The sequence below is a fragment of the Amycolatopsis sp. NPDC052450 genome (assembly GCF_044547565.1).
Classification (GTDB): Bacteria; Actinomycetota; Actinomycetes; order Mycobacteriales; family Pseudonocardiaceae; genus Amycolatopsis.
The window spans coordinates 1-56,768 of sequence record NZ_JBIUAQ010000044.1; the positions used below are offsets into that span (position 1 = coordinate 1).

The following is a 56,768-nucleotide window of genomic DNA, read 5'->3' on the forward strand; positions in this document are numbered from 1 at the left end:
GCCCGGTCCCATTCCGAACCCGGAAGCTAAGCCTGACAGCGCCGATGGTACTGCAACCGAAGGGTTGTGGGAGAGTAGGACACCGCCGGACTAACTTCAGGACAGGGTCCTGACCAGGGTTGAGAACCCCACAGGTTCTCCCCGGGTCAGGGCCCTGTCTCTTTTCATGTCCACGGACCGACTAGAATGGTCCGTTGGCCCACCTGACAGGTGGGCGCAAGTGTCGAAACTTTTCAATAGTGGCAGGAGGCCAGGTGTCCGAGTTCGGTCGACGTGACTCAGATGATGGCGCGTCCGGCCGGTCGGGTCGCCGGGACGACAGTCCCCGCGGAGGCCGGTCTGACGCGCAGCGAGGTGACCGGCGCGGTTCCGCCGGCGGCAGGCAGGACCGGGGCGGCCGCGATGGTGGCTACCAGGGTCGTCCGCGTCGTGACGACCGCGGCGCACGCGGTACCGGCGGCAGCTATCCCGGCAAGCCCGCGCGCAGTGGCGACGGTCCCCGTGACCAGCGCCCCGGTGATAGCCGGTTCGCAGGCCAGGGGCGTGACGAGAACCGCCCGCGCTACAACAACAGCAGCGACGACCGTCGTGGCCCTGGTGCCGGCGACCGTCGTGACGACCGGTCCGGTGGCCGCGACAACGACCGTCGTGGCGGCTTCCGCTCCGACGACCGGCGCGACAACCGCGACAACAAGGGCGGCGACCGCGGCGGTTACCGCTCGGACAATCGTGGCGGCGACAGCCGCGGCGGCTATCGCTCCGACAACCGGGGTAGCGACAGCCGTGGCAGTGACCGCGGTGGCTACCGGTCCGACAACCGGGACAACCGTGGCGGCGATCGCGGTGGTTACCGCGGCGGCGACAACCGGGACAACCGCGGCAGTGACAGTCGCGGCGGTGACAACCGCGGGGGCTACCGGTCCGAGAACCGGGGTGGCGACCGCGGTGGTTACCGCTCGTCCGACAGCCGTCCCGAGCGTCGCTACGACAACCGCTCCGACAATCGTTCGGACAGCCGCTCCGACAGCCGTTCCGAGGGCCGTTCGGACAACCGTTCCGAGGGCCGGTACGAGAAGCGCTCCGACAGCCGCCCGGCCCGTGCCGGCTACGGCTCGGACAACCGCGGCCGTTCCGACGACCGTCCGTCCGGTAACCGGTACGAAGGACGCCCCCAGGGCAAGTCCTACGGCTCGGACAACCGCGGTGACGACAAGCGCGGCGACGACAAGCGCGGCGACGATCGGCGTCCGTCCTATCGCGACGACCGCGGTGGCTCCCGTTCCGGTGGCTACAGCGGCGGCGACCGTCGTGGCCCCTCCTCGAGCGACCGCCGTCCCAGTAGCGGTGGCTACGAGCGCAAGAGCTTCGGCGACCGCGACAACCGCAGTGACCGCGGCGACGACAAGCGCGGTGCCTACCGGCCGTCCGGTGACGGTCCCGACCGTCGCTCGTCCGACCGGCCGGAGAAGCGCTACGACGACAAGCGCGGCGGCTTCGAGCGCAAGCGTGACGACCGTCCCCAGCGCGACCGTTCCGAAGGCCGGAAGGACTTCCGTTCCTCGCCTCGTACCGAGGACAAGCCGGTCGACGACGAGACCTTGGCGCGTGAGCTGCTCGCGGCTCCGGAGCTGCCCGAAGGCATCGAGTTCTCCGATCTCGACGAGGAGGTCCGCCGGGAGCTCCGCACGCTGCCCAAGGCGCTCGCGGAAACCGTCGGCAAGCACCTCGTCGCGGCCGGTGGCCTCGTCGACGAAGACCCCGAAGCCGCGATGGAGCACGCCAAGTACGCGAAGGCCAAGGCGTCGCGGGTCCCGATCGTCCGTGAGGCGCTCGGCCTGGTCGCCTACCACGCGGGCAACTGGTCCGAGGCCCTGTCCGAGCTGCGGGCCGTCCGCCGGATGACCCGGACCGACGAGCACATCGCGATCATCGCCGACGCGGAGCGCGCCATCGGCCGCCCGGAGCGGGCACTCGACCTCGCGAAGGAGGTCGACAAGGAGCGCCTGGCCAAGGCGACCCAGATCGAACTCGCGATCGTCGCCGCCGGCGCCCGGCGTGACCTCGGCCAGCTGGACGCCGCGGTCGTCTCCCTCCAGGGCGACGACCTCAAGGCGGAGAAGCGTGACCCGTGGAGCGCCCGGCTGTTCTACGCCTACGCCGACAACCTCGCCGCCGCCGACCGCAAGGACGAGGCGATCCGCTGGTTCCTGAACGCGGCAGAGGCCGACGAGGAGGACGAGACCGACGCCGCCGAGCGCGCCGCGGAGCTCACGAATGGCTGACGCTCTGTCGGCAGGGTACGACGCGGTCCTGTTCGACCTCGACGGCACGGTTTACCACGGCGGCATCGTGGTCCCGGGCGCGCCGGAAGCACTCCGGGCGCTTCGGGACCACGGCACCGCCGTCCGGTGGGTGACGAACAACGCCTCCAAGGCGCCCGCGGAGGTCTCCGCGCACCTGGAGGCACTCGGACTCCCGGCCACGCCCGAGGAAGTCCACACGAGCTCTCAGGCCGCCGCCACCCTGCTGGGTGAGCGGCTGCCTCAGGGCGCCGTGGTGCTCGTCGTGGGCACGGCCTCGCTGGCCGCCCAGATCGAGTCGGCCGGCCTCAAGACGGTCCGGGAAGCCGGTCCGGATGTGGCCGCCGTCGTTCAGGGGCATTCCCCGGAGAACACCTGGGCCGCGCTCGCGGAGGCGTGCCTCGCCATCCGCGCGGGCGCGCTGTGGGTGGCGACCAACGTCGACGCGACTCTGCCGACCGAACGCGGGCTGCTGCCGGGCAACGGGTCGATGGTGGCCGCGTTGCGCACCGCCACCGGCGTCGAACCGCTGGTGGCGGGCAAGCCGGCGCCGGGGCTGTTCACGACGGCGGCGCGGGACGCGGGCGCGGAGCGTGCCCTCGTCGTGGGCGACCGGCTGGACACCGACATCGAGGGCGCGGTCGCGGCCGGGATCGACGCGCTGTGCGTCCTGACCGGCGTCGCCGACGCGGCGTCCTTGATCAAGGCCAGGCCCGAGGAGCGTCCCCGCTACCTTTCGCGGGACCTGTCCGGGTTGAGCAGCCGCGCGGAGCTGCTCGAAATCGGGCCCAAGGACGGCTGGCGTGTCACCGCACAGGGTGACGTGCTCGAAGCCGAAGGTGAAGGCGACTCCCTCGACCTGTTGCGCGCATTGTGCGCGGCTGCCTGGGAGACGGGGATCACCGAGGTCCGTGGTGTGGGCGACACCGCCCGCGCCGCGCTCGGCGACCTGCGCCTCGCCTGACCAGCGCTGCTAACTTGGTGGGGTGCAAGACCACTTCCACCCCGTGCCGCGACCGCCGGTGCCGGGCCCTCCGCCGGTGCCCGGACCTCCGGCGGTCCAGGCTGACCAGTTCGAGCAGCAGGACACGGATCCCCGAGCCGGGATCGACGAAGCCGTGGCGGGTCTCGACGACCTCGCCGCGCTTCCGCTCTCGGAGCACGTCGACCGCTTCGAAGCCGTGCACACCGAGCTGACGGTGGCGCTGTCCACCATCGACAAGGTCTGACCGCGTGCCCAAACGCGCCCGCCTGGACGCGGAGCTCGTCCGGCGGGGTCTCGCCCGTTCCCGGGAGCAGGCGTCCGCGCTGATCGCCGAGGGCAAGGTCAGCGTGCGCGGGATGGTGGCCACCAAACCCGCGACAGGGGTCGAATCCGGCGCGCCGATCGTGGTGCGCGACGGCGACGACCCCGGCTGGGCCTCCCGCGGCGCGCACAAACTGCTCGGCGCGCTCGAAGCCTTCACCCCGCAAGGCCTTTCCACCGAAGGAAAGCGCTGCCTCGACGCGGGCGCTTCGACCGGTGGCTTCACCGATGTCCTGCTGCGCAACGGCGCCGCCACGGTGATCGCCGCCGATGTCGGCCGCGGCCTGCTGGACTGGCGGCTGCGCACCGACGACCGCGTGGTCGTGCTCGACAAGACGAACGTCCGCAACCTGACGCCGGAAGATCTCGGCGGGCAGGTCGACCTCGTGGTCGGGGACCTCTCGTTCATCTCGCTCAAACTCGTGCTGCCCGCGCTGTCCGCGTGCGCGCGGGACGGCGCCGATCTGGTGCCGATGGTGAAACCGCAGTTCGAAGTGGGCAAGGACCGGCTCGGCAGCGGCGGCGTCGTCCGTGACCCGGAGCTCCGGGTCGAATCCGTGCTCGGCGTGCTCGCCGAGGCCGAGAAGCTGGACCTGCGTCTGCGCGGCGTCGTGGCGAGCCCGCTTCCCGGGCCGTCCGGGAACGTCGAATACTTCGTCTGGCTTACCCGCGGGGCGGGGGAGACCGTCGGCACCGACGCCGAGCGGCTCGTCCGCACCGCAGTCCTGGAGGGACCCCAATGAGCGATCGCGAGGTGCTGCTCGTCGTGCACCCGGACCGGGACGCGACCCGGGACGCGGCACGTGAGGTGTCGGCCCGTTTCGCCAAGGCCGGTGTGCGGCTGCGGGTGCTCGACGAGGACGTGAAGGAGATGCTGGAGGCGGACGGCGGGATCGGCGGGCCCTGCACGGTCATGGCGCCGGAACAGGATCCGGCCGCCGGCACCGAGCTGGTGTTCGTGCTCGGCGGCGACGGCACGTTGTTGCGGGCCGCGGAACTGGCCAGGCCGAACGGCGTTCCGGTGCTGGGGGTGAACCTCGGCCGCGTGGGCTTCCTGGCCGAGGCCGACTCCGACAAGCTCGCCGACACCGTCCAGCGCGCCGTCGACGGTGACTACCAGGTCGAAGAGCGGATGACCGTCGACGTCACGGTCAGCGTCGACGGTGAAGAGACCGTCAACACGTGGGCGCTCAACGAGGCCAGCGTCGAGAAGAGCTCGCGTGAGCGCGTGCTGGACGCGCTCATCGAGGTCGACGGAAGGCCCGTGTCGTCCTTCGGCTGCGATGGCGTCCTGTGTGCCACACCGACCGGCTCGACGGCGTACGCGTTCTCCGCAGGCGGGCCGATCATCTGGCCGGACGTCCAGGCCCTGCTGGTGGTCCCGAGCAACGCGCACGCGATGTTCTCGCGGCCGCTGGTCGTCTCGCGCGACTCGGAGATCACCGTCGCCATCGATCCGGACGGCTCACCCGCCGTCCTGACCTGCGACGGATCGCGGACCTTCGATCTTCCCGCCGGCGCGGCCGTACGGGTCACCTGCGGCCGGGTGCCGGTGCGCCTGATCCGGTTGTGGGAAGGCCCGTTCACCGACCGGCTGGTGCACAAGTTCTCGTTGCCGATCAAGGGCTGGCGGGAGCGGCACGCCCGCTGACGGATGTCATGAAAGGGTCGTTCAGGACAATTTTCGTCCTGAACGACCCTTTCATGACGTGCCGGGTGCGGGAATGGTCGGGGTGGGCCGCTACGGTGGGCGTCGTGCTGGCCGAGATGCGCATCCAGGGCCTCGGAGTCATCGAGGACGCCCTGCTGGAACTGCACGCGGGCTTCACCGTCGTCACCGGTGAGACGGGTGCGGGCAAGACCATGGTCGTCAGCGGGTTGCACCTGCTCTCCGGCGGCCGAGCCGAAGTGTCCAAGGTGCGGACGGGAATGCTGAAGGCCTTCGTGGAAGGCCGCTTCGAGCTGGGCGGTGCCGAGGGCGCCACCCGGATCGTCACCGACGCCGGGGCGGAGGTCGACGAGGACGGCAGCGTCATCGCGCTGCGCGCGGTCTCGGTCGACGGCCGGTCCCGGGCCCACCTCGGCGGCCGTTCGGTGCCGGTCGGTGTGCTGGCCGATCTGTCCGAGCAGCTGATCGCGGTCCACGGGCAGAACGATCAGCTGCGGCTGTTGCGGCCCGCCGAGCAGCGCGCGGTGATCGACCGGTTCGCCGGTGAGGCCGTCACCGCACCACTCGAGCGCTATCGCGCGGTGCGCGACGATTGGCTCGCCGTCGTCGCCGAACTGACCGAGCGGTCCACCCGGTCCCGTGAGATGGCCCAGCAGGCGGACCTGTTGCGCCACGGGCTCACCGAGATCGACGCCGTCGCGCCCGAACCGGGCGAGGACACCGAACTCACCGAACAGATCAAGCGGCTCGCCGCGGTCGACGAGCTGCGTGCGTCGGCCAGTGCGGCGCACGCCGCCGTCGCCGGTTCGGCGGACGGGGATCCGGACGCGCCCGGCGCGCTGGGACTGATCGGGGAGGCGACCCGCCACCTGAACGGTTCCGAAGACGCGGTGCTGCGGGAACTCGGGCCCCGGCTGGACGAGGCTTCGGTACTGCTGTCCGAAGTGGGCACCGAGCTGGGCAGTTACCTCGAAACGCTCGACGCCGACCCGGCGTTGCTGGAGAAGGTGCTCGCGCGCCAGGCCGATCTGAAGCGGCTCACGCGCAAATACGCGGCCGACGTCGACGGCGTGCTCGCCTGGGCCGACGACGCCCGCCGCCGGATGTCCACGATGGACACCTCCGAGGAGGCGCTGGCCGAACTGGCCAAGCGCCGCGACGAACTCGCCGTCACGCTGGCGGAACACGCTCTGACCCTGTCGGAGGCGCGCGTCGAGGCCGCAGCCGAACTGGCCGAGGCCATCACCGCCGAGCTGTCCGGTCTCGCGATGGGACAGGCCGAGATCGAGATCACCGTCGAGCGGCGCACCGTGGACGAGAGCGATCCGCACGCGGTGAAGGTCGAAGGCAGGCTCGTGCACGCCGGCCCCGACGGCGTCGACGACGTCGAGTTGCTGCTGCGGGCGCACAACGGCGCGCCGCCGCTTCCGGTGCACAAGGCCGCTTCCGGCGGTGAGCTTTCCCGCGTGATGCTGGCGATCGAGGTCGTCCTCGCGCACGCGGACACCGTGCAGACGCTGGTGTTCGACGAGGTCGACGCCGGGGTCGGCGGCCGGGCCGCGGTCGAGATCGGCAGGCGGCTCGCGCGGCTGGCACGCAGTCACCAGGTCCTGGTGGTCACCCACCTGCCGCAGGTGGCCGCGTTCGCCGATCAGCATCTGGTGGTGGACAAGGGGACCAGTGGCGGGGTGACCCGCAGTGGCGTGCGCGTGCTCGAACAATCGGAGCGCGTCGTCGAACTCGCCCGCATGCTCGCCGGGATGGAAAGCACCGAGACCGGCCGGGCGCACGCGGAGGAATTGCTCGCCGTCGCCGAGGCCGACAAGAGCGCGCCGGACAAGCCCAAGGCCCGTCGCGGCGGAAAGCGAAAGAAAGCGAAGTAGCGCCTGTCACGACCGGGTAGCCCGATCCGGTGTGGGTTAATCGGCGTGTTTCCATCGGCGTGGCGGACACGGAAGGCCGCGCGGATTTGTCACTATCGGTCGCATGAAGCTCACCGGCTTGCTCTCGCGTAACCAAGAGACCCTCCCCGGGATCACCGGCGTCGCCAGGGTCGACAGGCGTACGCGTGAGCTGCTCCGCCGGCTGAGCCCTGGCGACATCGTCGTCCTCGACCAGCTCGATCTCGACCGGTCGACGGCGGATGCCTTGGTGGAGGCCGAAGTCGCGGCGGTGGTGAACGCCTCGCCGTCGATCTCCGGCCGATTCCCGAACCTGGGCCCGGAGATCCTGCTCGAGGCCGGGATCCCGCTGGTCGATTCGGTCGGCGGCGAACTGCTGCGCAAGGTGAAGGACGGCACGAAACTCCGCCTGCACGAGGGCGTCGTCTACATCGGTGAGCGGCAGCTCGGATCGGGGGTCCAGCAGACGCGCGAGAGCGTCGCGGACCAGATGATCGAGGCCAAGGCCGGGATGTCCACCCAGCTGGAGGCGTTCTCCGCGAACACGATCGAATTCCTCCGCCGGGAACGCAGTCTCATCCTCGACGGTGTCGGCGTCCCGGAGATCCGGGTTCCGCTCAAGGACCGGCACGCCCTCGTGGTCGCGGGTGGCAACGGGCACGCCGAAGACCTCAAGAAGCTGAAGAAGTACATCTCCGAGCACCGTCCGGTGCTGATCGGTGTCGACGCCGGGGCCGACACCCTGCGCGCGCAGGGATATCAGCCGGACGTCATCGTCGGCGATCCGCACGGAATCGGTGCCGAGACGCTGCGCAGCGGTGGCGAGGTCGTCGTCCCGGCGCAGCCGGACGGGCACGCGCCGGGTGTCGAACGCATCCAGGACCTCGGGATCGGCGCGGTCACCTTCCCCGCGACGGGTAACGCCGAGGACCTCGCGCTGCTGCTGGCCGACGCGCACGAGGCGAGCCTGGTGGTCACCGTCGGATTCCAGGCGACACTGCGGGAGTTCCTCGACCACGGCCGGTCCGGGTCGAACCCGTCCACGTTCCTCACCAGGCTCAAACTCGGCACGAAACTGGTCGACGGCAAGGCGGTCGCGACCCTGCACCGCAGCCGGGTGTCCATCGGCGCCATCGTCCTGCTGGTGCTGGCGGCCCTGGTGGCCGTCGCGGCCGCGCTGCTGGTGTCCGACGTGGGTTCGGTCTACCTCGACTGGATCCGCGACACCTGGAACTCGTTCATCGCCTGGGGCAAGGGACTTTTCACGTGATTTCACTGCGGTACCACATCGTTTCCATCGCCGCCTGCTTCCTGGCGCTCGCCATCGGGGTGGTGCTCGGGTCCACGGCGCTGAACGGTTCACTCCTCTCGGGGCTGGCCGGGCAGAAGGAGGACCTGGGCTCCCAGGTCGCGGATCTGGAGGCGCAGCGCAACTCGCTCAACGCGAGGCTCGGTGACGCGGACGCGTTCGCCGGTGCGATGGGGCCGAAGGTCGTCGCCGGGCAGCTCGACAAGCGTTCGGTGGTGCTGGTGACCACTGAGGACGCGAAGCCCGCGGACCGCGACGCCCTCAAGCAGCTCATCGGGCAGGCGGGTGCCGCCGTCACCGGCGAGATCCAGCTGACCGAGGCGTTCTCCGACCCGATGCGGTCGGATCAGCTGCGTGACGTCGTCTCGCGGTTGCAGCCCGCCGGCGTGCAGTTCCCGACCGCGGGCGACCCCGGCACCCTCGCCGGTGCCCTGCTCGGCTCGGTGGCGCTGCTGAACAAGGACAACGCGCAGCCGCAGTCGACGCCGGTGGAGCTGGCGGCCGCGCTCGGCGGGCTCACCGACGGCGGTTTCCTCAAGACCGGCGGGGAGGTGAAGCCGGCGCAGCTCGCTATCGTGCTCACCGGCTCCAAGTACACCGGTGACGGCGCCGGTGACCGTGCCTCGACCGTCGCGCGGTTCGCCGCGCAGCTCGACCGTTCCGGTGCGGGCACCGTCTTGGCGGGCGACGCTGGATCCGCCGACGGCACCGGCGCGATCGGCGTCGTCCGCGCCGACACCTCGTCGACGTCCATCTTGTCCACTGTGGACAACGCGGAGACGTCGGCGGGCCGGGTGACCACGATCATGGCGCTGCGCGAGCAGCTCGAAGGCGGCGCGGGACGCTACGGCATCGCGGGTAACGCCCAGGCCCCGGCCCCCGGTATCGCCGCCGCCGGCAACTAGCCTTCGTCGCCATTCGGCACCTACTTGCGATCGTGAGCGTCGCAATCAGGTGCCGAATTGCGTGGGCCAGAGGCGGGTTTTCGGGAGTGGGCGGGCGTAGGAGCCGGCCCGGCTGGTCTTGAGGTTCAGCGCCACCAGGGATTCGGCGAGGCGGACGGCGGCGGCGACGCCGTCGATCACCGGGATGTCCAGCATCGCCGAGATCCGGCGATCGAGGCCCGTCATCCCGGCGCAGCCGAGGACGAGGACTTCCGCACCCGCGTCGCGGGCACGGCGGCCGGCGGTCAGCAGCGCGGATTCCGTCCGGCGTTCGTCAGTCAGTTCGAGCACGCCGAGCCCGGCACCCAGGACGCCGACGCAGTTCTGCGCGACGCCCGCCGCGTGCAGGCTGTCTTCGATGAGCCCGCACGTCCGGTCCAATGTGGTCACCACGCCGTAGCGTCTTCCCAGCAGACAGGCCAGATGCGCGGCCGACTCGGTGATGTCGACGACCGGGACGTCGAGCAGTTCACGAGCGCCTTCCCGCCCGTGCTCACCGAAACCGGCCATCACGAGCGCGTCGAACGGCTCGTCCATCCCGTTGAGAAGGTCGAGGACGGCCGCGGAGCTGAGAAAGCTGTCCAGCCAGCCTTCCGCTGATTCCGGGCCCCACAGCGGCGTTCTGGCCAGGATTTCGGTGCCGGGGCTCGCCGCGGCGCGCGCGCCCACCTCGATCTCCTTGGTCATCGCCTCGGTGATGTTGCAGTTGGTGACCAGGATCCGCATCACGCGACCCGCTGTTTCCGTGACACGGCGAAGTACAGTGCCGCCGCAGAAGCGGTGCCGATGAACCACGAATACGGCGCGGCGGGGGCGAAGAACGGCACGAGGGCGATGATCGCGGACAGCGCCGCCGTGGGCAGGAAGGTGACCATCGCCCGCGGGTTGAACCCGCGTTTGTAGTGGTACGGCGAATCCGGTCCGGCCACGAACAGCTTGCCGACGTCGATCCGGCCGCGTTTCACCAGGTAGTAGTCCACGATCATGATGCCGAACAGCGGGCCGAGGAAGGCACCGAGGCCGCCGAGGAAGTAGTTGACCACCGCGGGGGAGGAGTACAGCTTCCACGGCAGCACGCACAACGCGGCGACCGCGCTGATCATCCCGCCGATGGTGAAGGTGATCCGCTTCGGCCAGATGTTGGCCAGGTCGTAGGCGGGGGAGACGAAGTTCGCGACGATGTTCACGCCCATGGTGGCGATCGCGAAGGTCAGCGCGCCGATGATCAGCACGGGCGTGTTGTCGATGCGGGCCAGCAGTTCGGCGGGGTCGGTGATGGCTTCGCCGAACACTTGGAGGCTGCCCGCGGTCACCAGCACCGACAGCAGCGCGAACGCCGTCGAGTTGATCGGCAGACCCCAGAAGTTCCCGCGCCGTACCGTTTTCTGATTCGGGGCGAACCGGGAGAAGTCGCAGAAGTTGAGCATCAGGGTGCCGTAGATGGACAGGATCAGGCCGACCGCGCCGAACCACTGCCGTACTTGCTCCCCTGTGGACAGTGCCTTCGGGTTGCCGGTCAAGGAGATGTTCCAGTCGGCGGCGGCCAGTACCCAGACCGCGAGCGCGATCATCACGACCCAGATCCCCGGACCGCACCAGTCCTGGAACTTGCGCACGGCCTCCATCCCGCGGGTGAGCACCAGTGCCTGCGCGAGCCACAACGCGATGAAACAGATCCAGCCGAGTGCGTGCAGGCCGAGGAAACCCATCTCCGTCAACGGTTTCAGCCCTGGATCGATCGCGAGCACCAGCAGGGTGATGGCCACGGAGGCGAGGTAGGTCTGGATGCCGTACCAGAAGATGGCGATGATCGCGCGGATCAGCGCGGGCAGGTTCGCGCCGAAGGTGCCGAAACTGATGCGGGCGACCACGGGAAAGGGGACGCCGGTCTGCTGCCCGATCCGGCCCATCAGGTTCATGCCGAAGTAGATGAGCACGAACCCGGTCAGCAGCGCGGTGAACACCTGCCACGCCGAGAGCCCGAGGACGAAGAGGCCCGCCGCGAAGGTGTAGTTGCCGAGGTTGTGCACGTCCGACATCCACAGCGCGAAGATGTCGTAGACCTTCCATCGGCGTTCTTTCGCTGGGGCGAGATCTTCGTTCCAGAGCCGGGGATCGGCGTTCTCGGTGGTAGGCGCTTCGGACCGGGTTGCCGGGGCGGCGGTCATGCGGGCCTCCGATCGACGGGGACGTCCGGTCGATTTGGTATCCCAAAATTTGGCATCCCAAATATCACCCCGCGGTGGCCCGTCGTCAAGGTTCCTGCCGATAAACTCGGGTTACGAGCTGTTACGGCAGTGTTGAACGAGGGGGTCGGGTGGCCGAGGAAGGACCGCGTCAGCCGCTGGCCGCGACCCGGCAACGGGTCCGGGACGAGCTGCGTGAACGGATCCTCGACGGACGGCTGAAGCCGGGGGACAGGCTGGTCGAACGCGAGCTCGCCGAGGGCCTCGGCGTCTCGCGGGTCCCGGTGCGCGAGGCCATCCGCAGCCTGGAGGCCGAAGGCTTCCTCGCCGTCCAGTCGCCCCGGCGCATCGTCGTACGCCAGTTGGCCAAGGCCGACGTCGAGGAGCTGTTCGACGTTCGTGAAGCCCTCGAAGGGCTCGCCGCCGGGCTGGCCGCCGAACGGGCGGGCAAAGCGGAACTCCGCGCACTCGAACGGCTGCTCACCGACGCCGCCCGCGCGACCGAAAGCGGCGACGCGGCCCGGATCACCCTGCTCAACACCCGCTTCCACGACGAGATCGTCGCGCTGGCCGGCAACGGGCTCCTGCACGAGATCCTCCGCCCGCTCGAGGGCAGGCTGCGCTGGCTCACCAGCCAGAACGAGCACTGGGGCGAACTGCTCGACGAGCACCGCCGCCTCTACGACGCGATCGCTTCGGGCGACGCCGACCGCGCGCGGGCCCACGCCGTCGAACATGTGCGGGTGAACCGGGAGGTCACGCTGAAGGCGTTGTTCCCCGAAGATGACGGAGAACGCTCCGCCGGGTGAACCGGAGCTGTCAGACTCGCGGCATGATCACCGACGAACAACGGGCTGCCCGCACCGCGCGGGCGGTGGCCGCCGCGGTTTCCGCGGGGCGCGACCTCGGCATCACCGTCACCGAACCCGAGGTCCTGTACGACGTTTTCTCCGTCATCGTGCGGCTGGCGCCTTCGCCGGTCGTCGTGCGCGTGCCGACCGTACTGCCGCGCACGACCACACTGGAGACGCAGCTGACCGACCAGCGACGTGAACTCGCCGTCGCCGCCTGGCTCGCCGAGAAGGGGCTACCGGTCGTCAAGCCGAGCCCGCTGGTCCCGGCGGAGCCCGTGCAGCGTGACGGTTTCTCGATGACCTTCTGGGAGCTCATCGAGTTCGTCGAGGACGCGAACCTCACCGCGGAGCACTCGGCCGAGCTCGTCGCGAAACTGCACGCCGCGCTCCGCGACTATCCCGGTGACCTGGCGTTCCTGAACGGCCTCGACCCGTTCATCCCCGACGGCCTCGCCCAGCTCGAAGGCAGGCCGGAGCTGCTCGCCCCGGCCGACCTCGACCGCGCCCGCCGCGAATGGGAGGTCTTCCGGCCGCTGCTGGCCTCGGAGGAGGCCTTCGCCAAGGCGTTTCCCGGGGCCACCGTCCAGCCGGTCCACGGTGACGCGCCGGGCTACAACCTGATCGTCACCACCGAAGGCGAGCTCTACTCCGACTTCGAGCTCGTCAACCGCGGCCCGATCGAACGCGACCTCGCCTTCAACGGCCCAGAAGGTATCGAGGCCTACAACGCCGCCGCCGCGGAACTCGGACTGCGCGAGGTCGATGAAGGCTTGCTGCGGACCTTCGAAGCGGTGGGCCTGCTCCAGGTGGTCGCGTGCCTGTCGATGGCGCCCGGCCTGCCCATGCTGGTGGACGGCCTCAAGCCGATGATCGACCAGTGGCGGGAAACCCCGTTCGCGGGAGGGCTCGCTTAGCCGAGCATCGACGTCCAGGCTTCGGCGAATCCGGGGAAGGTCTTCCCGACCGTCCCCGGGTTCTCCACCTCGACGCCTTCGACCTTCAGGCCGAGCACCGCGGCCGCCATCACCAGCCGGTGGTCGTCGTAGGTGCGGAACTTCCCGCCGTGCAGCGGCGCCGGCGTGATCCGCAGCCCGTCCTCGGTCTCGCGGACGTCGGCGCCGAGCGACGACAGTTCGGTGGCGAGCGCGGTCAGCCGGTCGGTCTCGTGGCCGCGTAGATGCGCCACCCCGGAGATGACCGACGGTCCCTCGGCGAAGCACAGCAGCGCCGCGATGACCGGCGTCAGTTCGCCTACGTCGTGCAAGTCCAGCTCGACGCCGGGGATCGTGCCGCTTCCGGTGACCGTCAGGCCGCCCGCGTCGAGTTCGGCGGTGGCGCCGAGGACCGGCATCAGGCTGCGCAGCCAGTCGCCCGGCTGGGTCGTCCGCTGCGGCCAGCCCGCGATCCGCACCGTGCCGCCGGTCGCGACCGCGGCGGCGGCGAACGGGGCGGCCGTCGAGAGATCCGGCTCGACGATGTACTCGGGGCAGGAAAGCCTTGTGGGCGCGACGTGGAACTCGTCGCCCTCGCGCTCCACAGTGGCTCCGAAGCGGCGGAGCATTTCGACGGTCATCGCGATATGCGGTTCGCTCGGCACCTGGCCGCCGACCAGGCGCACGGTGACACCCTGCTGGAACGACGGCCCGGCGAGCAGCAGCGCGGACAGGAACTGGCTCGACGCCGACGAATCCAGGTCGACCTTGCCGCCACGCAGGCCGCCTTCGCCGTGGACGGTGAACGGCGGCGCGTCGCGGCGGTCGTCGTCGATGCGGGCGCCGAGGCCGCGCAGCGCCTTCAGCAGCGGCCCGATGGGACGGCGGCGGATCGCCTCGTCGCCGTCGAACAGCGCCGGGCCGGTGCCCAGCGCGGCGAGCGCGGGCGTGAACCGGGCGACCGTGCCCGCGTTGCCGAGTTCCACCCGGACGGTCTCTTCGGGATGGACACGGCCGGGGCCGAGCGGGTGCACGAGATAGCCGCCGATGCTGCCCTGCGAGTGCGCGCCGAGCGCGTAGAGGGCGCCGAGCATCAGCCGCGCGTCCCGGGAGTCGAGCGGGGTCCGCACCCGCGTCGGCGCGCTGGCGAGCGCGGCGAGGATGTAGGCCCGGTTGGTGATCGACTTCGAGCCGGGGACGCGGATGTCCGCGTCGAGCGGGCCTTCCGCGACCGGTGCGGTCCAGGTGTCGTGCGCGTCTGTCACGCCGCGAGGGTAGCGGTTTTCCACTCCATCGGACGCTTGCGGCGTGGCCGGTGAGCGCTCCGGCGGGCGTGCGATAAGGTGGAAGCCCGTGGGACTTCAGTCGCGGGCTACCAAGTATGTCTTTGTCACCGGAGGCGTTGCCTCCTCTCTGGGTAAGGGACTCACGGCTTCCAGCCTGGGTCAGCTCCTTACCGCACGTGGGCTCCGGGTCACGATGCAGAAGCTGGATCCGTACCTCAACGTCGATCCAGGCACGATGAACCCGTTCCAGCACGGTGAGGTGTTCGTCACCGACGACGGCGCCGAGACCGATCTGGACATCGGGCACTACGAGCGTTTTCTCGACCGGGCTCTCGACGGCAAGGCGAACGTCACCACCGGACAGGTGTACTCCGAGGTCATCGCCAAGGAGCGCCGCGGTGAGTACCTCGGCGACACCGTGCAGGTCATTCCGCACATCACCGACGAGATCAAGGCGAGGATCACCGCCGCGGCGGGCGCCGACGAGGACGGGAACAGCCCGGACGTCGTGATCACCGAGGTCGGCGGCACCGTCGGCGACATCGAGTCGCTGCCGTTCCTGGAGGCCTGCCGTCAGGTCCGCCACGACGTCGGCCGTGACCAGTGCTTCTTCCTCCATGTCTCGCTGGTCCCGTACCTCGCCCCGTCGGGTGAGCTGAAGACCAAGCCGACCCAGCACTCGGTCGCCGCGCTGCGCAACATCGGTATCCAGCCCGACGCGCTCGTCTGCCGCGCCGACCGCGAGCTGCCGGAGGATCTCAAGCGCAAGATCGGCCTGATGTGCGACGTCGACACCGAGGCCGTCATCGCCTGCCCCGACGCGCCGTCGATCTACGACATCCCGAAGGTGCTGCACCGTGAGGCGCTCGACGCCTACGTGGTGCGCCGCCTCGGGCTGCCGTTCCGCGACGTCGATTGGACCGTGTGGGGCGACCTGCTCGACCGGGTGCACAACCCGTCGGAGACGGTGCGGGTCGCGGTCGTCGGCAAGTACATCGACCTGCCGGACGCGTACCTGTCGGTGACCGAAGCGCTGCGGGCGGGCGGATTCGCCCACCGTGCCAAGGTCCAGATCGCCTGGGTCCCCTCGGACTCCTGCGAGACCCCGGCCGGTGCCGCGGCCGCGCTGTCCGATGTGGACGGTGTGCTGATCCCCGGCGGGTTCGGCATCCGCGGTATCGAGGGCAAGGTCGGCGCCATCGCCTACGCCCGCACCCAGGGACTGCCGCTGCTGGGCCTGTGCCTCGGTCTGCAGTGCATGGTGATCGACGCGGCGCGGAACCTGGCCGGGATCAAGGACGCGAACTCGGCCGAATTCGACGACGAGGGCGCGAACCCGGTCATCTCCACGATGGCCGACCAGCGCGACGTCGTCGCCGGGGAGCGCGACATGGGCGGCACGATGCGGCTCGGCGCCTACGTCGCCAAGCTCAAGCCGGGTTCGCAGGTCGCGAAGGCGTACGGCAGCACCGAGGTCTCCGAGCGGCACCGTCACCGCTACGAGGTCAACAACGCCTACCGCAAGCGTCTTTCCGAGGCCGGTCTGGTGTTCTCGGGCACCTCGCCCGACGACCACCTGGTCGAGTTCGTGGAGCTGCCCGCCGACAAGCACCCGTTCTTCGTCGGCACCCAGGCGCACCCGGAGCTCAAGAGCCGCCCGACCCGCCCGCACCCGCTGTTCAGCGCGTTCGTGAAGGCCGTCGTGGACCGCAAGGTCGCCGAGCGGCTGCCGGTCGAGCTGCCCGAGGCCCCGCAGACGGTGGCCCGGTGACCGAACCCGGCAAGCACGAGTTCACCGTCGCGTCCACAAGGGACGTCCACATCGGACGCGTCGTCGGGCTGCGGGTCGACGAGGTCGTGATGCCCGGCGGCGGCACCGCCCGCCGCGAGGTCGTCGAGCACCTCGGCGCGGTCGCCGTCGTCGCGCTGGACGACGACGGCGCGGTCACGCTGATCCACCAGTACCGGCACCCGATCGGGCGGCGGCTGTGGGAACTGCCCGCCGGGCTGATCGACAAGGCGGGGGAGGACCCCGTCGGCGCGGCCGAACGGGAACTGGTCGAGGAGGTCGGGCTCAGCGCCGAGCGCTGGGAGACCCTGGTCGACGTCGCGGCGTCGCCCGGCTTCACCGACGAGGTCGTCCGCGTCTACCTCGCCCGCGGACTGTCCGAAGTGGACAGGGAGGTCCTCGGCGACGAGGAGGCGGACCTCGTCATTCGGAAGTTCCCGCTCGCCGAAGCGGTCCGGATGGCGCTGGCCGGTGAGCTGGTGAACGGGTCGACCGTCGGTGGCGTGCTCGCCGCGCACGCGGTGCTTTCGGGGGCTGCTTCGGCGCGGCCCGCGGACGCGCCTTGGGAGGACCGGCCGACGAAGTTCGCTTCGCGCGGTCACTGATCGCTTAGCGCGTGAGATGAAAGGCCCCTTCATTGCGAAATTTGCAATGAAGGGGCCTTTCATCTCAGTTGCGGGAGGAGAGGGGTCAGTCCCGGAGGCGGCGGCCTTGAGCGTCGGTGCCGCCGTTCGCCAGCAGCACGATCCCGTCGACCATCGGCCAGACCACCCCGATGCCGCAGGTGACCACCACGACCGCCAGCTGCCCCAAAGCGAGCCCGACGTGCCCGGTGTAGAACCGCCCGGTCCCGAACGGCAGCACGAGCTGCAGCACCCCGGCGGCGATCTTCGACTTCGGTGAATACGGCATGACCGCGGCCGGCTGCGGGTACACGGGCACGAACGGCGGCGGGTCGAACCGCGGCGCCAGGTACGTCGGATGCGGCGCGGGCAGGTCCTGGAACAGCGGCCGGAGTTCGCCGAGCGTCACGGCCTCGTACGCGGCGAGGACCCGGCCCTCGTACTCGTCGGGCGTGATCCTGCCCTGGCTGTAGTGGTCGGCGAGCAGCCGCGCCGCCTCCTCGCGCTCGGCGGTGCCGGCGCGCATCCCGTCCGGGTCCGGTTGCTGGGACATGCTCCCAAGGTAGCCCGTTTCACACCCGCGGCGCGGTACGCGCGGCGAACCCCCGAACGGGTCGTGGTGGTCCTAGAGTGTCCGTGTGTCACGGGCCGGTGGTACCGGAGTCGCCCAGGTGGTCGCCGCATACCTCGACCATCTGGTGGTCGAACGCGGAACCGCGAGGAACACCCTCGACAGCTACTCGCGGGATCTGCGCCGGTACACCGCGTACCTCGACGGCGTCGGCGTCGAACGCTTCACCGACGTCACGTCGGCGCACATCACCTCGTTCGGCGCGGCGCTGCGCGAAGGCGACGAAGAGCATCAGCCGCTCGCCGCCTCCTCGGCCGCTCGCGCACTGGTCGCCGTGCGGGGGCTGCACAAGTTCGCGCACGCCGACGGCATCACCGAGAACGACCCGGCCCGCGAGGTCCGCCCGCCCGCCGCGGCCAAACGGCTGCCCAAGGCGCTGCCGGTGGACGCCGTGCTGAAACTGCTCGAAACCCCGCCGCCCGAGGGCGAACGGCCGCTGCGGGACCGGGCGTTGCTGGAACTGCTCTACTCCACCGGCGCGCGGATCTCCGAGGCCGTCGGGCTCGACGTCGACGACATCGACGACGCCGAACGCACCGTGCTGCTCGACGGGAAGGGCGGCAAACAGCGCATCGTGCCGATCGGCCGTCCCGCGCTGGAAGCGGTGCACGCGTACCTCGTCCGCGCGCGGCCGGCGCTCGCCACCCACGGCAGGGGGACACCGGCGATGTTCCTGAACGCGCGCGGCTCCAGGCTTTCCCGCCAGAGCGCGTGGCAGGTTCTCAAGGACACCGCGGAATCCGCGGGGATCACGGCGGGCGTTTCCCCGCACACGTTGCGCCATTCCTTCGCCACGCATCTGCTCGAAGGCGGCGCCGACGTCCGCGTCGTGCAGGAACTGCTCGGCCACGCCTCGGTGACGACCACGCAGGTGTACACGCTGGTCACGGTGAACACGCTCCGCGAGGTTTACGCGACAGCACATCCCCGCGCGCTCGGCTAAACGACCCGGTCGGTCCCGGCGTGCCTCGTTGGCCCGACTCGTGAATCGCGCATAGGCTGCCGAGGATCCTGCCGAAGAGGAGCTTTCGCGTTATGTCGACACCGAACGAGCCGGCGAAGCCGTCCGCGTCCGCCGGTTCGGCCGCGGCGAGCCTCAGCCAGGTGACCATCGCAACCCCCGCCGAACACGACGGCGACGAACCGTCGGAGGACACGATCTCTTCCCGCGGCCGCAAGGCCAAGCGCGCCAAAGAAACCAAACAGCAAGAACTCGAGAGGGAAGGTATCGGCCCCACCGGCCGTCCGTACCGCGAGATCCCCGATCCGCCGCCGCTGGAACGGCACGGCCCCGCACTCGTGATGGCCATGTGCAACCAGAAGGGCGGCGTCGGCAAGACCACCTCGACCATCAACCTGGGTGCGGCCCTCGCCGAATGCGGCCGCCGGGTACTGCTGGTCGACTTCGATCCGCAGGGCGCGCTCTCGGTCGGTCTCGGCATTCAGCCGCACGAGCTGGACCAGACGGTCTACAACGTCATCATGGAGCGCTCGGTCAGCATCACCGACACCATCCGGAAGACCCGGGTGGACGGCGTCGACCTGCTGCCGAGCAACATCGACCTGTCCGCGGCCGAGGTCCAGTTGGTCGCAGAGGTAGGGCGCGAACACACGTTGTTACGGGTCCTTCGTCCGGTCATGAACGACTACGACTATGTTCTTGTCGACTGCCAGCCCTCGCTAGGCCTGCTGACGGTGAACGCACTGACCGCCGCGGACGGTGTGATCATCCCGCTGGAGTGCGAGTTCTTCAGTCTGCGAGGCGTAGCGCTCCTGATCGACACCATCGAGAAGGTGCAGGAACGCCTCAACCCCAAACTGGACATCACCGGGATTCTCGCCACCATGTACGACCCGAGAACCCTGCACTCGAAGGAGGTCATGGCGAGAGTGGTGGAGGCATTCGGCGACATCGTGTTCGACACGGTGATCAACCGCACCGTGCGGTTCCCCGAGACGACCGTCGCGGGCGAGCCGATCACGACGTGGGCCCCCAAATCAGCAGGCGCGGCGGCCTATCGCGCGCTTGCACGCGAGGTGATCGCCCGGTGAGCAGGCGAGCTTCCCTGCCCGGAGCGTCCGAACTTTTCAGGATCACCTCCAGCCCCGCCCTCGATCTCCCGCCCGCGCCCGAACAGCCCGCCCCCTCGACGGGGAACGGCAACGGGAACGGATCCGGGAACGAGACGGGGCCAGCGCACAAGGAACAGCTGTCCCGTGCCGCGCGCAGCGGTTCCGGGCGGACCAAGCACGACGCGAAGATCACCGTCTACGTCTCCGGCGACGAACTGCTGGCGATGGAGCAGGCCAGGCTGAACTTGCGGGCGAAGCACGGGCTCGTGCTCGACCGCGGCAGGCTGGTCCGCGAGGCGGTGGCCGTCCTGTTGGCCGACTTCGACGCGGCGGGCGAGGAGTCGGTGCTCGTCCAGCGCTTGCGGGCGGGCAGCGAGGACGGGAAAGAGACCGAGAGCTGATGGACGACCCGGCCGCGGCTGCTCCCAGCGGCTCAGAGCCGGTCGAGCGGACAGAGGCAGACGAGACCCCCGTCGTGCACGAGACCGTGCACGGCGGGATGGTCCCCGAAGGACTGGCCAGTGAAGAGCTGAGCACGTCCAAGTTCAAGGTGAACCTGTCGAATTTCCAGGGCCCCTTCGATCTGCTGCTCCAGCTGATCTCGCAGCACCAGCTCGACGTCACCGAAGTCGCGTTGCACCAGGTCACGGACGATTTCATCGCCTACACCCGTGCACTCGGCACGGAGTGGAACCTCGACGAGACCACCGAGTTCCTGGTCATCGCGGCGACCCTGCTCGACCTCAAGGCGGCGCGTCTGCTGCCCGCCGCCGAGGTGGAGAGCGAAGACGACCTGGCCCTGCTCGAAGCTCGGGACCTGCTGTTCGCGCGCGTGCTGCAGTACCGGGCGTACAAGCAGGTCGCGGCGCTGTTCGGGGAGCTTGAGGCCGGTGCGCTGCGGCGGTATCCGCGGTCGGTCGCGCTCGAAGACCGGTTCATGGGGCTGCTGCCCGAGGTGATGCTCGGCGTCGACCCGGCGAAGTTCGCCGAGATCGCCGTCGCGGTCTTCAAACCGAAGCCGCCGCCGACGGTGTCGATCGCGCACATCCACATGGGCCGGGTCTCGGTGCGCGAACACGCCGCGCTGCTGCGGCTCAAGCTCGCGGAACGGGGCGAAGCGACCTTCAGCGAGCTGGTCGAGGATTGCGAGCACACCGTCGAGATCGTGGCGCGGTTCCTCGCGCTGCTGGAGCTGTACCGGGAGGCCACGGTCCAGTTCGAGCAGCTGGAGGCGCTCGCCGAACTGCACGTGCGCTGGACCGGCGGGTCCGTGGCGCAGGCGTCGGTGGCGGCCGAACAGGACCTCGCCGCCGCGGAGGACGAGGAGTACGGGTGAGCCCCGAAGAGACCCAGAAGACCGAAGAAACCCCCGAGACCGGTGATGGGCTGAAAGCTCCCATCACCGAGTCCGACGAGGCGAAGGGCGCTTTCGCCGCGTCGGATGAGGTGCCTGTCGTCGAGGCGGAGCCGCCTGCCGACGAGGGGCTCGTGGCGGCGGGTGACGGCGACTATCCCGACCTCACCTCCGACGAGGCGCTCGAAGCGGCCCTGGAGGCGTTGCTCCTGGTCGTCGACTCGCCGATCAACGAGGAATCGCTCGCCGACACCGTCGGGCAATCCGTGTCCCGGGTCACCGTCGCGCTGCGCACGATGGCGCAGAAGTTCACCGAGCGAACCAGCGGAATCGACCTGCGCCGAGTCGGCGAAGGGTGGCGGTTCTACACTAGGGACGTCTATGCCCCGTTCGTGGAGAAGCTTCTGCTCGACGGCCAGCGTTCCAAGCTGACGCGAGCCGCACTGGAGAGCCTCGCCGTGATCGCCTATCGGCAGCCGGTGACCAGGGCCAGGGTCGCCGCCGTCCGAGGGGTGAACGTGGACGGGGTGATCAGGACGCTGCTGGCACGCGGCCTGATCGAGGAGATGGGGTCCGACCCCGAAACCACAGGCACGCTGTACGTGACGACCGAGCTGTTCCTGGAGCGACTGGGCCTCTCGTCCTTGGCCGACCTTCCGCCCATCGCTCCGTTGCTACCCGAAGTGGACACCATCGATGACATCTGACCCGCATCCCGACGGCATTCGGCTGCAGAAGGTCCTTTCGCAGGCAGGCGTCGCCTCGCGGCGCGCGGCCGAGGACCTGATCGTGCGCGGTCGCGTGAGCGTGGACGGCAAGGTGGTCACCGAACTCGGCCGCCGGGTCGATCCGGACAACTCCGTGATCCACGTCGACGGCACCCGCGTGCAGGTCCGCGAGGACCTCGTCTACCTCCTGCTGAACAAGCCCAAGGGCGTGCACAGCACGATGAGCGACGACCGCGGCCGCCCGTGCGTCGGCGACTACCTGCGCGGCCGGTACGAGGAGACGCCCGGCATCGTGCACGTCGGCAGGCTCGACGAGAACACCGAAGGCCTTCTGCTGCTCACCAACGACGGCGACCTCGGCCACCGGCTGATGCACCCGTCGTACCAGGTGCTCAAGACCTACTTCGCCGAGGTCGAGGGCATCGTCCCGCGCGGCCTCGGCAAGGAACTGCGGGCCGGTTTCGAGCTGCCGGACGGCATCGTCAAGGTCGACCAGTTCCGGGTCAAGGACATGCTGGCCGGTCGTACCCAGATCGAACTGGTCATCCACGAAGGCCGCAAGCACATCGTGCGGCGGCTGATGGCGGCCACCGGGCATCCGGTGCGCAAACTGGTCCGGACCGCGCTCGGCGACGTCCAGCTCGGTGCCCAGCGGTCGGGCTCGATCCGGCGGCTGAACCGCGGCGAGGTCGGTTCGCTCTACCGCGCTGTCGATCTGTAAGACTTTCCGCTCTACTGCACCGGTGATCATCGCGTTTAGCTCTCCCTGACGGGCTTTCAGCCGACGGGGAAGGGCTCAACCGTGAAAACAGTTGTGCTGGCAGGGATCTTGGCGGTCGCCGCGGCCGTGGTCGCGGCGCCGCAGGCCGCGGCGAAACCGCGGGGCAGCGAACCGGTCTACGACTTTGCCCAGGCCGTCCGCGAGACGGCCTGGGTGGACATCGGCCTCGACGGGGACGGCGACGGCCGTTCGGACCGGGTCGCCGCCGACATCATCCGCCCGAAGGAACCGGCGGCGCAGGGCAAGAAGGTCCCGGTCATCATGGACGCGAGCCCGTACTACTCGTGCTGCGGGCGGGGCAACGAGAGCGAGCTCAAGACCTACGACCCGGCGGGCAGGCCGGTCGGGTTCCCGCTCTACTACGACAACTTCTTCGTCCCGCGCGGCTACGCCGTGGTCCTGGTGGATCTGGCCGGTACCAACAAATCCCGCGGCTGCACCGACATCGGCGGGCCCTCGGACGTCAACTCGGCGCGCAAGGTCGTCGACTGGCTGAACGGCCGGGCGAACGGCTACACGACGGCGACCGGATCGGCGAGGACGAACGCGACCTGGTCGACGGGTGCCGTCGGCATGATCGGGAAGTCCTACGACGGCACGGTGGCCAACGGCGTCGCCGCGACCGGTGTCGACGGGCTCAAGACCATCGTGCCGATCGGCGCCATCAGCTCCTGGTACGACTACTACCGCTCCGACGGCGCGAACCTGCGCCAGGGCAGCCCGGCGGGGCTCGCGCAGACCGTTTCCCAGCGCAACGGCGGGCAGAACTGCAGCGCGGCGAACCGGAAGCTCACCGCGGGCGCGACGGCGAACGGCGACTACAACGCGTTCTGGCTCGACCGGGACCACGTGCAGAGCGCTTCGAAGGTGAAGGCCAGCGTGCTCGCTTCGCACGGCCTGGGCGACCTCAACGTCAAGACGATCAACTTCGGGCAGTGGTGGGAAGCGCTGAACGTCGAGCGCAAGATCTGGCTGACGCAGGCCGGTCACGTCGACCCGTTCGACTACCGGCGGTCGGCGTGGGTCGACACCCTGCACAAGTGGTTCGACCACTACCTGCTCGGTGTGGACAACGGCATCGAGAAGACCCCGGGCGCGAGCGTGGAACGGGAGCCGGACGTCTGGGTGGACCAGGCGGCGTGGCCCGCGGGCAGCGCGGTGACCCTGCGTCCCGCGGCCGGCGGCACCCCGGGCGTCGGCACCCTCGGCACCACCGCGGGGACGGGTACGGCGTCGTTCACGGACTCCTCCGGTCAGTCCTCGAACAGTTGGGCCGCACGACCGACGGAGACCTCGAACGGACGCCTGCTGTTCAGCACCGGCGCGCTGGCGAAGGATCTGCACGTGTCCGGGACGGCGAAGGTGACCGTGACCGCGACGCCGTCGACGTCCACAGCGCGGCTCTCGGCGATCCTCGTGGACTACGGCCCGGCGACGATCCGGAACTACACCGGGCCGAAGGAAGGCATCAAGAACGAGCTGACGCAGTCGTGCTGGGGCGCGAGCGCTTCCGGCAACGACGCCTGTTACCTGAACACGAGCACCGACGCGGTCTCGGTCGGGCTGAACATCATCAGCCGTGGCTGGGCCGACCTGGCCAACCACCAGTCGCTGAGCCAGGAATCGCCGTTGACGCCGGGGCAGCCGTACACCATGACGTTCCGGCTGGCGAGTACGGATCATGTTGTCCCGCAAGGGCATCAGTTGGCGCTGATCATCGGCGGGACGGACGGTTCGTTCATCTCGGGTCCTGCGCAGTACCCGAAGATCACGGTGGACCTGGGCAAGACTTCGCTGGCTCTGCCCGTCTCGGGTGCGGGACCGTCGGCGGTTCCGGCTCCGCTTCCGGCGGCTCCGGCGCAGATCGCGCCGGCGACCGTTTCGGGGCTTGAGCGCGGCTGACCCCATGCAATGAAAGGTCCTTTCCTAGCAAATTTTGCAAGGAAAGGACCTTTCATTGCATCAACGTCCGGCGGTGACGATCCAGACCCCGCCTGGGATTCGTACCCCGTGCGGTGTCTCGAATTCGCCGAGCGCGTCCCGTACCCGGTCGCGGAGGCCGGTGATCGCGTCCGCGTCCACGGTCCGCAGGTTGTGCTGGATCGGGGCCATCGAGAAGACGAAGCCGGTCGCGTCGGATGCGTCCGCGCCGAAGTTCATGTCCGCGTCGACCGGAGTGATCTCGATGTCGCGGAAGCCCGCGGCCGTGAGCACCTCGGTGATCCGTTCGGGTGCCAGCAGGGAACCCATTCCGCGTGCGGCGGGGGAGGGCTCGCGGAGGTAGGGCGCGAGCGCCGCGGTCGCCCGGGCGTAGGCGCTGTCGACGTCGCCTGACCGCGGCCCCAGGAAGGCCAGTCGGCCACCGGGCGTCAGCGCGTCGTGGAGATGACCGAACGCCGCCACCAGATCGGCGAAGAACATCACGCCGCCCCTGCTCATGATGACGTCGAAGCCAGGCTCTTCGAACGGGTGTACCTGCGCGTCTCCTTGGACGAACTCGACATTGGCGAGGTTCTCGGCCGCCGCGTCCGCACGAGCCCGCTCCACCAGCGGCGCCGAAATGTCGATCCCCAGCGCGTGCCCGCTCCCGGCCCTTCTCGCGGCCAGCCGGGTGGTGAGCCCGGCGCCGCAGCCCACGTCCAGGACCGCGTGACCGTCTTCGATGTTCGCGGCGGCGAGAAGCGGCGCGTCGAAGGCTTCCATCATGCCGTTGTAGCGCTCCGGGTGATCCGCCCAGAGCCTTCCCTCCCAGCCGTTCCACGCTTCGGCCTGCTGCTGGTTGGCGATCGCCACCATCGGGCACCCCATCGTCATCGTTACTAGAGTTGAGCTCTAGTGGTTGACTCTAGAGATAGACTCCAATCATGAGTGGTGTCAAGGGTGCCCGGGCCGGCCGGGCGGCGGAAACGCGGCGGCGGATCATCGAGGCCGCCAAAGAACTCTTCCTCGCCGACGGCTATGGGGCGACCACGCTTCAACAGGTCGCCGACCGGGCGGGGGTGGCCGTCCAGACCATCTACTTCACGTTTCGCAACAAGCCGACGTTGCTGAAGGAACTGGTCGACGTCGCGATCGCCGGCGACGACAGTCCGCTGGCGACGATGGAGCGGCCCTGGTTCGCGGAAGTGATGGACGCGCCGGACGCGCGCACGGCCCTCGCCGCCCTCGTCACGGGTAGCCGCGCCGTGCTCGAACGGGTCGCCGCCGTCAACGACATGGTGCGCACCGCGACCGCCGCCCACCCCGACCTGCGCGAGCTCTGGCCTGATCGCGAAGATCCGCGCCATACCGTGCACCTGGCGGCGGCCAAGGCTTTGCTGGAGAAGCCCGGCGTCAGGACCGATCTCACGGTCGAGAAGGCGGCGGACATCCTCTATGCCGTGCTGAGTCCGGAGTTGTTCCTGATCCTGACTCGTGACCGCGCTTGGGCTCTTGGTGACTGGGAGTCTTGGGTGGAGGAACTCTTGGCCGCGCAGTTGCTCGAGCGCGGCTGACCCAATGCAATGAAGGGGCCTTTCATAGCAAAATTTGCTATGAAAGGCCCCTTCATTGCGCGCGCACGTGTGGGGCGGCGTCAGCCGGTCTGCGAGGCCGGACTATTCGACCCGAAGGGCCGTCGCTGCAGAGCCCGCGCCACCGGTTCGACGATCCGCGCCGCAGTCGGGCCGAGGATCGCCATCAGGAGTACGTACGCCGTCGCGAGTGCCGCGAGTTCGCCGGTCACCGCGCCCGCCGCCACCGCAAGTCCGGCGATGACGATCGAGAACTCGCCTCGTGCGACCAGTGCGGCTCCGGCACGAGCCCGGCCCATCTTCCCGATGCCTTGCCGTCGCGCGGCCCACCAGCCGGTGCCGACCTTCGTGAGCGTGGTCGCGACCGCCAGGATGACCGCCCAGCCGAGCACGGGCGGGATCGACGCGGGGTTCGTGTTGAGCCCGAACACGACGAAGAACACGGCCGCGAAGAGATCGCGAAGTGGTTCGAGCAGGTGTGTCGCGTTCTCCGCGGTCGAGCCCGAGATCGCGATGCCGAGGAGGAACGCGCCGACCGCGGCCGACACCTGCATCGCCGAAGCCAGGCCGGCGACCAGCAGGGCCGCGCCGAGGACCTTGAGGAGGAACACCTCGCGGTCCGGGCTGTCCACCGCCGCGGAGACGTACCGGCCGAACTTCAGCGCGATCACCAGCACGACCGTGATCACCATCAGCGAGATCCCGACCGCCTTCATACCGCCGAGGAAGCTGACACCGCCGAGCACCGCGGTGAGGATCGGCAGGTACAGCGCCATCACCAGGTCTTCGAACACCAGGATCGACAGCACCACCGGCGTTTCCCGGTTACCGAGCCGCCCGAGGTCGCCGAGCACCTTCGCGATGATCCCGGAGGACGAGATGTAGGTGACGCCGGCCATCACGATCGCGCCGATCGGTCCCCAGCCGAGGATGAGCGCGACGATCGCACCCGGCGCGGCGTTGAGCACGATGTCGACGAGCCCCGCCATCCACGAGCGTTTCAGCCCGGTGAACAGCTCGGCCGCCGAGTACTCCAGGCCCAGCAGGAGCAACAGCAGGACGACGCCGATCTCGCTGGCGAGGTGGGTGAAGTCGCCGATGTCGCCGAGCGGGATCAGCCCGCCCTGGCCGAAGCACAGGCCGCCGATCAGGTACAGCGGGATGGGGGACATCCCGATCTTCCCGGCGAGGCGGCCGAGCGCGCCCAGCCCGAAGAAGACCGCCCCGAGTTCGATCAAGGACAGTGCGGTGTGATCCATCCGCGATCAGCCGTACTTCAAGATCTTGACGGCGGCCTCGAGACCTTCCGAGGTGCCGACCGCGACGAGCACGTCGCCCGCGGTGAGATTGAAATCCGGAGCAGGGGAGGGGTGGACCTGCCCGGCCCGCATCACCGCGACGACCGAGACGCTCGTGCGGGTCCGCATGGCGGTGTCGCCCAGCGTCCGGCCGTCGAACGGCGACGACGCCTTGATCGGCAGCTGCTTGGTGTTGATGCCGGGCAGGTCCCGGTGCTCTTCGGTGAGCTGGGCGACCAGCTGGGGCGCGCCGAGCAGGTTCGCCAGCGCGCCCGCTTCGTCGGTGGTGAGCGGAAGTGAGGCCAGGCAGGCGTCGGGATCGTCCGTTTTGGACACGATCAGCTCGACGTGTCCATCGCGATGGGTCACCACGCCGACGCGGCGGCCGTTGCGGGTGGCGAAGTCCTTGCGGACGCCTATTCCGGGGAGCGGGGTCACTTCGACGTTCACGACGTCAACAGTAACTCACTGTCCGGTTCGCTTCGGGCGGATCAGGAACAGCGCCGAGATCAGGACCATCAAGGCGCACGTGGCGCCGTGGATGCCGAACGCGGTGCCCACGGAACCGTTGTGGGTCAACACGATCAGCATGTCGCCGAACGGGATGAACGCCAGCGCGAGCATGGCCCAGCCCAGCGCGCGGGCGTTCCGGAACAGGAGCAGTGCGAGCACCACGAGCGCCGTGCCGATGTCGCGGACCCCCTTGACCGCGAGGATCGGATCGCCGACGGACGGCATCACCGGCAGTCCGAAACCGCCCGTCTGGGTCTGCGGGAAGAACACGTAACCGCTCCCGAAGTAGAGGACGAAGAGCACGAGGGCGGCGGACAGGACGTAAGCGATCTTGATTCTGGTCATGATCTCCGACTCCAAAAAGCTAGCAGTGCTAGGAACACTGCGAAGGCTAGCGCTAGCACCGCTAGCTTGTCTAGCGATGCTAGGATATTCGTATGGTCACGAACCCCCGGCGCGAGCGGGACCGCTCACAGCGCGAACAGCTGATCGTCACGACCGCCCGCGAGATCGCCGAAGAAGAAGGCTGGGACGCGGTCACGACCCGGCGGCTGGCGGCGAAGATCGAGTACAGCCAGCCGGTCCTCTACAGCCACTTCTCCGGCAAGGGGGCGATCATGGCGGCCGCGGCTCTCGAGGGCTGCACCGAAATGGCCGCCCATATGCGGAAGGGAGCCGGTACGGCGGAGGACTCGCGTGGCGCCCTGCGGAGGCTGGCCGGGAACTACTTCGATTTCGCCGACCGCAAACCCGCGCTCTACGACGCGATCTTCACCCTTGCCAGTGAACTGGACTTCGCCAGTCCGGACAGCCCCGAGCCGTTGAAGGACGCGTTCGGCGCTCTGCTCGAAACCGTGGGCCCGGTGGCCGGCGATTACGACCCCGGCCTCTACACCGAGACGTTCTGGGCCGCCCTGCACGGCCTCGTCACCCTCGAACGCAGCCGACGGCTCCCGGCGGCGGCGCGCGAGGAACGGATCGGCATGCTCGTCGACCGGTTCGCCGTGGGCGGCTGAGGCGTGTCGCGCGCCACCAGGCAGAATGGTCATCGATCAGATGAGCGACGAATGAGCTGAGGAGAGTTTCGGTGACGGGAGCCCTGCGTGGTGTGGTCGCGATGGACGGCCCGTCCGGAACCGGGAAATCTACGGTTTCGCGGAAGCTCGCGACGAAACTCGGCGCCGGCTACCTCGACACGGGCGCGATGTACCGCGTGGTGACCCTCGCCGTCCTGCGCGCGGGGGCCGACCCGGCCGACGCGGACGCGGTTGCCGACGTCGCGCGGAAGGCCGAACTCGGCATCGGAACCAGCCCTGACGACGCGACGGTGACCCTCGCGGGTGAAAACGTCGCCGCCGAGATCCGCGGTGCGGATGTCACCACGGCCGTCTCGCCCGTTTCGGCCGTCCCCGCGGTCCGCGAACTGCTCGTCGCCCGGCAGCGCGAGATCATCGCCGAGGTGCTCGGCCGCGTCGGCGGCATCGTGGTCGAAGGCCGCGACATCGGCACCGTCGTCTCACCCGACGCCCCGCTCAAGATCTTCCTCACCGCTTCGGCCGAGGTCCGCGCCGCACGCCGCAGCGCACAGGATTCCGCCGCCGGCCGCGAATCCACCCACGACGTCGCGAAGGCGGCGGTGGAACGGCGTGACCGCCTGGACTCCACGCGGGCGGCTTCGCCCCTGCGCGCGGCCGAAGACGCCGTCGAGGTGGACACCTCGGCGCTCAACATCGACCAGGTGATCGTCGCGCTGGCGGAACTGGCGCTGCACCGCGGTCTCCTCGAAGGCTGCCCCGCCGAGGCCGCCAGGTGAGCGCGAAGGGACTGCCCGAAGGCGCGAGCGACCCGTTTCACACCTTCGGCCGGGGGATCTCGAAGTTCATCGTCCGGCCCGCGTTCCGGGTCCGGGTCCACGGTGCCGAGCGGGTACCGGCGTCCGGGCCGGTGGTGTTCATGGCCAACCACAGCTCGATGGCGGAACCCGCGCTGCTGTTCGGAATGTTCTCGCGGCGCACCGCGTTCCTGGTCAAGGCGGAACTCTTCAAGGGTTTCGTCGGCTGGTTCTTCCCGAAACTGGGCCAGATCCCGGTGAAACGGGGTGCGGTGGACCGCAAACCGCTGATGATGGCGGTCAAGGTGCTCGAGGACGGCGGTGCGGTGGGGATCTTCCCCGAAGGCACCCGCGGCCTCGGTGACGCCGAAAACTTCGAGCGCGGCGCGGCCTTCCTGGTCCGCGCCGGGAACGCGACCGTGGTTCCGGTCGCCACTCGGGGGACGTACAAACCCGCCGGCGCCAAGAGGCGTTGGCGGCCACGCGTCGACATCATGGTCGGCGAACCTTTCACTCCCGCGATCGGGAAGGGAAGGACAGGGCTGGAGGAGGGAACCGAGCGGCTTCGTCTCGCGCTCGCGGACCTCGTGAAGGCACTGGACGAATGGCGCTTGGAGCACGGGCTCCAAGACACGCGACAGGATTGAAGAAAATGACTGGATTTGACTCCGCCTCCGCGGGGGGAAGTACGTCGGCGGGGCTCGACGGCGTCGGCGAGATCGACGGCTCCTGGTCCGACGAATCCGAATTCACCGCGCTCGACGCGCAGATCGCCGCGGGCGAGGCCGAGGAGGAGGCGCAGCTCGCGCAGCCGGTCCTCGCCGTCGTCGGCAGGCCGAACGTGGGCAAGTCGACCCTGGTGAACCGCATCCTCGGCCGCCGGGAGGCGGTCGTGCAGGACGTCCCCGGCGTGACCAGGGACCGCGTCGCCTACGACGCTTTCTGGGCGGGCCGCCGGTTCACCCTCGTCGACACGGGTGGTTGGGAGCCGGACGCGACCGGGTTGCAGGCCTCCGTCGCCGCACAGGCCGAGATGGCGATGGCCACCGCCGACGCGGTGCTGCTGGTCATCGACGCCAGTGTCGGCGCGACGGCCACCGACGAAGCCGTCTCCAAGGTGCTTCGCCGCTCGAAGAAGCCGGTGCTCCTCGCCGCCAACAAGGTGGACGACGACCGTCTGCTCGCCGACACTGCTTCGCTGTGGTCGCTGGGCCTCGGCGAGCCGTACCCGGTCAGCGCGCTGCACGGCCGCAGTTCGGGCGACCTGCTCGACGCCATCGTGAAGGCGCTGCCGTCGATGCCGCGTGACGGCGACCGCGCCACCACCGGCCCGCGCCGCGTCGCGCTGGTCGGCAAGCCGAACGTGGGCAAATCCAGCCTGCTGAACAAACTCTCCGGCGAGGAGCGGTCCGTCGTGGACTCGGTCGCCGGTACCACCGTCGACCCGGTCGACTCGCTGGTCGAACTGGACGGCGAGACCTGGCGGTTCGTCGACACGGCGGGTCTGCGCAAGCGGGTCAACTCGGCCAACGGCGCCGAGTACTACGCGTCGCTGCGGACCAAGACCGCGATTGACGCGGCCGAGGTCGCGATCGTGCTGCTGGACGCCGCCGAACCGCTTTCGGAGCAGGACCTGCGGGTGCTGACCATGGTCGTCGAAGCGGGTCGCGCCTGCGTGCTCGCCTTCAACAAGTGGGACCTCGTCGACGAGGACCGCCGCCACGCCATGGTCCGCGAACTGGACCGCGGCCTGGTGCGGGTGCCGTGGGCGGACAAGGTCAACATCTCCGCGCTCACCGGCCGGTCCGTGCGCAAGCTCGCGCCCGCGCTGCGGACCGCGCTGAAGTCCTGGGACCAGCGGGTTCCCACCGGTCAGCTGAACGGCTGGCTGGCCGAGCTCATCGCCGCGACCCCGCCGCCGGTGCGTGGCGGCAAGCAGCCGAAGGTGCTGTTCGCGACCCAGGCGGGCATCCGGCCGCCGACGCTGGTCCTGTTCACCACGGGCTTCCTCGAGGCGGGCTACCGGCGGTTCATCGAACGGAAGTTCCGTGAGCGTTTCGGATTCGAAGGCACCCCCGTCCGGGTGAATGTCCGAGTGCGGGAAAAGAAGCAACGGCCCAAGGTCGGCGGAAAAGCGGCCGGTAAACCAAAAGCACGCTGATTTCTCACGATGTAGGTGAATATTTCACTGGGTGGGCACGCCGATGACCTCGGGTTTCGGCGTGTCCACCGGTGAGGTTCGACACTCTGCCGAGACCCTCCCGAGATATGTCGTACACCTGCGGTAAAGTCAAAGGTCTGCTAGCGGGCGCCTCATTCGGAGAGCGAGCCCGAATGACGCACTTCGCGAAAGGTGTGATGGGCTTGAGCGCCCATGGTTCCGTCTTGCCCGTGGTGACCGCCCGATGACCCTGACCGCCGATTCCCGGCCGATCGCCTGCGTCGCCGATGTCACCGTCGCCCCGTCCGCCACGCCGATCGCCGACCGTGCCCTCTTCTGGTCCGGCCTCGGTGCCGGTGAGCGCACCCTGATCGACATCCTTGCCGAAACCGCCGCCCGCCACCCCAACGCGGGCGCGATCGACGACGGCGAAACCACGCTGTCCTACCGCAAGCTCGTCGAAGAGATCGACGACTACGGCCGCAAGCTGACCGCCAACGGCGTCGGCGTCGGCGACCGTGTCGGCGTCCGGATCTCCTCCGGCACCGCGGAGTTGTACGTCGCGATCCTCGCCATCCTGTCCGTCGGCGCCGCCTATGTGCCGGTCGACGCGGACGATCCGGAAGAGCGCGCCGAGCTGGTCTTCGGTGAAGCCGATGTCGCCGCCGTCGTCAGCGATGGCGGCGCGGTCACCGTCGTCGGCTCGCCCGGCGGCGTCGAAGGCGGCCCCGCGCCGGCCGACGACGCCTGGATCATCTTCACCTCCGGTTCGACCGGTAAGCCGAAGGGCGTCGCCGTCTCGCACGCGTCCGCCGCGGCTTTCGTCGACGCCGAGGCCCAGCTCTTCCTCACCGAGGAGCCGATCGGCCCCGGCGACCGCGTGCTCGCCGGTCTTTCCGTCGCGTTCGACGCGTCCTGCGAAGAAATGTGGCTCGCCTGGCGTCACGGCGCCTGCCTGGTCCCGGCGCCGCGTTCGCTGGTGCGGACCGGAGTCGACCTCGGCCCGTGGCTGGTCGCGCAGGGCATCACCGTCGTCTCGACCGTGCCGACGCTGGCCGCGTTGTGGCCCGCCGACGCGCTCGAAGACGTCCGCCTGCTGATCTTCGGCGGCGAAGCCTGCCCGCCGGAACTGGCCGAACGCGTCGCCGTCGAAGGCCGCGAAGTCTGGAACACCTACGGCCCGACCGAGGCCACCGTCGTCGCCTGCGCCGCGCAGATGACCGGCGAAGGCCCGGTCCGCATCGGCCTGCCGCTCGCCGGCTGGCAGCTCGCCGTCGTCAACGAGGCGGGCGAGCCCGTCGCGATGGGGGAGACCGGCGAGCTGGTCATCGGCGGCGTCGGCCTGGCCCGCTACCTCGACCCGGAGAAGGACGCCGAGAAGTTCGCGCCGCTGCCCTCGCTGGGCTGGCGCCGCGCGTACCGCAGTGGTGACATGGTCCGCGCCGAAGCCGAGGGACTGCTGTTCCTCGGACGGCTCGACGAGCAGGTCAAACTCGGCGGCCGCCGGATCGAACTCGGCGAGGTCGACGCCGCGCTCCAGGCGCTGCCCGGAGTGCAGGGTGCCGCGGCCGCGGTCCGCCGCACCAAGGCGGGCAACCAGGTGCTGGTCGGGTATGTCGTGCCCGCCGCGGGTGTCGAATTCGACCACGACGAGGCCGCGACCCGGCTGCGTGAGCAGCTGCCCGCCGCGCTCGTCCCGCTGCTGGCGCTGATCGAAGACCTGCCGACCCGGACCTCCGGCAAGGTCGACCGCAACGCGCTGCCCTGGCCGCTGTCCACTGTGGACGCCGCCAAATCCGGGCTGTCCCCGACGGAGAGCTGGCTCGCCGAAGGCTGGGCCGAGATCCTGGGCGTCTCGGTCGACAACCCGAAGGCGGACTTCTTCACCAACGGCGGCGGGAGCCTGACGGCCGCGCAGCTGATCGCGCGGATCCGCACCCGGCATCCGCAGGTGTCGGTGAACGACATCTACGCCAACCCGAAGCTCGGCGCGCTGGCCACGTTGCTGGACGCGCTGAGCGGCGAGAAGACCGAACGCCGCGACATCGCGCCGACCCCGCGCAAGGCCGGGATCATCCAGTCGCTGCTGATGATCCCGCTGATGGGCCTGGTCGGCCTGCGCTGGACCACGATCGCCGCGACCCTGTCGAACGTGCTGTCGCTGGCCGGTTTCGCCTGGGCGCCGACGCTGAGCTGGGCGTGGATCGCCGTCGCGTGGATCGCGCTGTTCAGCCCCGCCGGCCGCATCGCGATCTCGGCGACCGGCGCGCGGCTGCTGCTGCGCGGCGTCCGCCCCGGCAGCTACCCGCGCGGCGGGAGCGTCCACTTGCGACTGTGGACGGCCGAAAAGCTCGCCGAGTTCAGCGGTGCGGACAGTGTCGCGGGCGCTTCCTGGATGACGACGTACGCCAAGGCGCTCGGCGCGCGGATCGCCAAGGACGTCGACCTGCATTCGCCGCCGCCGGTCACCGGCATGCTGAAACTCGGCCGCGGCGCCGCCATCGAACCCGAGGTCGACCTGACCGGGCACTGGGTGGACGGCGATCTCGTGCACATCGGCAAGATCCGGATCGGCGCCGACGCGCGGATCGGCGCGCGCAGCACGCTGTTCCCCGGCGCGCGGATCGGCAAGGGCGCGGAGATCGCGGCCGGGTCGACCGTGCGCGGCAACGTGCCGGCCGGACAGCGCTGGGCCGGTGCGCCCGCGGCGCGTGCCGCCAAGGATTCGCTCAAGTGGCCGTCGAGCCGCCCGCCGCGGTCGCGGTTCTGGTCTTCGGTCTACGGCGCGACCTCGGTCGCGCTGGGTCTCCTGCCCGCCGTCGCCGCCCTGCCCGCTGTGGCGGTGCTGGGTTACGCGATCGCCGGTGCTCCGTCGCTGGGTGCCGCGCTCGGCCAGGCACTGCTGTTCACGCCGCTCGCGACCATCGCGTACTTCGTCACCTACGCCCTGCTCGTGCTTGCCGGTGTCCGTTCGCTGAGCATCGGCATGGTCGAGGGGTACCACCCTGTGCACGGCCGCGTCGCTTGGCAGGTCTGGGCGACCGAACGGCTGATGGGCATGGCACGTGAAGGGCTGTTCCCCTTGTATGCCAGCCTGTTCACCCCGGTGTGGCTGCGGATGCTCGGGGCGAAGGTCGGCCGCAACGTCGAGGCGTCCACCGTCCTCGCGCTGCCGAAGATGACCCAGGTGGACAGTGGCGCGTTCCTCGCGGACGACACCATGGTCGCCACCTACGAACTCGGCCACGGCTGGCTGCACGTCGCCCCGGCGCGGATCGGCAAACAGGCGTTCCTCGGCAACTCGGGGATGGCCGCGCCGGGACGTTCGGTGCCGAAGCGCGGCCTGGTCGGCGTGCTGTCGTCGGCCCCGCTCAAGGCGAAGAAGGGGTCCTCGTACCTCGGGATGCCGCCGCTGCCGGTCCGCCGGTCGGTCGGCGCGGCGGACACGAGTCGCACGTACACGCCGCCGCTGCGGCTGAAGGCCGCGCGTGCGCTCGTCGAACTGTGCCGCATCGTGCCGGTGATGTGCGGTGTCGCGCTGACCGTGCTGGTGGCCGCGGGGATCTTCGCGCTGGCGTCGTCGTACGGCTTCCTGGTCGCGCTGCTGCTCGGCGGGCCGCTGCTGCTCGCCGCCGGTGCCGTCGCCGCGCTGACCGCCACCGCGATGAAATGGCTGCTCGTCGGCCGGTTCCGCGCCGTCGACCATCCCTTGTGGAGCTCGTTCGTCTGGCGCAACGAGCTCGCCGACACCTTCGTCGAGGCGCTCGCCGTGCCGTGGCTGATCGGATCGCTCGGTGGCACACCGCTGCTTCCGGCGTGGCTGCGGACCATGGGCGTCAAGATCGGCCGCGGTGTGTGGCTGGAGACGTACTGGCTGCCCGAATCGGACCTGGTGAGCCTTGGCGACGGCGCGACGATCAACCGCGGCTGCGTCGTGCAGACGCATCTGTTCCACGACCGGATCATGACCATGTCGCCGGTGACCCTGGACGAGGGAGCGACGCTCGGGCCGCACGGTATCGTGCTGCCTGGTGCGAGCATCGGCGCGCGGACGACCGTCGGACCGGGCTCTCTGGTGACCCGGGGCGACGAGGTTCCCGCCGACTCGCGCTGGCTGGGCAATCCCATCTCGGCCTGGACGAAGTAGGGAAGCGGGGTTCGTTCGCGGGTGATTTCGAAGGCCTCCGCGCAGCCATCGCCCGGCTCGGACACCTCCGGTGACTCCTATCTGCCCCGGCACGGCAACGGCGGTTACCGTGTCCGGCACTACGATCTGGAGCTGGACTACAAGATCGGCCCCAACCGGCTGTCGGCCTCCGCGGCCATCACCGCGGAGGCGACGCAGGCGCTGTCGCGGCTCACACTCGACTTCGGCGAGTTCCGGATCAACCGCGTGCTGGTCAACGGGAAACCGGCCAAGTACGCGCGGCGCGCGCACAAGCTCCAGGTGAAGCCTGCGAAGTCATTGGCGGCCGGAAGTGAGTTCCGGGTCGAGATTCATTACGTCGGCAACCCGCGGCCGCTTCCCGGGCTGTGGGGCGACATCGGCTGGGACGAACTGACCGACGGTTCGATCGTCGCGAGCCAGCCGGTCGGGGCGCCGTCGTGGTTCCCGTGCAACGACCATCCCGCCGACAAGGCGACCTATCGCGTCGCGCTGACGACGTCGTCGCCGTATCTCGTGGCCGTGACCGGGAACCTGGTGGCCCGGCACGAGCGCGCGAGCACCACGAAGTGGGTCTTCGAACGGCCCGAGCCGACGGCGACGTACCTGATGAGCGTCCAAATAGGACGGTACGACGACGTCGAACTCGTCTCCGGCCCCCAGCCCGGCTGGTTCTCGCAACCCTCCGTCGAGGCGTTCCGCATCAACCTCGACGGCGGCTCCGTGGTCACCTCGATCCCGCAACGGGCCGCCGTGCCGCCGCGCCTGCGCCGGGCCTTCGCGCGCGATTTCGGGCGGCAGGGCCGGATCATGGACTCGCTGCAGCGACTGTTCGGGCCGTACCCCTTCGGCGAGTACGTCATCGTCGTCACCGACGACGACCTCGACGACCCGATCGAGGCACAGGGCATGTCGATCTTCGGCGCCAACCACGTCGACGGGCGGCGCACCCACGAGCGGCTCGTCGTGCACGAACTGGCGCATCAGTGGTTCGGCAACAGCCTGACCGTCGCCGACTGGCGGCACATCTGGCTGAACGAAGGCTTCGCGACCTACGCGGAATGGCTCTGGTCCGAGGAATCCGGCGAGCAGAGCGCGCACGAGTGGGCGAAGACCTGGCACACGCGGATGAAGGCGAAACCCGCGGACCTGCGTCTCTCCGACCCCGGCGTGGCGCGGATGTTCGACGAGCGGGTGTACAAACGCGGCGGACTCCTGTTGCACGCCTTGCGTTGTACCGTCGGCGACGCGGTGTTCTTCCCGATGGTGAAGGCCTGGGCGATGGAGAACCGGCACGGCCTGGTGACCACGGCTGCTTTTGTGGCACTTGCCGAACGCTTCGCCGGCCGGTCGCTGGCTGCTTTCTTCGACGCTTGGCTGGACGCTCCGGCGCTGCCTCCGCTTCCCTGACGCGCTCGCTCGCTTCGGTGCGCCCAATGTGGCATTGGGGACGTTGCGCGTCCCCAATGCCACATTGGGCGCAGGGCTGAGTTGTCCACAGTGGGGCTGATGTGGCGAGTTGTCCACAGGGGGCGGCATTGGTGCTGGTGTGACTGCTCCGGGCCGTCGATGATCTTGTGGTGCGATCCGGCGAACGGGCTCGCGATCACGAGGCCCTTTACAAGTTGAGCCGCGACGGGGTGATCACCGTCGCGAGACTCGTGGAGTTCGGCGTCTCGAAGAGGACGTGCTACCGGCGTTGTCAGCCGGGCGGACGGTGGCAGCGGTTGCTGCCCGGGGTGGTGCTACTCGGTTCTGGACGGCCGACTCTCCGGCAGGCGGTCGAAGGCGCCCTTCTCTACGGCGGGCCGGAAGCGATCGTCACCGGTATCCAGGCCTGTCACCTTCAGGGCTTGCGAGAGCCAAGAGGGGACACCAACCGGGTCCACCTTCTGGTGCCTTCGTCTTGCCAGGTCAGCAGCGCGGGGTACGTGACCGTGGAGCGGACCACGCGTATGCCCCGGCCGGTCGCCGTGAAGGGTGTGCTCGTGGCGCCACTCGTCCGGGCGGTTCTCGATCAATGCCACAGGTTCACCACGCACGATCCGGTCCGGGCATTGCTGACCGAAGCCGTTCAGCGAGGACGACTGAATCCCGAGGCCCTCACCAGGGAACTCGAAGCGGGCAGCGACCGGGGCAGCGCGTTGCCTCGCGAAGTGCTGCGCGACGTCCTGCGAGGTGCGCGGTCGGTGGCCGAGGTCGACGCGATGGCGGTCTGGCGGCGGACAGGGCTCCCGGAGCCGTTGTGGAGCCACGAACTGAGGGACGTCAGCGGCCGCTACCTCGGAACCCCCGATGGCTACTTCAAGAAGGTCCGGCTTGTTTGGGAGATCGACTCGTACGACTTCCACTTCGCGAAGGAGGACTACGCCAGGACTTTGGACAGAAACGCCAGATACGCCGCGGCGGGGATCGCCGTACTGCAGACCCTGCCCAGCCGTCTTCGGTCGGAGCCCGAGGAGGTCGCCAAAGAGCTTCGAGCGGCGTACTGGGCGGCCGAGGCTCATCTGCGTCGCGCGGCCTGAACCCTAGAACCGCACCGGAGCGCCCGCGCAGTGCAGAGCTCCGACCTGCGTCCGGAAGCGCAGCAGCGCGTCACCTCCCCGCCGGATGCTGGACAGCACCGCCACCTTCCCGGCGCCCGCGTTCTCCCGCAGTGCGTGGGCGAGCAGCGGGTGGGGTGAGATCTCGACGAAGGCGCGGTGCCCGTCGTCGAGGGCCGCCCGCACGGCGGCGCTGAAACGGACGGGACGGCGCAGGTTCGCGGTCCAGTAGGCGGCGTCGAAAGCGGCGGTGGATCTCGGGTCGGGGAGGACGGTGGAGTAGACGGGGACGCGTGCGGGTCTGGGGCGTAGGGCGGACAGTTCGGTGCTCAGGTCGGCCAGGATCGGTTCGACCTGCGGTGAATGCGACGCGACCTCGACGGGGACCAGTTTCGCCATCAGGTCTCTGGCGGCCCAGCGGTCCACCAGGGTGCGCACCCGGTCCCGTCCGCCGGCGACGACGGTCGACGTCGGGCCCGAGTGCGCGGCGACGGTCACTTCGGGCACGTCGGCGAGTTCGGTTTCGACCGTGTCCCACGGCAGGGCGACCATCGCCATCGCGCCGGTGCCGGAGACGCGCCGCATCAGCCTGGAGCGGCGGCAGATCACGGCCACGCCGTCCTCTGTGGACAGTGCGCCCGCGACCACCGCCGCGGCCGTCTCGCCCATGGAGTGGCCGATCACGGCGGCCGGGGCGGCGCCGTGGGCCCGCCAGGCCGCCGCCAGCCCGAGTTGCATGGCGAACAGCGACGGCTGGACCTGCTCGATGCCCTCCGCTGACCCGGAAAGCGCGTCGTGCAAGGAAAAACCGGCTTCGTCGGCGATCAGCGGTGCCAGGTGATCGATCTCTTCGGCGAAGGCGGGCTCCCCGTCGAGCAGTGCCTTGCCCATCCCGGTCCACTGCGAACCGTGGCCCGAGAACACCCAGACCGCGTTCCCGGCCGAGACCGCCTCGCCGACGGCGGCGCCGGTAGCGGGTTGCCCGGCGGCGACCGCGCGAAGGCGGCCGGTCACCGCGTCCGGGTCCTCGCCCACGACGACGGCACGCCACGAGCCGTGCCGCCGTCCGGCGAGTTCGGCGGCGAGGGCGGGCAGCGGATCGGCCCGGTCCGCGAGGGTGGCGGCTTCGGCCGCCAGCTGCTCGGGCGACTCGGCCGAGAACGGGAAGAACATCGTTTCCTCCAACCGAAATCAGCCGAGGTACCGGCGGGCGAGGGCCTTCTTGTCGATTTTGCCGACCGCGGTCGACGGCAGTTCGTCGACGACCGCGACCCGGTCCGGGACCTTGTACGCGGCGACACCGCGGTCACGGAAGAAGGCCTGGAGTGTGCTCGTGGACGGCGGTTCGCCCGAGCAGACCAGGAACGCCACCGATCGCTCGCCGAGTACGGTGTCCGCTTCGGGCAGCAAGGCCGCGGACAACACTCCCGGGCACGCCAGCAGATGCCCTTCGACCTCGGTCGCGTCGATCTTCTGCCCGCCGCGGTTGATCTGGTCCTTCGCCCGGCCGACGACGTTGAGATGACCGGTCGGGAGCCGCTGGACCAGGTCGCCGGTGCGGTAGAAACCGTCCGCGGTGAAGGCCCGCGCGTTGTGCTCGGCCGCGCGGAAGTAGCCGCGCAGCGTGTACGGCCCGCGGGTGAGCAGCTCGCCGGTCTCGCCGGGACCGACCTCGGTGTCGTCCGGGCCGACCACGCGGACCTCGTCGTCCGCGGAGATCGGCCTGCCCTGCGTGGTGTGCACGAGCTCGTCCGGATCGTCGAGCCTGGTCAGGCACAACAACCCTTCGGCCATGCCGAACACCTGCTGCAGACGGCAGTCGAAGGTCTTGGTGACCGCGGCCGCCAGGTCGTCGGCGAGCCGGGCGCTGCCGACCTGGAGGATGCGAAGGCTCGAAAGATCCGTGTCACCGTGTTCGAACTCCGCGAGCCAGTGCGGCACCAGCGGAGGGTTGATGGCCGCGATCGTGACGCCCTCGCGGGCGATCAGGTCGAACGACGTCCGCGCGCCCGGCGAGGGAGCGAGCACGACCCGTCCGCCCGCCTGCAGGACACCGAGCATCCCCGGGCAGCTCATCGTGTAGTTGAACGCGATGGGCAGCACGGCGAGGTACACCGAGTCCTCGGTCAGTTCGCAGAGTTCCGCGGCCCGCCGGGAGTTGTAGGCGAAGTCGTCGTGCGTCCGCGGCACCAGTTTCGGCATACCCGTGGTGCCGCCGGAGAGCAGCAGCAGGGCGAGGTCGCTCGCCACCGGCGGGTCGGCGGGGTCGGGCCCGGGTTCGTTGTCGAGCAGATCCGCCAGCGCGAGGAAGCCCTCGTGCCCGCCGGGGTCCCCGGCGACGATGACGTGCCGGATGCCGGCGTCGGCGCGGACGCGGGCGGCGAGTTCGCGGTAGTCGAACCGGGCGTGCCGGTCCGGGATGACGTACGCGACGGCCTCGGCCATCGCCGCCAGATGTGCGATCTCGTTGCGGCGATGGGCGGGCATCGCGTGGATCGGCACGATCCCGAGCCGCGTCAGAGCGAACCACAGCAGCACGAACTCGGCACGGTTCGGCAGTTGCACGATCACCTTGTCGCCGCGTTTCAGCCCGAGCCCGGTGAGCCCTGTCGTCAGGCGCCGTACGGCGGTGTCGAGCGCGGCGTAGGTCCACCGGCGGTCGCCGTCCACCAACGCGACCCGGTCGGCGTACCGGACCGCCCAGCCGGAGAGCTGTTCACCGAAGGTCACGCCCTGCCAGTGGCCGACGGCGCGGTACCGGCGGGCGTCCTCGTCCGGCCACCCTGGCCAGTCCCCGTTCTGTGCCATCCCCGCTCAGCCCTTCTGTCCGGCGAGGACCAGCTGATGGATCTCGTCGAGCGTCTCCACCTCGCTGATCGCCGCGTCGCCGACCCGGATGCCGTAGCGCTGCAGGATCCGCGCCGCGACTTCGAGCAGCAGCAGCGAATCGACACCGAGGTCTTCGACGAGGTTCGCCTCGTCGGTCACCTCCGCGGACTCGACCTCCAGCACGCGGGCCACCAGCGTCCGCAGGTCTTCCAGTTCCGGCTCGATCAGCTTGTTCCCGGTCATGAAGGCCCCTTCTTTCGTCTCTGTTCCCCGATTTCGGTCGTTCACGGCTGTTCCGCGCCCGGTCCCGCGAACGCCATCGCGGCCGCCGCCGCACCCGGCAAGCCGCAGGACACGGCGAGTGCGCTGCCTTCGCCGCCGTCGATGCGCGCGCTCGCGGCGGCGCACTGCAGGACGCCGAGCGCCCCCGACTGACGTCCTGCCCAAGCCGAGAGGTCGAGCACCTCACCCGGCCGGATCCCCGGTTCGGCCAGGGTCGCGACGGCTTCGCCAGTGACCGCCGAGGCCGCTGCCCGTGCGGTTCCGGCTCGCCGGTACTCGCCGAGCACGAGACGGACGCGGGCACGGCGGCGCCGGGCCGCTCCGGCGGATTCGAGCACGACCGCGGCCGCCGCGTCGGGCCAGTGCGTCTCGCCGTTGTCGTCGAGAAGCTTTCGTACATAACGGTTGTCGGGTTCGACACCGGTGACGACGACGGCGTCCGCCCGGCCGTGCCGGATCAGCCGCCGCGCCCACTGCAAGGCGTCGAGGCCGCTGGTCGGCCCGTTCGACAGCGTCAGGTTCGGCGCGCGCAGTCCGTGGTCGATGGCGACCCAGCCCGCGGACACGTTGCTGGAGGTGTTCGGCAGCCCGGTCGGCGGCAGCAGGCTCGCGGACTCTTCGGCGATCGTGTCCAGGAACGAGCAGATGCTGTCCAGGTTCCCGGTGTTCGTGCTGACCACGGTCGCCGTCCGGAGCGACTCCCCGCGATACGAGCCGTCCGCACCGAGCAGACCCGAGTCGAGGAGGGCCGTGGTGGCCGCGCGGGAAGCCAGCCGCGAGGCCCTGTCGCGGTGCCGGAACTGCCTGCCGCGCAACCCGGTCTCCGGATCGAAGCCGTCCTCGTGGCGCCGGTACGGCTCCAGCAGGTCGGCCGGTCCGCGCAGACCGTCGACGGCGATGCCGGCCCCGGTCACGACGACGGCGGTCACGACGCCGCCTCCAGGATCGCCACGGCGTTGATCCCGCTGAGCCCGAAGGCGTCGACCTGGGCGATCCGGAACTCGCCGTCCCGCGGTTCGTCGCGGACGAGGTCCAGGCCCTCGGCTTCGTCCATCGGCTCGGCCAGGCCGAGGATCGGTGGCGCCAGCCGTTTTCGCAGTGAGATCGCGGCGACGATCAGGCTCAGCAGCCCGGAGCCGCCGAGCGTATGCCCGGTCGACGCCTTGATCGCGGTGAGCGCCGGTTTCGCGCCGGCGAACACGTCGTGCAGCATCCCGGTCTCGACCAGGTCGTTGCGGACGGTTCCGGTGCCGTGCAACACGATCAGGTCGATCTGGTCCGGACCGATCCCGGCGCGGTCGTGCGCCTGCCGCACCACTCTCGCGACACTGCCCGGCTCGGGCACCGTCGGATGGTCGGCGTCGCAGTTGAGCGCGACCGACCGGAGCCGGGCCGCGACCGGCCCGCCGTGCCCCGGTCTGCGGAGCACCACCGCCGAGGCGCCTTCGCCCATCATCATCCCGTGCCGTTCCTTCGCGAACGGCCGCACTTCGCCCGGTACGCCGCTCTGGACCCGGTCGAAGATGCCGAAGGTGGCTTCGGTCAGACCGTCGGTCCCGGCCACGACGACGGTGTCGCATTCGCCGTCCGCGATCAGGTCTGCCGCCAGGCCGAGCACGGTCAGCGACGCCGCGCAGGCGTTCGCGAAGGTATGCGTTTCCACCGTGCCGAACCGTTCGCGGATCGCCGTGCCGAAATGCAGGTCGGCGAAATCCGCCTTCGCTTCGCCTCGCCACCACAGCTCCATCGAGCGTTGCTCCCGGTGTGTCGTGCCGACGAGCACTGGGCAGTTCTCCGGCAACTCGGTCAGCCCGGCGCCCTCGAGTGCCTGCGAGATCGCGTCGACCAGCCATTTCGTCGATCGGCCGGGTTCGTCCTTGCCGGGAGCGGCCCGGTCGTCGATCTCGTAGGCCGTCCGCGCCCGGAACTTCGTCGTGTCGTAGACCCGCAGCGGCCCCAGGCCGCTTCTCCCGGCGCACAGTGCGTCGTGGATCGTTTCGGGGTCGCGGCCGATGCTCGAGACGGCGCCGAGTCCGCAGATGTCGAGGTCCACGGCTTTCCCTCCAGAAGGTGCTCGCGTCAGCAGAATCGCTTGACGTCCATGAACGAGAAGTCGATCCGCGGTTCGTGGCCGGTGGCCAGATCCGCGAGCAGTTCGCCGATCCCGGTGGCGTGCTTGAACCCGTGCGCGTTGTCGCCGCCCGCGACGATCACGTTCGGCGCTTCGGGCAGCGAGCCGAGCACGAACTGCCCGTCCGGGGTGAGCGTCAGCATGCACACCGCCACCCGTGAGGGTTCCGGACGCAGACCGGGCAGATGACCGGCGAGCACTTCGCGCAACGCCGTCCAGTCGGCCGGGGTCACCGAACGGTCGGTGTCCAGCGGATCGAACGGGACCGCGGTGGCGCCGAACTGCTCCAGGCCGAGTTTGACGTCGTACGGCGGATCCGCGCCGCAGCCCCACAGCACCGTGCCGCCGTCGAGTTCCCGCATGAACACCGGGAACTCCGCCAGCCGGAACCGGCCGGCGTCGCCGTCGGGTTCGAACCAGGTGACCGGCATCCGCACCACTCGGAGCTCCGGCAAGGGGGTCATGAACGGCAGCCACGACCCGGTCGCCACCACCACGCGCCGTGCCAGCCAGGTCCGTCCCGGACCGTGCACGAGGACGCCGTCGTCGGTCGAGTAGATCCCGGTGACCTCGGTCCCGGTGAAGACCTGTGCCCCCGCGGTCTCCGCCGCGTCGAGCGCGGCCCGGATCGACTCCTCCGGCCGCAGCAGCCCGGCGGACGGTTCCCAGACGCCGATGTCGTCCGCGGTCAGCGCGGTGTGCTGGGGGAACCGTTCGGCGAGTTGCGTGCGGTCGAGCGGTTCGACCTCGATGCCGTGTTCGTTCGCGGCCGCCAGCGTTCCGCCCGCCACCGCCGAATCCGGCGCGCCGATCAGGAGCCCGCCGTACCGGTGCAGCAACGTTTTCCCGGCCTGGCGCCCGAGCAGGTCCCACAGTTCGCCGGATCTGCGGGCCAACGGCACCAGCCCGGGATGTTCCAGGCAGGTGATCCGGAACATCCGGCTGCCTCCGTGCGACGCGCCGAGTGAGTGGCCGCGGCCGTGGCGTTCGACGCCGATCGCCCGGACACCCCGGCTCGCGAGTTGCCACAGGGCCATCGAGCCCCAGGCGCCCAGCCCGACCACGACGACGTCGGCGTCCGGCTCAGGCATCGAAGCGGGGGACCACGCCGGAGGTGAACAGGTCGAGCGCGCGGACGGCGTGCTCGTGGTCGAGATAGCCGGGGTTCAGCTGCACGCTGACCGAGAGGTCGCTGCCGAAGTTCTCCGCGATCCAGCCGATCTGCCCGGCGACGTCGTCCGGCGTACCGGCGAGAACCTTGTTCTGTGCCAACGACTTCTCGAAGTCGTACGCGCGGACCTTCTCGATGAGTTTCTCGTAGCCCTGGTACGCGCCCGAGGTGGTCGACGCCCACGAGGCGATCGCGCCGCTCATCTGCTCGATGTAGTTGTTCTCGAACTTCTCGCCCCAGGCCAGCGCGGTCGCCCGGTCCTCGGCGAGATAGCAGGTGTACTTGATCTGGATCCGGCCGTCCTCGGGGCGCCGTCCCGAAGCCGCCCACGCGGTGCGGTAGCCCTCGATCATCTCGGTCAGCGTCTCCTGGCTGACGATCGACGGGACCACCTGGAGGTGGTGGCCGGCGGCGCCCGCCGCGGCGCACGACTCCGGATTCGAGGCGGAGGCGACGAAGAACGGCGGATATGGCTGCTGCACCGGCCGGGGCAACAGCGTCACCGGGCCGAAGCTGTGGAACTCGCCCTCGATCTTGACGTCCACTTCGGACAGAAGACGGCGGCAGGCGTCGACGCCTTCGTCGAAGCGGCGCCGGCTTTCGTCCATCGGGACGCCGAACCAGTCGAACTCGTCCGGCAGGAAGCCGCGGCCGAATCCGGCGTCCAGCCGTCCGCCGGAAAGGTTGTCCAGCATGGCGAGTTTGCCCGCCAGCTTGAGCGGATGGAGGAACGCGGGGATCACCGCGCCGGTCGTGATCCGGATCCGTTCGGTCCGCGCCGCGATCGCGGCGAGCAGTGTGACCGGGTCGGGACTGTAGCCACCGTAAGGGGATCCGTGGTGCTCGACGGTCTGGACGTGTTCGAGTCCCGCTCGATCGGCCCGTTCGGACAGATCGATGACTTCGCGGTAGTAGTCACCCGCCGTTTTGTGGTCGGGGGAGAAGACGGGGAAGAAGTTCAAGCCGAATTTCACCAGTACTCCCAGCTGTTCGGAAGGGCGCCGGTCAGGAAGGCCTTGGTGCGACGGGTTTTCCGCCGAGGCCCCAGCGGTGTGCGGGTACCGGGTCCAGTACCACCCACACGTGTTCACGGATGTCTTCGCCGTAGGTTCCGACGACCGCGTCGGTGATCGCGGCGATCAGTTTCGGCTCGGTCTCTTCGGTGAGGCGGTTTTCCAGGATCTGGACATGGATGTAGGGCATGACGGAACTCGCTCCGATCTTTTCGGGCGGGATCAGGTCAGCTGTGGCTCAGCACGGCTCGTCTGCCGAAGACCTCGTTGAGGCTGCTTCGGAGCGCGGAGCACAGGAGCGCGACCTGGGTGTCGGTCAGATTGGGGTGACACGGGAGGTTCATGTGCTCGGAGAACCAGAGCCGTTCCGCTGTCGGGCATTCTCCGGGGCCATGCCCTCGGGACTGCCATTCCGGCGTGAGGTGCAAGGGGAAATACCGCAACTGGATCTCGACGCCGCGGCGATCGAGCGCACGTACGAGCGCGTGGCGGGCGTCATCGCCTTCGGTGACGAAGAATGTGTAGAGGTGGTACGAATGCTCGTCACCCGGATCGACGAGCGGCAGCCGGATCTGCGGGTATCCGCCGAGCACCGCGTCGAGTTTGGCCGCGATCTCGCGCCGCCTTCGCACCAGTGACGGCAGTTTCCGCAGCTGCACGGTGCCGACGGCGCAGGCGACCTCGGAAAGCGTCGCGTTCGTTCCCGCGCCGTGGATCCCGGCGACCGATTCCCGGTACACCGCTTCGGAGAACTTCATCCAGGGCAGGGTTTCCGGCGGGGAACCGAGGATCCCGCTGACCGGGCCGGCGACCATGTCGACCTCGTTCGACCGGATCCGGTCCACCCGGACGGCCCAGTCGTCGCGGTCGAAGGTGATCATTCCGCCTTCGCCGAGGGTGGTGATGTTCTTGGAGGAATGGAAACTGAACGTGCCGATGTCGCCGAGGGAACCGGGCCGCCGTCCGCGATAGGCCGATCCGAGCGCGTGCGCGCAGTCTTCGAGCACCAGTACGTCGTGTCGTGCCGCGATCGCGCAGATCTTCGCCATGTCGGCCGGATTCCCGCCGTAGTGCACCAGGATGATCGCCTTGGTCCGCGGGGTGATCAGCGCCTCGAGCATGCGAGGATCGAGATTGAGCGTATCGGGATCGATGTCACAGAACCGGACGATCGCCGGCGAATCCAGCAGCGGCTGGATCGACGCCTGGAACGTCTGGGTGGTCGCGATCACCTCGTCGCCGGGCTGGAGATCGAGCAGCCGGATGGCGATCTCCAGAGCGACCGTGCCGCTGGTCACCGACAACGCGTAGCGAGAGCCGGTGTAAGCGGCGAACTGGGCTTCGAACCGGTCTCGCCACGGCCCCGCCGTCAAGGCGAGATCGTTCTGCAGAACCGTTCTGAGTACTGCGAAATCTTCTTCGTCGACAACGGATCCCCGCCGTGCGGAAGGAATCTGATATCGGGGCTTGGTACTTTCGGCGGCCTCGTTCACTTGCACCCCCAAGTGCGTGGATGACGAACGTCGAAAACATGCAGCAGCCGAAGCCCGGAACCCGACCGTCGCTGCATCGGCTCGAACAGTGAGCCTTTCGCAAGGGAAGCACGCCCGATTGCGGGCAGGATTCAACCTAACAGCAGACGTATGACTAGCGCAACAACCGATGTTTTGGCAGCCTTACCTAAGTAGGTCGCGCTTGCCCGTCGCCTCGGTGCCGCGTCGGTGTGATCCGGGAAACCTCCGTTCGGTGTCCGACTTCGTGGAGTGCGCAGATGCAGCTGATGGACCTATCCGGCAGGCCTGGCCGCCGTCTCTTCCTGGCGGGTGCGGCCGGTTTCATACTCGCCGGATGTACGCCCGGAAGGGCGGGGGACGCCGCCCCAACGGGCGGGTTTTCGGTGACGATGGACGGAAAACTCGGCCCCACGGTGCTGGATCGCTTGCCCTCCAGGGTGATCGCTCTCGGCTTCGGACAGGACGCCGACGCCGCCGTCGCGCTCGGTGTCATCCCGGTGGCCATGCAGGAGGGAACGTCGACGCCGGACCGGATCCAGCCGTGGATCGCGCCGCTGCTCGGGTCCGCCCGGCCCGAACTGGTCCGGACGGGGCCGGACCGCCCACTGGAACACTTCGCCGCTCTGCGGCCGGATCTGTTCCTCGCCGCCGGCGACTACTACCTCGAAACCGGCTACCAGCGGCTCGCCGAGATCGCGCCCGTGCTCGGCTATGTCACCGGGCCGAACCTCGATCCGTGGCAGGAGACCACCCGGCGGATCGGCCGGGCGCTCGGCAAGGACTCCGCGGCGGACCAGCTGATCAGCGGCACGCTGGGCAAGATCGCGACGGCGAAGGACACCGCGGGGCTCGAGGGGAGGACGTTCAGCTGTAGCTCGGTGAGCGGCGGGGGACAGGTGTACACCAAGAACACACCCGAGGACGTGCTGGCGGTTTCGTTGGCACAGTTCGGTTTGCGCCTGTCGGAGAAGGTCACCCAGTTGCGTTCCACGACGACGAAAGGCGTCGCGGCGGTCGGCCCGGAGCGGCTCGACCTGCTCGACGCGGACATCATGCTGGTCAGCTACGAATCGGTCCAGCAGCGGCAGGCGTTCGAAGCCGAGCCGCTTTTCGCGCGGCTTCCCGCCGTACGCCGGGGTTCCTATCTCGCGATCGATAAGGCCGAAGCGCAGGCGCTGGCCTTCCCGTCCGCGCTCGCCCTCGCGTACACCGCCGAGCGGATCGTGCCGCGGCTCGCCGCGGCGGCACGATGACGCGCGGCTCACGACCCCACCTGTCCGACGACGACGTCGTGCCGCACCGGCGTGTCGTCGGCCATGATGCGCCCGACCGACGGCTGATGGCTTGGCGCGGTGCAGATGACCAGATGCGGCCCCGGAGCCGTCGGCGCCGCGTGATACCAGCCGGTCTCATCGGTGACGGTGCGGACGACGCGACCGCCGTCCGGATTCACCAGCAGCACCACCGCGCCGGGCACCGGGTCGCCGTCGAGTCCCCGGACCCGGCCGGTGGCGGCCGCGAGCCGTTCCGCGGTTCGCGGCGGCAGGACGAGCATGCCGGTCACCGCGGCGGCGGCCACACAGCCCGCCGAGACGGCGAACGCGAAGGCGTACCCGTGCGCGAGTCCTTCCCGCGTCGAAGACCCGCCCGCGGCGGCCGCGGCGATCGTGGTCAGCACGGCCAGACCGATCGCACCACTGGTCTGCCGCACGGTGTTGAGCACGGCGGCGGCCACCCCGCCCGAGGTGGCGGGCACGCCGCTGGTCGCCGCCACCGTCAACGGGGTGAACGCCGACGCGGTACCGAAACCGAACACCACGCTCGGCAGCACGATCATCGCCACGGACGAACCACCGGTGCCGAGTGAGGCGGCCACCCCGGCGAGACCGGCCGCCCCGAGGGCGCAGCCCAGTGCCGCCGCGCGACGGGCACCGAGTCGGATGGTGAGCGGACCGGCGGCCTTGGCACCGGCGAACATCGCCAGGCCGGCGGGCAGGAAACCGAGCCCGGCGGCGAGCGGACCGGCGCCGTGCACGTACTGCAGGACGAACGAGATCAGCACCGGAGCACCGAAGAAGCCCAGGCCCAGCAGGAACATCACCAGGTTCGCGCCACGGACCGCGCGATGGGAGAACAGGCTCAACGGCACCAGCGGGGCCGCCGCCCAGCGCCCCTGGTGCAGCAGGAACAGCCCGCACAGCACGATTCCCGCGATCAGCGGACCGGACACCTCCGGTGCGCTCCAGCCCACGGTCTCCGACTCCATCACCGCGTACACGACGCCGGTCAGCCCTGCCGTCGCCAGGACGGCGCCCACGATGTCCAGCCGGTACGCCGATCCGGACCGGGAACCGCCGGGCAGCAGGGCCAAGGTGCCGGCGACCGCGACCAGACCCAAGGGCACGTTGACGAAGAACACCCAACGCCAGCCCGCGAACTCGGTCAGGAGGCCGCCGGTCAGCGGACCGGACGCGGCGCCGACGGCGCCGATCGCGCTCCACGTGCTCAGTGCGCGGGCACGCCTCGGCCCCGCCGGGAAGGTATCGGTCAGCAGCGACAACGTCGCCGGCATCAGCAGCGCGCCGCCGACGCCCTGTCCGGCGCGCGCGGCAAGCAGGAGCGCCGGATCCGCGGCCAGGCCGGCGAGAAGGCTCGCCCCCGCGAACAGGCCCATCCCGGCCAGCAGCACCCGGCGCCGTCCGAAGACGTCCGCGCAGCGGCCGCCGAGCAGCAGGCAGCCCGCGAACGCGAGCGTGTACGCGTTGACCACCCACGGCAGCGTCGCGGCGGAGAAGCCGAGATCGGCGCGGATCCTTGGCAGGGCGACCGAGACGATCGTGGCGTCCAGCACCACCACGAACGACCCGAGACAGGCCAGCGCGAGCACCAGGTGGTCGCGGCGGCGGGCGGGAGAAGACGTGCTCATGAAACCTTTCCTGTTCCTACTGCCTCTTCATCGCCCGTCCGGAAGCCGAGGACGGGCAGCGCGTGACGAGCCGCGGGGAGGTCGTACAGCGCGTCGATCGCCGCTCGCTGCCAGGAATAGCGCGCGGCGAGCCCGGCGATCTCGGGTTCGGTGGCCGGCAGGGTCGCGGCCGCGAGCAGTACGCGGATCTCCGGCTCGCTCATGACGGCTCCGGCGGGGTCCGAAGATGCCAGCCGGTGGCCGACTGGAACGCGTCGCCTGCCTCCAGCAGTTCCGTTTCGCCGCGGACCGGCCCGGCCAATTGCAGTGAAAGCGGCAGCCCGTCGGCGGTGAACCCCATGGGCAGCGCCAAGACGGGATTGGCGAGCCCGTTCCAGTACGGCGTGTGGATGACGCCGAAGAGTTCCTCGTTCTCCGGTAGCCCGGCGGGGGACAGCAGCGACTCGAACCGGGGCGCGCCGACGGACGCGGTCGGGCAGACGACGAGGTCCACTTCGGTGAAGAGTCCGTCGACCGCCCGCTGCGCGACCTGCCGCACGCGCTGGGCCTGGACGTAGTCGGCGCCGGTGACGAGCGCGCCGGTGGCAAGGAGCCCGCGTGTCCCGCGGCTGAAGTCGAGCCACCGATGGCACAGTTCCGCGCGGTGATGCGCGAGCGCCTCGCTGGCGACGGTCACCTGAACGGCCGTCACCAGTTCCGCCGGATACGGCAGCGTGATCGCGCTCAGGCGCGCGCCGAGTCCGGCCAGCACCGCGAGCGCCTCGGCGAAGACGCCGTCCAACGCGGGATCGCGGCCGGGCGGGAAGTGGTGGTCGCGGACGACGCCGATCCGCAGCCCGGTGAGATCGCCGCGGAATTCGGGGCGCCGCACCGGTCCGGCAGCGGAATCGGGATCGGCCGGATCCGGCCCGGCCAGCACCTCCAGTACCGCCGCGCAATCCCGTACGGAACGGGCCAGCGGGCCGATCCGGTCGAGGCTGTAGCCCAGCGGCACACAGCCTGTCCTCGGCACCCGGCCGTACCCGGGCATCAGGCCGGTGACCCCGCAGAACGCCGCGGGCACCCGGATGCTGCCCGCGGTGTCCGAGCCGATCCCGGCGAGGAACATCCCGGTCGCGACGCCGATCCCGGCGCCGGAACTCGAACCGCCCGCCCAGCGTCCGGTCCGCCACGGATTGCGGGGGATCGGGAAGGGGTGCTCCTGTTCCGGCATCCCGCAGGCGAACTCCATCGTGGTCGTCTTGCCGGTGAGCACCGCGCCCGCCGCCTTGAGCCGGGTGGCGACCGTCGCGTCCGTTCCCGCCAGCCAGCCGCGGTCGTGCACGAGGCTCTGCGCCGTCGTCGCGGCTTCGGCGGTGGCGATGATGTCCTTGACGCCGATCGGGATCCCGTGCAGCGGCCCGCGGTCCAGTCCGGCGGCGAGTTCGGCGTCCGCGCGTCTCGCCGCCGCGAACGCGGTCTCGTCGAGGCGGGTCAAGTAGGCGCCGTAGACCGCGTCACCGCGATCCGCGGCCGCCATCGCCGCCTCGGTCAGGCCGATGCTCGTGACCGTGCCGTCCCGCAGGGCCGCCGCCGTGGCGGTGAGGGTGCGCGGGCGCAGGGACGTGGTGCCGATGTCCGCCTCCGATCGATCAGGTGTGGTTAGCCTAACCTTGGACCCTCAACCCGGGTTGAGTTCAACTCGGGCGAAGCGGACCACCCGTTCGTGCCGCCCATCGGGCAAGCGGATGACTGAACGTCTGATGTTCGACAGAGCAGGTGTTTACTTGCTAGCCTGAACCAGGTTCCGCGCGCGGCCGTCAAGCCGGCGGCCCAGTCCCGCGGACCACCGGTACGAGCGTTTTTCCGCCACCGGAGAATCCGGATCCGCCGAGGGGGATCCGCACCCGAACACCTCGCCGCGCTGATCGTCGCGCTGCTCGAGTGGCGCCTGGGGAAGGACTCGCATGACCGACACCGCTCAGCCAGAGATCGCTCTCACTGTGGAAGAACCACTCGCCGCGGCACCGGATCAGGCGGTCGCGCTGACCCGGCATCCCGGGTTGCGGGAGTTCGCCGGACGGCTCGGCGACACCCCGCTGGTCGAGGTCCCCGGCCCGCCGGGCGGGGCGAAAGTGCTGGCGAAGTACGAATTCGCCAATCCGTTCGGTTCGGTGAAGGACCGCACCGCGTTCGCACTGGTCTGCCGGGCGATCGTCGCGCACACCGGGCCGGAGCCGCTGAAACTGCTGGACGCCTCGGCCGGGAACATGGCCCGCGCGGTCGCCGGACTCGGTGAACTGGCCGGGATCCCGACCCGGCTCGTGGTCCCGTCCGTCATCCCGCCGAGCCTGCTGACCGCGATGGAGAAGACGGGCGCGGAGATCGAACTCGCCGACGCGGCGGGCGGTCTGCTCGGGATGATCAAGGTGTGCGAGAAGATCGCCGCCGGCGACCCCTCGCTCACCCCGCTCGTGCAACACCGGAACATGGCCAACGTCGCGGCCCACGAATTCGGTACCGGCAAAGAGATCCTGGACCAGCTCGGGGAGCACCGGCCCGCCGCCTGGGTCAGCGCGATCGGGACCGGCGGCACACTGGCCGGGGTCCACCGTGCGCTGCGCACGCGGTGGCCGGACATCGTGGTCGCCGGGGTCACACCCTCGGAAATGCCGTACGGCACCGAGCGGGCACCGCATTCCGAGCCCCGGTTCGCCGGTGCGGGCGGGTTCGGCAACGGGCTGCGTCAGCCGTTCGTCGACACCCAGCTGCCCGCGGCGGAACAACTGCACGTCACCTATGCCGAATCCCTGCGGGGAATGGTGGACTACCGGAAACTCACCGGCACCTCGATCGGCGCCTCCGCCGCGGCCGCGTGGCTGAGCGCGAAGAAGGTCGCCGAACGGTTCGGGCCGGACCAGGTCGTCGTGACCCTGTTCGCCGACGCCGGTCCCGAGGAGGATTGGGTCAAGGCCGAGCAGACGGCCGGATGACATGCGGCGGTCCCTCATCCGGTTGCGTGAGGATCTCGCGACCACAATGGACAAAGACCCGTCGGTGACCTCCCGCCTGGAGGCGCTCTGTCATCCCGCGCTGCCCGCGGTCTGGAGTCACCGGATCGCGCACCGGCTGCATCGCGGCGGCCACCGGATCCTCGCCAGGCTGCTGTCGAACGCGGCGAAAATCCTGACCGGGGTGGAAATCCATCCCGGTGCCCGGATCGGCAGGCGCTTCTTCATCGACCACGGGAACGGTGTCGTGATCGGCGAAACCGCCGTCATCGGCGACGACGTGACCCTCTATCAACAGGTGACGCTGGGTGCCATCGGCTTCTGGCGTGACAACGCCAGGGCCGAGGGTGAGGCCCGGCATCCGCGTATCGGCGACCGGGTGGTCGTCGGCGCCAAAGCGACGGTGCTCGGCCCCGTGACCATCGGGGACGGCGTCGTGGTTCCCGCACACAGCCTCGTGCTCACCACCATCGAATCCGGAAGCAACGGGAAAACCCCAGTGATCGACCGACGTTCGAAGATCGGAGACGGGAATGTCCAGCGACCTCATGGCCAGTATCCGGTTCAGCGAGAATGACCTCCGCGCCCGGGTCGCCAGGTTCACCGACCTGGCCGGAACGGACGGCGGCGCCCCGGACACGGTACTCGCGGGTTGCGCGCGGGTGATGTTCAACGTGATCGGCTTCCGGCCGCCGGAGCGCAACGGCGCCGACGACGACCAGGTGATCTCCCCGATCGGCGCGAAGAGTTCGGGGAACGCGCCGATCGACATCGCCGAGGGCTTCAACCTCGCCTACATCAAGGCCACGCCGGGAAACGGCACGATCCTGCACAACCACGACACGAACGAGACGTTCATCCCCTTGAGCGGCACCTGGCGGTTCCGCTGCAACGACGAGGACGACCTGTACGTCGACCTCGGCCCGTTCGACGTGATCTCCCTGCCCGCCGGGCTCCAGCGCCGGTTCACCAACCTGGCGGCCGCTCCCGGGACGGAAGAGAGCCTGATGATCGTCATCGTGGCGGGAGACCGCCCGAAGTCGGTCATCTACCCGGAAGTACTGCAGGCCGCGCGGACCGAAGGCGCGTACACCCCGGCCACCTTCGCCTAGTGATGGTGGCTCTCGCCGAACCCGTGGTCGAGGTGCGCGTCGCGAAAGCCACTTTCGCGACGCTTGGTGTCCCGAAAGTGGCTTTCGCGACACCGCCGCCCCACGGCCACGACCACGACCACCCCGGCCGGCACGCCCCGCCAGTCCGGTCTCCAAAGCACGCGAAACCACCTTGTCTCCAGAAACGAGGACAGCGATGACCGAGTCCCCTGTCCGGGCCGACCTGTGGTTCGACCCGATCTGCCCGTGGGCGTGGCAGACCTCGCGGTGGCTGCTCGAAGCGGCCGAAGTACGCGAGATCGACCTGCGCTTCCACCTGATGAGCCTCGCCGTGCTGAACGAAGGCCACCAGTTGCCCGAAAAGTACGAAGTGATGATGCGCGAAGGCTGGTACCTCTCGCGGGTGATCGCGGCCGCCGCCCGTGACCACGGCGAGAAGGTCGTCGAACCCCTGTACACCGAGATGGGCACGCGCATCCATCCCGGCGGGAACGAGGACTACCGCGAGGTCACCGGTCTGGCCCTCGAAGCGGCCGGGCTCCCGGCGGGACTGGCCGGCGCGGGAACGGACACGACACTCGACGCCACGATCCGCACGAGCCACGACGAGGCGATGACCGCGATCGGGCCCGACCTCGGCACGCCGGTCGTGCGGATCGACGGCGGCGCCTGTTTCGGCCCGGTGCTCGCCGAGGTCCCGCGCGGTGAGGCCGCGGGCCGGATCTTCGACGGCGTCCGGGCACTCACCGGATTCGAGTACTTCTTCGAGCTGAAGCGGACGCGGACCGCGGAACCCGTTTTCGGCTGACACCACGGTTACTGGGAGGCGAAATGTGCGGAATCACCGGCTGGGTGTCGTTCGAGGACGACCTGCGGAGCCAGCGACCGATCCTCGACGCGATGACGGCGACGATGTCCTGCCGCGGTCCGGACGCCGGAGGTGTCTGGCTGGACCGCCACGCCGCGCTCGGGCACCGCAGGCTCGCGGTGATCGACCTGCCCGGCGGTGTGCAGCCGATGTCGGCGGGCACCCCGGCCGGTGAAGTGGCGCTGGTCTACAGCGGCGAGGTCTACAACTACACCGAGCTCCGGAAGGAACTGCGGGACAAGGGGCATCGGTTCCACACCGACAGCGACACGGAAGTGGTCCTGCGCGGTTACCTGGAATGGGAAGAGGGGGTCGCGGAACGGCTGAACGGCATGTACGCCTTCGCCGTCTGGGACTCCCGCACCGCGAAGCTGGTGCTGATCCGGGATCGCATGGGCGTGAAACCCCTTTACTACCAGGCGACCTCCGGTGGCGTGCTGTTCGGTTCCGAGCCGAAGGCGATCCTGGCGAACCCGCGGGCCCCGCGTGTCGTCGACGCGGACGGTCTGCGCGAACTGGTCGCTTTCACCAAGAAGCCCGGCTGGTCGCTGTGGAAGGACATGCACGAGGTCGAGCCGGGGACGATCGTCACCGTCGACGACCGCGGGATCCGTTCGCACACCTACTGGCGGCTGCGGACGGCTCCGCACACCGACGATCAGGACGCGACGGTGGCCCGGGTCGGTGAGCTGATGACCGACATCGTTCACCGTCAGCTGGTGTCCGACGTGCCGAGGTGCGTCCTGCTCTCGGGCGGGCTGGATTCGAGCGCGGTCACCGGGATCGCGGCGTCGCGGCTCGCGGAGTCGGGGGAGCCGTTACGCACGTTCTCGGTCGATTACGCCGGGCAGGAGGAGAACTTCCGTCCGGACGAGATGCGCGACGCCCCGGATTCGCCGTTCATCCGTGACGTCGTCGATCTCGTCGGCTCGGTGCACGAGAACGTCATGCTGGATCCCGCCGAGCTCACCGATCCCGACGTGCGCCGGGCCTGCGTCGCCGCGCGGGACATGCCGTCCGGGCTCGGCGACGTCGACCTCTCGCTGTATCTGTTGTTCAAGGCGATCCGGCGGCAGTCCACAGTGGCCTTGTCGGGGGAGGCGGCGGACGAGGTGTTCGGCGGCTACCGGTGGTTCTTCGAAGAGGAATCCCGCACCACCGACATGTTCCCCTGGCTGGTGTTCCGCAACGCGGTCACCAGCGATCGGGAGAACCTGCTCCGCCGTGACGTCCGCGAGGCGCT

General features: G+C 69.7%; 53 protein-coding genes and 1 rRNA gene (1 of these 54 running past the window's edge). 34 read left to right on the forward strand and 20 right to left on the reverse strand.

Translation table 11 applies throughout. From position 1 onward, the window contains the following. The 9 genes from rrf to ACIHAO_RS39585 form a co-directional block, all read left to right on the forward strand. A 5S ribosomal RNA gene (gene rrf, locus ACIHAO_RS39545) occupies positions 1-91 on the forward strand; the annotation flags it as partial. A 163-nt stretch (positions 92-254) separates the two neighbouring features. Next, positions 255-2,282, forward strand: a complete 2,028-nt coding sequence (locus ACIHAO_RS39550; protein ID WP_396566881.1) for a hypothetical protein — start codon at positions 255-257, stop codon at positions 2,280-2,282. Continuing rightward, the gene (locus ACIHAO_RS39555; RefSeq protein WP_396566883.1) at positions 2,275-3,264 is read left to right on the forward strand and encodes an HAD-IIA family hydrolase; all 990 of its coding nucleotides are present in this window, start codon (positions 2,275-2,277) and stop codon (positions 3,262-3,264) included. Before ACIHAO_RS39550 ends, ACIHAO_RS39555 begins: the two co-directional genes overlap by 8 nt. A 58-nt stretch (positions 3,265-3,322) precedes the next feature. Next, entirely contained in the window at positions 3,323-3,529 is a 207-nt protein-coding gene (locus ACIHAO_RS39560) for a hypothetical protein (protein WP_125786384.1), read from the forward strand. Positions 3,530-3,533: 4 nt separating this feature from the next. Beyond that, on the forward strand, positions 3,534-4,349 hold the full coding sequence (locus ACIHAO_RS39565) for a TlyA family RNA methyltransferase (RefSeq protein ID WP_396566885.1): 816 nt from the start codon (positions 3,534-3,536) through the stop codon (positions 4,347-4,349). Continuing rightward, a complete protein-coding gene (locus ACIHAO_RS39570) occupies positions 4,346-5,257 on the forward strand; it encodes an NAD kinase (RefSeq protein WP_125786269.1) in 912 nt (303 codons plus the stop codon). The genes ACIHAO_RS39565 and ACIHAO_RS39570 overlap by 4 nt, the downstream gene beginning before the upstream one ends. 104 nt (positions 5,258-5,361) lie before the next feature. Further along, positions 5,362-7,158: a DNA repair protein RecN gene (gene recN / locus ACIHAO_RS39575; protein ID WP_396566887.1), complete on the forward strand. Its 1,797-nt coding sequence runs from the start codon at positions 5,362-5,364 to the stop codon at positions 7,156-7,158. A gap of 103 nt (positions 7,159-7,261) precedes the next feature. Next, entirely contained in the window at positions 7,262-8,446 is a 1,185-nt protein-coding gene (steA, locus tag ACIHAO_RS39580) for a putative cytokinetic ring protein SteA (RefSeq protein ID WP_125786271.1), read from the forward strand. After that, a complete protein-coding gene (locus tag ACIHAO_RS39585) occupies positions 8,443-9,390 on the forward strand; it encodes a copper transporter (protein ID WP_396566890.1) in 948 nt (315 codons plus the stop codon). The genes steA and ACIHAO_RS39585 overlap by 4 nt, the downstream gene beginning before the upstream one ends. Before the next feature lie 45 nt (positions 9,391-9,435). Here ACIHAO_RS39585 and ACIHAO_RS39590 read toward each other — a convergent pair whose 3' ends face one another. Next, positions 9,436-10,155, reverse strand: a complete 720-nt coding sequence (locus tag ACIHAO_RS39590; RefSeq protein WP_396566892.1) for an aspartate/glutamate racemase family protein — start codon at positions 10,153-10,155, stop codon at positions 9,436-9,438. Beyond that, complete coding sequence (locus tag ACIHAO_RS39595; RefSeq protein WP_396566894.1) at positions 10,155-11,597, reverse strand: NCS1 family nucleobase:cation symporter-1; 1,443 nt, start codon at positions 11,595-11,597, stop codon at positions 10,155-10,157. The genes ACIHAO_RS39590 and ACIHAO_RS39595 overlap by 1 nt, the downstream gene beginning before the upstream one ends. A gap of 149 nt (positions 11,598-11,746) precedes the next feature. Here ACIHAO_RS39595 and ACIHAO_RS39600 point away from each other — a divergent pair, with 149 nt between their 5' ends. Together ACIHAO_RS39600 and ACIHAO_RS39605 are read left to right on the forward strand one after the other, a co-directional pair. Then, the gene (locus tag ACIHAO_RS39600; protein ID WP_396566896.1) at positions 11,747-12,424 is read left to right on the forward strand and encodes a GntR family transcriptional regulator; all 678 of its coding nucleotides are present in this window, start codon (positions 11,747-11,749) and stop codon (positions 12,422-12,424) included. 23 nt (positions 12,425-12,447) lie between these two features. After that, positions 12,448-13,383, forward strand: a complete 936-nt coding sequence (locus ACIHAO_RS39605; RefSeq protein WP_396566898.1) for an aminoglycoside phosphotransferase family protein — start codon at positions 12,448-12,450, stop codon at positions 13,381-13,383. Here ACIHAO_RS39605 and aroA read toward each other — a convergent pair. Next, positions 13,380-14,666 (reverse strand): 3-phosphoshikimate 1-carboxyvinyltransferase, encoded by a 1,287-nt coding sequence (aroA, locus tag ACIHAO_RS39610; RefSeq protein WP_396566900.1) that lies wholly within the window; start codon positions 14,664-14,666, stop codon positions 13,380-13,382. The two genes, ACIHAO_RS39605 and aroA, sit on opposite strands and share 4 nt — an antisense overlap. 88 nt (positions 14,667-14,754) lie before the next feature. Between aroA and ACIHAO_RS39615 the strand changes: the two genes are divergently transcribed. Continuing rightward, the gene (locus tag ACIHAO_RS39615; protein ID WP_125786278.1) at positions 14,755-16,458 is read left to right on the forward strand and encodes a CTP synthase; all 1,704 of its coding nucleotides are present in this window, start codon (positions 14,755-14,757) and stop codon (positions 16,456-16,458) included. Then, the gene (locus ACIHAO_RS39620) at positions 16,455-17,081 is read left to right on the forward strand and encodes an NUDIX domain-containing protein (protein ID WP_396566902.1); all 627 of its coding nucleotides are present in this window, start codon (positions 16,455-16,457) and stop codon (positions 17,079-17,081) included. Before ACIHAO_RS39615 ends, ACIHAO_RS39620 begins: the two co-directional genes overlap by 4 nt. Before the next feature lie 85 nt (positions 17,082-17,166). Here the strand turns inward: ACIHAO_RS39620 and ACIHAO_RS39625 are convergent, their stop codons facing one another. Beyond that, positions 17,167-17,652 (reverse strand): DUF1707 domain-containing protein, encoded by a 486-nt coding sequence (locus tag ACIHAO_RS39625; protein WP_396566904.1) that lies wholly within the window; start codon positions 17,650-17,652, stop codon positions 17,167-17,169. A 118-nt stretch (positions 17,653-17,770) separates the two neighbouring features. On the opposite strand from ACIHAO_RS39625, the gene xerD reads away from it, so the two are divergent. The 7 genes from xerD to ACIHAO_RS39660 all read left to right on the forward strand — a co-directional run bounded on the left by xerD (position 17,771) and on the right by ACIHAO_RS39660 (position 24,568). Then, positions 17,771-18,673, forward strand: coding sequence for a site-specific tyrosine recombinase XerD (xerD, locus tag ACIHAO_RS39630; protein ID WP_396566974.1), 903 nt, complete (start codon positions 17,771-17,773; stop codon positions 18,671-18,673). A gap of 92 nt (positions 18,674-18,765) precedes the next feature. Further along, complete coding sequence (locus ACIHAO_RS39635; protein ID WP_125786281.1) at positions 18,766-19,782, forward strand: ParA family protein; 1,017 nt, start codon at positions 18,766-18,768, stop codon at positions 19,780-19,782. After that, the gene (locus tag ACIHAO_RS39640) at positions 19,779-20,204 is read left to right on the forward strand and encodes a cobyrinic acid a,c-diamide synthase (RefSeq protein ID WP_125797217.1); all 426 of its coding nucleotides are present in this window, start codon (positions 19,779-19,781) and stop codon (positions 20,202-20,204) included. The genes ACIHAO_RS39635 and ACIHAO_RS39640 overlap by 4 nt, the downstream gene beginning before the upstream one ends. Next, positions 20,204-21,139 carry a segregation and condensation protein A gene (locus ACIHAO_RS39645; RefSeq protein ID WP_396566907.1) on the forward strand — a complete coding sequence of 312 codons (936 nt, stop codon included), beginning with the start codon at positions 20,204-20,206 and terminating at the stop codon, positions 21,137-21,139. Before ACIHAO_RS39640 ends, ACIHAO_RS39645 begins: the two co-directional genes overlap by 1 nt. Further along, a complete protein-coding gene (gene scpB / locus ACIHAO_RS39650) occupies positions 21,136-21,864 on the forward strand; it encodes an SMC-Scp complex subunit ScpB (RefSeq protein ID WP_396566909.1) in 729 nt (242 codons plus the stop codon). The genes ACIHAO_RS39645 and scpB overlap by 4 nt, the downstream gene beginning before the upstream one ends. After that, positions 21,854-22,606: a pseudouridine synthase gene (locus ACIHAO_RS39655; RefSeq protein ID WP_125786284.1), complete on the forward strand. Its 753-nt coding sequence runs from the start codon at positions 21,854-21,856 to the stop codon at positions 22,604-22,606. The genes scpB and ACIHAO_RS39655 overlap by 11 nt, the downstream gene beginning before the upstream one ends. A gap of 93 nt (positions 22,607-22,699) precedes the next feature. Beyond that, the gene (locus ACIHAO_RS39660) at positions 22,700-24,568 is read left to right on the forward strand and encodes a Xaa-Pro dipeptidyl-peptidase (RefSeq protein ID WP_396566976.1); all 1,869 of its coding nucleotides are present in this window, start codon (positions 22,700-22,702) and stop codon (positions 24,566-24,568) included. 60 nt (positions 24,569-24,628) lie between these two features. Here ACIHAO_RS39660 and ACIHAO_RS39665 read toward each other — a convergent pair whose 3' ends face one another. Beyond that, positions 24,629-25,480, reverse strand: coding sequence for a class I SAM-dependent methyltransferase (locus ACIHAO_RS39665; RefSeq protein WP_396566911.1), 852 nt, complete (start codon positions 25,478-25,480; stop codon positions 24,629-24,631). A 50-nt stretch (positions 25,481-25,530) separates the two neighbouring features. On the opposite strand from ACIHAO_RS39665, the gene ACIHAO_RS39670 reads away from it, so the two are divergent. Beyond that, positions 25,531-26,160, forward strand: a complete 630-nt coding sequence (locus ACIHAO_RS39670) for a TetR/AcrR family transcriptional regulator (RefSeq protein ID WP_396566913.1) — start codon at positions 25,531-25,533, stop codon at positions 26,158-26,160. 80 nt (positions 26,161-26,240) lie between these two features. Here the strand turns inward: ACIHAO_RS39670 and ACIHAO_RS39675 are convergent, their stop codons facing one another. Genes ACIHAO_RS39675 through ACIHAO_RS39685 form a run of 3 tightly spaced genes read right to left on the reverse strand, consistent with a single transcriptional unit; the run spans position 26,241 to position 28,334 of the window. Continuing rightward, positions 26,241-27,437: a cation:proton antiporter gene (locus ACIHAO_RS39675; protein WP_396566915.1), complete on the reverse strand. Its 1,197-nt coding sequence runs from the start codon at positions 27,435-27,437 to the stop codon at positions 26,241-26,243. Positions 27,438-27,443: 6 nt separating this feature from the next. After that, on the reverse strand, positions 27,444-27,926 hold the full coding sequence (locus tag ACIHAO_RS39680; RefSeq protein ID WP_396566917.1) for a cation:proton antiporter regulatory subunit: 483 nt from the start codon (positions 27,924-27,926) through the stop codon (positions 27,444-27,446). A 15-nt stretch (positions 27,927-27,941) separates the two neighbouring features. Next, positions 27,942-28,334: a DUF4267 domain-containing protein gene (locus ACIHAO_RS39685; RefSeq protein ID WP_396566919.1), complete on the reverse strand. Its 393-nt coding sequence runs from the start codon at positions 28,332-28,334 to the stop codon at positions 27,942-27,944. Between the two features lie 92 nt (positions 28,335-28,426). Here ACIHAO_RS39685 and ACIHAO_RS39690 point away from each other — a divergent pair, with 92 nt between their 5' ends. The 7 genes from ACIHAO_RS39690 (at position 28,427) to ACIHAO_RS39720 (ending at position 38,671) form a co-directional block, all read left to right on the forward strand. Then, positions 28,427-29,005 (forward strand): TetR/AcrR family transcriptional regulator, encoded by a 579-nt coding sequence (locus ACIHAO_RS39690; RefSeq protein ID WP_396566921.1) that lies wholly within the window; start codon positions 28,427-28,429, stop codon positions 29,003-29,005. Between the two features lie 92 nt (positions 29,006-29,097). Then, positions 29,098-29,802, forward strand: coding sequence for a (d)CMP kinase (cmk, locus tag ACIHAO_RS39695; protein ID WP_396566978.1), 705 nt, complete (start codon positions 29,098-29,100; stop codon positions 29,800-29,802). Then, positions 29,799-30,467, forward strand: a complete 669-nt coding sequence (locus ACIHAO_RS39700) for a lysophospholipid acyltransferase family protein (protein ID WP_396566923.1) — start codon at positions 29,799-29,801, stop codon at positions 30,465-30,467. The genes cmk and ACIHAO_RS39700 overlap by 4 nt, the downstream gene beginning before the upstream one ends. 5 nt (positions 30,468-30,472) lie before the next feature. Beyond that, on the forward strand, positions 30,473-31,981 hold the full coding sequence (gene der, locus ACIHAO_RS39705) for a ribosome biogenesis GTPase Der (RefSeq protein ID WP_396566925.1): 1,509 nt from the start codon (positions 30,473-30,475) through the stop codon (positions 31,979-31,981). Positions 31,982-32,225: 244 nt separating this feature from the next. After that, positions 32,226-36,128: a Pls/PosA family non-ribosomal peptide synthetase gene (locus ACIHAO_RS39710; protein WP_396566927.1), complete on the forward strand. Its 3,903-nt coding sequence runs from the start codon at positions 32,226-32,228 to the stop codon at positions 36,126-36,128. Positions 36,129-36,149: 21 nt separating this feature from the next. Further along, positions 36,150-37,556: a M1 family metallopeptidase gene (locus tag ACIHAO_RS39715; RefSeq protein WP_396566929.1), complete on the forward strand. Its 1,407-nt coding sequence runs from the start codon at positions 36,150-36,152 to the stop codon at positions 37,554-37,556. A 170-nt stretch (positions 37,557-37,726) separates the two neighbouring features. Continuing rightward, a complete protein-coding gene (locus tag ACIHAO_RS39720) occupies positions 37,727-38,671 on the forward strand; it encodes a hypothetical protein (RefSeq protein ID WP_396566931.1) in 945 nt (314 codons plus the stop codon). 3 nt (positions 38,672-38,674) lie between these two features. Here ACIHAO_RS39720 and ACIHAO_RS39725 read toward each other — a convergent pair whose 3' ends face one another. From ACIHAO_RS39725 to ACIHAO_RS39765, 9 genes are read right to left on the reverse strand one after another with little or no spacing between them, the layout of a single operon-like run. Beyond that, positions 38,675-39,862: an acyltransferase domain-containing protein gene (locus ACIHAO_RS39725; protein ID WP_396566933.1), complete on the reverse strand. Its 1,188-nt coding sequence runs from the start codon at positions 39,860-39,862 to the stop codon at positions 38,675-38,677. A gap of 18 nt (positions 39,863-39,880) precedes the next feature. Then, the gene (locus ACIHAO_RS39730) at positions 39,881-41,497 is read right to left on the reverse strand and encodes a (2,3-dihydroxybenzoyl)adenylate synthase (protein WP_396566934.1); all 1,617 of its coding nucleotides are present in this window, start codon (positions 41,495-41,497) and stop codon (positions 39,881-39,883) included. 6 nt (positions 41,498-41,503) lie between these two features. Further along, positions 41,504-41,761: an acyl carrier protein gene (locus ACIHAO_RS39735; RefSeq protein WP_125786296.1), complete on the reverse strand. Its 258-nt coding sequence runs from the start codon at positions 41,759-41,761 to the stop codon at positions 41,504-41,506. A gap of 41 nt (positions 41,762-41,802) precedes the next feature. Continuing rightward, a complete protein-coding gene (locus ACIHAO_RS39740; protein ID WP_396566936.1) occupies positions 41,803-42,729 on the reverse strand; it encodes a beta-ketoacyl synthase N-terminal-like domain-containing protein in 927 nt (308 codons plus the stop codon). Next, complete coding sequence (locus tag ACIHAO_RS39745; protein WP_396566938.1) at positions 42,726-43,853, reverse strand: beta-ketoacyl-[acyl-carrier-protein] synthase family protein; 1,128 nt, start codon at positions 43,851-43,853, stop codon at positions 42,726-42,728. Before ACIHAO_RS39745 ends, ACIHAO_RS39740 begins: the two co-directional genes overlap by 4 nt. A 26-nt stretch (positions 43,854-43,879) precedes the next feature. Then, positions 43,880-45,022 (reverse strand): N-methyl-L-tryptophan oxidase, encoded by a 1,143-nt coding sequence (gene solA, locus ACIHAO_RS39750; RefSeq protein ID WP_396566940.1) that lies wholly within the window; start codon positions 45,020-45,022, stop codon positions 43,880-43,882. Further along, positions 45,015-46,076 carry an LLM class flavin-dependent oxidoreductase gene (locus tag ACIHAO_RS39755; RefSeq protein WP_396566942.1) on the reverse strand — a complete coding sequence of 354 codons (1,062 nt, stop codon included), beginning with the start codon at positions 46,074-46,076 and terminating at the stop codon, positions 45,015-45,017. Before ACIHAO_RS39755 ends, solA begins: the two co-directional genes overlap by 8 nt. A 31-nt stretch (positions 46,077-46,107) precedes the next feature. Next, entirely contained in the window at positions 46,108-46,305 is a 198-nt protein-coding gene (locus ACIHAO_RS39760) for a 4-oxalocrotonate tautomerase family protein (RefSeq protein ID WP_396566944.1), read from the reverse strand. 37 nt (positions 46,306-46,342) lie between these two features. Further along, positions 46,343-47,614: a DegT/DnrJ/EryC1/StrS family aminotransferase gene (locus tag ACIHAO_RS39765; RefSeq protein WP_396566946.1), complete on the reverse strand. Its 1,272-nt coding sequence runs from the start codon at positions 47,612-47,614 to the stop codon at positions 46,343-46,345. A 404-nt stretch (positions 47,615-48,018) separates the two neighbouring features. On the opposite strand from ACIHAO_RS39765, the gene ACIHAO_RS39770 reads away from it, so the two are divergent. Continuing rightward, positions 48,019-48,882, forward strand: coding sequence for an ABC transporter substrate-binding protein (locus ACIHAO_RS39770; RefSeq protein WP_396566980.1), 864 nt, complete (start codon positions 48,019-48,021; stop codon positions 48,880-48,882). A gap of 8 nt (positions 48,883-48,890) precedes the next feature. On the opposite strand, the gene ACIHAO_RS39775 is transcribed toward ACIHAO_RS39770, so the two are convergent. From ACIHAO_RS39775 to ACIHAO_RS39785, 3 genes are read right to left on the reverse strand one after another with little or no spacing between them, the layout of a single operon-like run. Beyond that, positions 48,891-50,555, reverse strand: coding sequence for an MFS transporter (locus tag ACIHAO_RS39775; RefSeq protein WP_396566948.1), 1,665 nt, complete (start codon positions 50,553-50,555; stop codon positions 48,891-48,893). Further along, entirely contained in the window at positions 50,552-50,758 is a 207-nt protein-coding gene (locus tag ACIHAO_RS39780) for a hypothetical protein (protein ID WP_125797239.1), read from the reverse strand. Before ACIHAO_RS39780 ends, ACIHAO_RS39775 begins: the two co-directional genes overlap by 4 nt. Beyond that, positions 50,755-52,170 (reverse strand): amidase, encoded by a 1,416-nt coding sequence (locus ACIHAO_RS39785; protein WP_396566982.1) that lies wholly within the window; start codon positions 52,168-52,170, stop codon positions 50,755-50,757. The genes ACIHAO_RS39780 and ACIHAO_RS39785 overlap by 4 nt, the downstream gene beginning before the upstream one ends. A 331-nt stretch (positions 52,171-52,501) precedes the next feature. On the opposite strand from ACIHAO_RS39785, the gene ACIHAO_RS39790 reads away from it, so the two are divergent. From ACIHAO_RS39790 to asnB, 5 genes are all read left to right on the forward strand, one after another. Beyond that, positions 52,502-53,527 carry a pyridoxal-phosphate dependent enzyme gene (locus tag ACIHAO_RS39790; RefSeq protein ID WP_396566950.1) on the forward strand — a complete coding sequence of 342 codons (1,026 nt, stop codon included), beginning with the start codon at positions 52,502-52,504 and terminating at the stop codon, positions 53,525-53,527. A gap of 1 nt (position 53,528) precedes the next feature. Continuing rightward, entirely contained in the window at positions 53,529-54,122 is a 594-nt protein-coding gene (gene epsC, locus ACIHAO_RS39795) for a serine O-acetyltransferase EpsC (protein WP_396566952.1), read from the forward strand. Next, positions 54,079-54,657, forward strand: coding sequence for a cupin domain-containing protein (locus ACIHAO_RS39800; protein ID WP_125797243.1), 579 nt, complete (start codon positions 54,079-54,081; stop codon positions 54,655-54,657). The genes epsC and ACIHAO_RS39800 overlap by 44 nt, the downstream gene beginning before the upstream one ends. 196 nt (positions 54,658-54,853) lie before the next feature. Next, the gene (locus tag ACIHAO_RS39805) at positions 54,854-55,465 is read left to right on the forward strand and encodes a disulfide bond formation protein DsbA (RefSeq protein ID WP_396566954.1); all 612 of its coding nucleotides are present in this window, start codon (positions 54,854-54,856) and stop codon (positions 55,463-55,465) included. A gap of 23 nt (positions 55,466-55,488) precedes the next feature. After that, positions 55,489-56,768 carry the 5' portion of an asparagine synthase (glutamine-hydrolyzing) gene (asnB, locus tag ACIHAO_RS39810; protein ID WP_396566956.1) on the forward strand. It continues 562 nt past the right edge of the window, so the window shows 1,280 of its 1,842 coding nt (coding positions 1-1,280); the start codon lies at positions 55,489-55,491; its stop codon lies off the right edge, out of view.

Excerpts from the sequence above, each read along its gene's own strand:
- ACIHAO_RS39555 (WP_396566883.1), top strand. The coding sequence starts at position 2,275 with ATGGCTGACGCTCTGTCGGCAGGGTACGACGCGGTCCTGTTCGACCTC.
- ACIHAO_RS39570 (WP_125786269.1), top strand. The coding sequence starts at position 4,346 with ATGAGCGATCGCGAGGTGCTGCTCGTCGTGCACCCGGACCGGGACGCG.
- steA (WP_125786271.1), top strand. The coding sequence starts at position 7,262 with ATGAAGCTCACCGGCTTGCTCTCGCGTAACCAAGAGACCCTCCCCGGG.
- ACIHAO_RS39590 (WP_396566892.1), bottom strand. The coding sequence starts at position 10,155 with ATGCGGATCCTGGTCACCAACTGCAACATCACCGAGGCGATGACCAAG.
- ACIHAO_RS39595 (WP_396566894.1), bottom strand. The coding sequence starts at position 11,597 with ATGACCGCCGCCCCGGCAACCCGGTCCGAAGCGCCTACCACCGAGAAC.
- ACIHAO_RS39605 (WP_396566898.1), top strand. The coding sequence starts at position 12,448 with ATGATCACCGACGAACAACGGGCTGCCCGCACCGCGCGGGCGGTGGCC.
- ACIHAO_RS39625 (WP_396566904.1), bottom strand. The coding sequence starts at position 17,652 with ATGTCCCAGCAACCGGACCCGGACGGGATGCGCGCCGGCACCGCCGAG.
- ACIHAO_RS39635 (WP_125786281.1), top strand. The coding sequence starts at position 18,766 with ATGTCGACACCGAACGAGCCGGCGAAGCCGTCCGCGTCCGCCGGTTCG.
- ACIHAO_RS39645 (WP_396566907.1), top strand. The coding sequence starts at position 20,204 with ATGGACGACCCGGCCGCGGCTGCTCCCAGCGGCTCAGAGCCGGTCGAG.
- ACIHAO_RS39655 (WP_125786284.1), top strand. The coding sequence starts at position 21,854 with ATGACATCTGACCCGCATCCCGACGGCATTCGGCTGCAGAAGGTCCTT.
- ACIHAO_RS39665 (WP_396566911.1), bottom strand. The coding sequence starts at position 25,480 with ATGACGATGGGGTGCCCGATGGTGGCGATCGCCAACCAGCAGCAGGCC.
- ACIHAO_RS39670 (WP_396566913.1), top strand. The coding sequence starts at position 25,531 with ATGAGTGGTGTCAAGGGTGCCCGGGCCGGCCGGGCGGCGGAAACGCGG.
- ACIHAO_RS39675 (WP_396566915.1), bottom strand. The coding sequence starts at position 27,437 with ATGGATCACACCGCACTGTCCTTGATCGAACTCGGGGCGGTCTTCTTC.
- ACIHAO_RS39685 (WP_396566919.1), bottom strand. The coding sequence starts at position 28,334 with ATGACCAGAATCAAGATCGCTTACGTCCTGTCCGCCGCCCTCGTGCTC.
- ACIHAO_RS39690 (WP_396566921.1), top strand. The coding sequence starts at position 28,427 with ATGGTCACGAACCCCCGGCGCGAGCGGGACCGCTCACAGCGCGAACAG.
- der (WP_396566925.1), top strand. The coding sequence starts at position 30,473 with ATGACTGGATTTGACTCCGCCTCCGCGGGGGGAAGTACGTCGGCGGGG.
- ACIHAO_RS39710 (WP_396566927.1), top strand. The coding sequence starts at position 32,226 with ATGACCCTGACCGCCGATTCCCGGCCGATCGCCTGCGTCGCCGATGTC.
- ACIHAO_RS39725 (WP_396566933.1), bottom strand. The coding sequence starts at position 39,862 with ATGTTCTTCCCGTTCTCGGCCGAGTCGCCCGAGCAGCTGGCGGCCGAA.
- ACIHAO_RS39730 (WP_396566934.1), bottom strand. The coding sequence starts at position 41,497 with ATGGCACAGAACGGGGACTGGCCAGGGTGGCCGGACGAGGACGCCCGC.
- ACIHAO_RS39735 (WP_125786296.1), bottom strand. The coding sequence starts at position 41,761 with ATGACCGGGAACAAGCTGATCGAGCCGGAACTGGAAGACCTGCGGACG.
- solA (WP_396566940.1), bottom strand. The coding sequence starts at position 45,022 with ATGCCTGAGCCGGACGCCGACGTCGTCGTGGTCGGGCTGGGCGCCTGG.
- ACIHAO_RS39760 (WP_396566944.1), bottom strand. The coding sequence starts at position 46,305 with ATGCCCTACATCCATGTCCAGATCCTGGAAAACCGCCTCACCGAAGAG.
- ACIHAO_RS39770 (WP_396566980.1), top strand. The coding sequence starts at position 48,019 with ATGGACGGAAAACTCGGCCCCACGGTGCTGGATCGCTTGCCCTCCAGG.
- ACIHAO_RS39775 (WP_396566948.1), bottom strand. The coding sequence starts at position 50,555 with ATGAGCACGTCTTCTCCCGCCCGCCGCCGCGACCACCTGGTGCTCGCG.
- ACIHAO_RS39780 (WP_125797239.1), bottom strand. The coding sequence starts at position 50,758 with ATGAGCGAGCCGGAGATCCGCGTACTGCTCGCGGCCGCGACCCTGCCG.
- ACIHAO_RS39790 (WP_396566950.1), top strand. The coding sequence starts at position 52,502 with ATGACCGACACCGCTCAGCCAGAGATCGCTCTCACTGTGGAAGAACCA.
- epsC (WP_396566952.1), top strand. The coding sequence starts at position 53,529 with ATGCGGCGGTCCCTCATCCGGTTGCGTGAGGATCTCGCGACCACAATG.
- ACIHAO_RS39800 (WP_125797243.1), top strand. The coding sequence starts at position 54,079 with ATGTCCAGCGACCTCATGGCCAGTATCCGGTTCAGCGAGAATGACCTC.
- ACIHAO_RS39805 (WP_396566954.1), top strand. The coding sequence starts at position 54,854 with ATGACCGAGTCCCCTGTCCGGGCCGACCTGTGGTTCGACCCGATCTGC.